The sequence below is a fragment of the Porphyromonas canoris genome (assembly GCF_000769115.1).
In the GTDB taxonomy this organism is placed as follows: Bacteria; Bacteroidota; Bacteroidia; order Bacteroidales; family Porphyromonadaceae; genus Porphyromonas_A; species Porphyromonas_A canoris.
Map to the genome: position 1 here is coordinate 57,672 of NZ_JQZV01000009.1, position 57,671 is coordinate 115,342.

The following is a 57,671-nucleotide window of genomic DNA, read 5'->3' on the forward strand; positions in this document are numbered from 1 at the left end:
GCAGAAGAGATTCTGAACAGCGCACAAGCTCAAAAAGAGAAAATCCTAAAACAGGCAAAAGAAGAGGCTGATGCTATACTGCAACAGGCACAACAAGATGCCGTGAAGGAGAAAGAGACAGCAACAGCCGAGATAGTGATGGCTGCAAGACGTGCGATAGACTCTCTTAAAAGCGAAATGGCAGGTATCCTCAACGACTCTGCCATATCTGCCGGAGTGGCTGCCGCTGCCGGAACACCGGATAAGATATACAACCTCATAGTGGAAATGGTGAAAGCATGGAGCGCGAAAGGCAACATGGAAATATCCACAGCCGATGCGGATGCGTTGCAAGCCTACTTTGCTTCTCATGCACAAGAGACTCTGAACAAGGGCGTAAGCATCAAGAGCATCAACGGTAAACCACACTCATTCGAACTAAAGCCGGAAGGACAAGGCTACAAAATGGTCATCGGACAAGAGGAACTTGAAGCGTACTTCCGAGAATTCTTCAGACCGAGACTCCGTGCCATACTTTTCCCGGAAAAAGCATAGGACTGCGAGATGGCGCATTACTATACATTAGGTGCGGAGCTACCCGGACTTAAACAGGAACAAACCTCTCTTTCCTACTCTTCGCTTGAGTTGTGGGAAGGGATGATGCGTCCTCAGTTTTCCAAAAGAGACATTCGGCAGATGGAGCTGCTCTTTCTGCAGGAGGACAACAAGACTCTCATCAAGCTGCTCAAAGGGCTTCCCACAGAGATCCCGACCGTGCCGGTTACCCTCGGAGAAGATACGCTCAGGACGCTGATCCGTGCCGTTGAGGAGCGCAGAGACGAGGAGAACGATGAACCGACTCCGATACCAGAAAATGTACCGGCATACATGGTTCGGTTTGTCGAAGAGTATCTGGAGGGCAAGTTTGAACAGAATGGAGCCAAAGGGTTTGCGGAAGATTTTCTTGCCGTGGCATACTACGACCATATCCGCAAGAAGGCAATAGGATTTGTAAAGAAGTGGGTGGATCTGAACGCCCGTATAGCAAATATCATGGCGGCATCCACTGCCAAGAAGTTCGGATTGGATATTTCGTCTTATCTGGTCGGAGCATCTCCTTTGACAGAGATACTCCGCCTCTCTTCCTGGACAGATCTGCAGTTTTTACCCGGAAGCGACACGCTCCAAGAGATTATAAAAGTATCGGAAGAGAGCAATCTCTACACGAGAGAACGCCACTTGGACACGATCCGTTGGCGATTCCTCGATGAAGTTGTATTCTCCGACACCTTCTCCATAGAGGCTATGATGGTCTATTTCCTTAAGACGAGAATCATAGAACGATGGACTACACTGGATAAAGAACAGGGAGAAATGGCATTCCGCACCCTGATAAGTTCGCTCAACAGCGATGGCAAACAGAAGCTTGCAAACTTTGTGGAGAGCACAAAAAACAAGTCGAAAAGCGTTGCCGATAATCAACAAACAGAAAAAGTATAAATACCTACACGATAGAACATATTCGCATGAAAACAACCGGGATAGTAAGAGGCATTGTGTCTAACCTCGTAACGATAGAGGTAGATGGACCGGTGGCTCAAAATGAGATCTGCTATATCTCAGTGCGGGGAACCGAACTGATGAGCGAGGTTATCAAGATCATTGGAAAGAACGCCTATGTTCAGGTCTTCGACAGTACACGCGGTATGAGAGTCGGAGATAAGGCTCGCTTCGAACAACATATGCTTGAAGTGCAACTCGGACCCGGACTTCTCTCCAAGAATTTTGACGGTTTGCAGAATGATTTGGACAAGATGGAGGGTGTCTTTCTTAAGAGAGGCGATTATACTCCACCGTTGGAAATGGATTCCAAATGGGAGTTTACCCCCATTGCCAAAGCAGGTGATGAGGTTGAAGCGGCGTCTTGGCTTGGAGAAGTGGACGAGAGCTACAAGAGCCATAAAATAATGGTGCCTTTCGTGTTTAAGGGTATCTACACCGTGAAGAGCATCGTTCCTGCCGGAACTTATGCACTTACGGATACTATTGCCGTGCTTGAAGACAAAGACGGTAACGAGCATAAGGTAACGATGGTACAACGCTGGCCCGTGAAGCTGCCCGTACCGGGATACAAGAACAAACCAAGACCATACAAGCTCCTTGAAACGGGTGTGCGTATCATAGATACCTTCAACCCGATGGTGGAAGGGGGCACAGGCTTTATCCCCGGTCCTTTCGGTACAGGTAAGACCGTACTTCAACACGCCATCTCGAAGCAGGCAGAAGCGGATATAGTGGTGATAGCGGCTTGTGGTGAGCGTGCCAATGAGGTGGTGGAGATCTTCAAAGAGTTTCCCGAACTGGTGGACCCTCACACAGGAAGAAAGCTTATGGAGCGTACCATCATCATAGCCAACACATCCAACATGCCGGTAGCGGCTCGTGAGGCATCCGTATATACAGCGATGACTATCTCGGAATATTACCGGGCGATGGGGCTTAAAGTGCTTCTGATGGCAGACTCTACTTCTCGTTGGGCACAGGCTCTTCGTGAAATGTCTAACCGTTTGGAAGAGCTTCCGGGACCGGACGCATTCCCAATGGACCTTTCTGCCATCATTGCCAACTTCTACTCTCGTGCAGGTTATGTGGAGCTGAAGAATGGCGAGAGCGGTTCCGTTACATTCATCGGAACGGTATCTCCTGCCGGAGGTAACCTGAAAGAGCCTGTAACGGAAAATACCAAGAAGGTGGCTCGATGCTTCTATGCCCTCGAACAAGACCGTGCGGACAAGAAGAGATACCCGGCCGTGAATCCGATAGACTCCTACTCGAAGTATCTGGAATACCCGGAATTTGAAGAGTATATCTCCGCTATAACAGGAAAAGAGTGGCTCAAAATGGTACACGAATGCCGTACCAGAATGCAACGTGGTAAGGAGATAGCCGAACAGATAAACATTCTCGGAGACGATGGTGTGCCGGTTGAGTATCACGATATATTCTGGAAATCCGAACTCATAGACTTTGTTCTGCTCCAACAGGATGCTTTCGACTCGATAGACTGTATCACTCCTCTGCAAAGACAGAAATATATGTTGGAGATCGTGGTAAACATTTGTAGAGGGGAATACGACTATGAAGACTTCAACGATGTATCGGCATTCTTCAAAAAGCTCATCAATATGCTCAAGCAGATGAACTACGCAAAGTTCCAAGATGAGAGCTTTAAGAAGTATGAGGTAGAACTACAGAGTGTTATCAATGACAAGACTCTTAAATAAGATTCAAGACGATGACGAATAAAGCATTCCAGAAAATATATACAGAGGTTACGAAGATAACCAAAGCAACCTGCACCATTAAGGCACAGGATGTAGGGTATGACGAGCTGGCAACAATAGATGGAAAGTTGGCTCAAGTAGTGAAGATACAAGACGATGAGGTTACTCTTCAGGTCTTCCGTGGTACGGAAGATATTCGTACCAACGCAGAAGTGGTTTTCCTCGGAAACTCTCCATCGCTCAAAGTGGGCCCGTCTCTTGCAGGACGTTTCCTTAATGCTTATGGCGAACCAATAGATGACGGTCCTCAGCTTGAAGGTAAACAGGTGGAGATCGGAGGCCCTTCGGTAAATCCTGTTCGCCGGCAACAGCCATCCGAACTGATAGCTACGGGTATCGCCGGTATCGACCTTAACAATACTCTGGTAACAGGGCAAAAGATTCCGTTCTTTGCAGACCCTGACCAACCTTTTAACCAAGTGATGGCTACGGTAGCACTTCGTGCGGAAAGTGATCTCATTATTCTTGGAGGAATGGGTATGACGAATGACGACTACCTGTACTTCAAAAACACTTTCACTAATGCAGGTGCACTGGATCGTATTATCTCTTTTATCAATACGACAGAAGACCCTTCGGTCGAGCGTGTACTTATTCCGGACATGGCTCTTACGGCAGCAGAGTATTTTGCAGTAGAGGAGCACAAGAAAGTGTTGGTACTGCTAACGGACATGACAAACTATGCCGATGCTCTTGCAATCGTATCCAACAAGATGGACCAAATTCCTTCCAAAGATGCGATGCCGGGTTCTCTCTATTCGGATTTGGCTAAGATCTACGAAAAGGCAGTACAGTTCCCTGACGGAGGATCCATCACCATCATTGCGGTTACAACGCTATCGGGAGGAGATATTACGCATGCCGTTCCCGACAACACCGGTTACATCACCGAGGGACAGCTCTATCTCCGTAGGGACACTCAGGTAGGAAAGGTTATCGTAGACCCATTCCGGAGTCTTTCTCGCCTAAAACAGCTTGTAATCGGAAAGAAAACACGAGAAGATCATCCTCAGGTGATGAACGCCGCTGTACGTCTATACTCCGATGCTTCCAATGCACAGACCAAGTTGGAAAACGGTTTTGACCTTACCGAGTATGACTCTCGAACGCTCGACTTTGCCAAGGATTACTCTCGCCACTTGTTGGCGATAGACGTCAACTTGAACAATACCCAAATGTTGGATACTACTTGGGGTCTCTTCTCTCAATACTTCAAACCGGAAGAGGTAAACATCCGTCAAGATTTGGTAGATAAGTATTGGCCCTCAAAGTAAGAGATAATGGCTATTAAATTCCAATACAATAAGACCTCACTACAACAGCAGGAGAAGCAACTCAAAGTGCGTGTGCGAGCTCTTCCTACAATAAAAAGCAAGGAGAGTGCACTGCGTATGGAAGTGAAGCGAACCAAGGACGAAGTAGAGAGACTTGAGAATGAGTTGGAAATGCGTCTCGGAACGTATGACAACATGAAGGCTCTTTGGAATGAACTGGACCCTTCACTCTTGGAAGTAAAAGATGTGAAGATGGCGACAAGAAAGATTGCAGGTGTGGTCATTCCATTGCTATCGGATGTCGAGTTCAATGTAAAACCATTTAGCCTTGCTGCTCATCCTGCATGGTTTATGGAGGGTCTCTCTCTGGTCAAGGAGCTTGCAACAGTGGGGATACAGGCAGAATTTGAACGCATGAAGATGAATCTGCTCGAACATGCCAGAAAGAAAACGACTCAAAAAGTAAATCTCTTTGAGAAGGTACAGATTCCGGGCTATCAGGATGCCATAAGAAAGATTAAAAGATATCTGGAAGACGAAGAATCTTTGGCTAAGGCAGCACAAAAAATCATGCGGGCAAACTTAGAACGTAAAGCAGAAGAGGAGGTGAAAGCAGTATGATAGTACCTATGAGTAAATACTCTTTCCTCATCTACAGGAAAGAACACGAAGCGTTTCTGGAACGGCTGAAATCACTCGGAGTGGTTCATATCCGCCAGAATCGGAATACAGATGAGATAGAAAATATCAAGTCTCTTTTGGGAAAGAAAAAGGAGATTGCAACCATTCTTACCCAGTTGGAGATCATCCGGAAAGCTGAAGCCAAAGATGAACAGCAAGCCCGGCATTCCGATTTTGTCGTGCCACAAAATGGTGAAGAGTATGTTGCCACATTCTTGGAGGCTCAAAAGCAGATCAAACAGCTTTCTCAAAAGATTGCGACAAATAAGGAGACAATATCTTCTCTCTCTGTCTGGGGAGATTTCGATCCAAGCATCGTAGAAAAATTCAGAAAGGATGGTCTTCAGCTTCAATTCTGGACAGTGCCGGCAAATGCCTATAACGAACAGTGGGAAGATCTGTTTGGAGCGGTATTTATAGGGGATGCTCAAAGGCTCTTTTACTTTGTAACACTTTCTCCACAAGAGCTTACCACGAGAGATCTTCCCGAAAGCAGTCTGTTGGAAGTACCGAGCAGAAGCATCTCGGATATTGAAGCAGAAAATGAAACACTCTCGGTCAGATTAAAAGAGGAACAACTTAAACTCTCGGCATTAGCACAACACAAAGAGATTGCTCAAGCATATCAACTCTCTCTCGAAGAGACTTATCGGATGGATGATGCCCGTCTTCAAGGTGTATCTCTCTTTGATGATCAGCTCGTCGTACTCGAAGGCTGGTTGCCTCAAAAGAAGGCAGAGGCAATGGAGAGTGCCTTGGATAAAGAGGGTTATGCCTTTGCAGAAATAGAAATAAAGGAAGGAGAAAGAGTACCCATCAAGCTTAAGAACAACTTCTTTGCAAGGGCATTTGAGCCGATCATCAAGATGCACTCATTCCCCAACTACTTCGAGCTTGATCCCACTCCGTTTGTAGCACCATTCTTCATGCTGTTCTTTGCAATGTGTTTTGGGGATGGAGGTTATGGCATAATCCTGCTTCTTGCAGCCACACTAATAAAAAGAAAGTCTTCTCCGGACAAGCAGGCAATGATGACTATGCTGCAATATCTTGGAGGAGCAACCATTATAGTGTCGTTCTTCATGGGAACATTCTTTGGCGTGCAGTATGTCAATATTCCATTCTTAGCTCCTTTCAAAGCCTTCTTCCTATCGCAAGATAATATCATGATCATTGCTATTGCTTTGGGATTGGTACAGATCATCTTTGCGAAAGTCATAAAGGCGGTAAAAACGACCAAGCAAAAAGGACTCAAATATTCCGTATCGCAGTTTGCATGGGCATTTCTGATACTCACCGGAGTACTCTTTTTCTCTCTTCCGATGCTGAAAATAGAGCTTCCTCAGTGGGTAACTTATGCCGTATATGGACTCCTCGCACTCTTCGGAATATTCATTGTCTTCTTCAACTCTCCCGGTAAAAATCCGCTCATCAATGTCGGTAGTGCAGTTTGGACGGCTTACAATACAGCTTCCGGGCTATTAGGAGACACTCTATCCTATATCCGTCTATTTGCGATCGGACTTGCCGGAGGTATTCTCGGTGGTGTGTTCAACGATCTTGCCATGCAGGTTACCGGGGGACTACCTATATATATTAAATGGTTGCCGATGCTTATTATATTGGCTCTCGGTCATGCCATCAACTTTGGCTTATGTCTCATCGGAGCATTCGTACACCCGATACGTCTCATCTTCGTAGAGTACTTTAATAACTCCGATTATGAGGGAGGAGGAGTCGAGTACAAGCCTCTTCAAAAGCTGAACACGGAAGAAGGGCAGTAAGAAATCTTCTTGTACAAACAGATATTACAGATAAAAACAAAATAATAAACACTTAAATAAAACGATTATCTCATGGAAATGAATTTGATGTTAGGATGGCTCGGTATAGCCTTCATGGTAATCCTCTCCGGTATTGGAAGTAGCGTCGGTATTACAATCGCAGGTAATGCAGTGGTAGGAGCGATGAAAAAAGACCCTACAAAGATGGCTTCATACATTACACTATCCGCCCTTCCATCGTCTCAAGGTATCTACGGTTTCTTGGCATTCTTCTTTGCAAAAGGATTCCTTACAGAAGCTATCACCTCTGTACAAGCATGGGCTATCCTTGCCACAGGGCTTGCTCTTGGTGTAGTGGCTCTCTTCTCTGCTATCAGACAAGCGCAAGTGTGTGCTAACGGTATTGCAGGATTGGCTTCCGGACACGATGTTATGGTATCCAGCCTTGTTATGGCAGTATTCCCGGAGCTTTACGCGATCTTGGCTCTGCTTGTTGCTATCTTGACTTACTTTGCTTTCTAATAGATCAAGCAAGAAACGTCGATTATTGGTCTTTCCAAGAATAAAAACCTAAAAACACTCCCGAAAAGAGGCAAGTACTTTTTCGGGAGTGTTTTTTGTTGCTTCACTCTTTTCATTAAAATAATACCTTACCTTGTCTAAAGCAGGTTAAAATAGATGGAATCAAGGGTTTCTCGGAAATAATCACTATATTTCGTGCGGAAAAGAGGCACAAAACAGCCCACTTATCCACCAAAAAGAAACAAGATAATCAATAAACAATACATAAAAACAGTAACAACCATGAAGACGAAATTTTTACTTGTTGCCCTGTTGGCAGCCTTTTTGGGTAGCTCGGTTGCTGTTGCCCAATATGAAGATGACGCCTATCTGACTCCTTCCCAAGTGAAAAAGCTCAAGGAAAGAGAAGAAAAGGAACATCTTGAGTACCTCAAAAGACAAGCAGAAAAGAGGAAAAAGCTGGAAGAAGAGCGAGCAGCAAGGCTGTTGCAACTCAAGAAAGAAGAGACTTACGAGAGCGATCTCATAGACTATTACAACAGAAGAGGAAAGGGATGGGAAGGCATTTCATCCGAAGAGATGGAAGCCAACCTCGATAGACTCGAAGGGGAAAAACGTCCGAGAACAAATGGAAAATACTCCAAGAGAATCAAAAGATTCCATTCGGACAACACGGTAGTGCTAAGCGATGCCGATGTTTATATCGTGGACGATGTCCGTTACAACCCATGGACAGACAGCTACTACGGCTACGACGACTATAACAATGTCTCCATAAACATCTCCTTCGGTTACAGACCATGGAGAGACTGGGGATATCCTTATCCATATTACAGATATTACGGGTACTACTATCCTTGGTACGACTCCTATTGGGACTTCTGGGGCTATCCGAGACACCATTATTGGGGTTGGGGTGGTCCGTATTACGGCTACGACTATTGGGGTGGCTATTACTACCGCCCATATCGTCCGCACTACTTCTACGATTATAGCTACGGATACGACTACTATGGATACGGAGGCTACTACTCTACTCCTAAAACGCATTCCTACACCGGACGTTCCGGCTATGGCAGCAACAATAACATAAGAGGCAGATACAGCTCCGATGGTTCTTCCTTAGGTTCACGTTATGGTCAGGATTATGGTCGCACGCTCGACAGGTATCGCAGCGGCAATGATCCTAACTACAACAGTGGCAGAGGAGGAGTGTATCGCAACAGTGGACGTTCGGGAGCAACAGACTATAACCGTGGCAGCAACTACGGAAGCTATGAAAACCGATCAAGATCCTCTTACGACTACTACAACAGAAGCGGTTCGTCCTCATCGTCGTCCAACTCATCTTCTGTACGCAGTAGCAGTTCAGGTTCATCCAACTCTTCTTCCGGAGGCGGAAATCACAACTCCGGCAGCGGTTCGGGAGGCGGACGCGGCAGAAGATAAAGCGTCTTGATCTTATAGTCTTTCACAACAAAGAGAAACACTGATGAAAAGAATAGTATCATATAGTATCAAAGGAATGCTGGGATTGGGGCTTGTCTTATGCTCCTTCTCAGGCTTGCAGGCACAGAATGAGCGGGATGCTCAAAACCTTACAGAGCGTGCTCTCAATGGTACAGCCCGATCCATGGGTATGGGTGGAGCTGTCGGAGCATTGGGAGCAGACCCTTCTGCCATACGGATCAATCCCGCTGGTGTAAACCTCTACACCTCACACATCATACACGGAACATTCGGATTCGGCAATCTCAACACTGCTACCGAGTGGGGTATGAATACCAAGACCGGTATCTCTACCACTCACAGGCCGAGAGCGTTAAACAACTTTACATTTGTGCTACCCTCGACCAGATTGGGTCGTGGTGTGAATCTCTCATTCTCTTACAACAGAGACAAAGAGTTCGGACGCGCTTATCGCATGGAAGCAGACGGTATGCCGGTCTCCATTGCAGACTATGCGGCGAGAATGGCATACAAGATACCTCCTGCTGCCATTCAGGATACCAAGAAAAACAATCCTTATAACTCCGGCTACGAATGGCTTCCTATTTTTGCCGAGAATGCAGGTCTCATAGAACACGTAGATGGTACAGACCGTTATCGCAGCACGTTCATCTACGAGAATCTGAGTTCTGCTCCGGACCACTCCACGCTTAAAGTTCAGGAGAGAGGCGCGGATAAGTCTTTCGACTTCTCTCTTGGATTCTCTTCCGGAGAGTATCTGCACTTCGGGGCAACGCTCAGACTGCATAGCATCAACTACAATAAGAAAACCTACTATGGCGAGGCATTCGATAGTAATAAGTTTTATACGGACAACTACAGCGACTACAAAGGAGCTGCCTCTAACGACTATCTCGAAATCAGCAATCACCTCAACACCTCCGGTCAAGGCGTCAGTGCCACTTTCGGAGCACTTATAAGTCTTGGTGATTTCGGTCGTATCGGCGTCTCTTATCTTACTCCGCAAGTCTTGGCACTCAAGGATGAGTATATCGCAGAAGCCAGAAGTTTCAACTGGAGATACGACAAAGATAAAGGCCCGTTCAGCTATAGCACTCCGAAAGACTACTACACCCAATACTCTCTGATCAGACCCGGTGTTATCACAGCCAGTGCCATGATTTACTTGGGAGGTTATGGAGTTGTAACGTATGACTTTGACTATTCCAATGCAGGCTCGACCAGACTGAAGTTTGACAATGGTGTCGAAAACAGCAACAACCAATACATCAAAGAGTATTACGGAGCGGTAACAAGCCATAGATTCGGTTTGGAACTTAAACCTACACGTCAGTTTTCTATTCGAGGAGGAGCGGCCATCTACTCCAACCCGATTAAAGATCTCGATGTACTGGGTGAAGACGAAAACGGACTCAAAGAAGATGTCGGAACATCCGGAACAATGTCCGATTTTATCCTGACCAAAGGAAAAAATCAGTACTACACACTCGGTATCGGCTACGCATTCAAGAATGGTTTCTCTCTGGACTTGGCGTATGTAAACAACACTCGTTCGGCTAAGGCATATCCGTTCACCTCATCTTCCTACAAGGCAGACAATAACGTTTATGTCTTCCCATCCAAGGGGGGTAATATGAAACAGATGTCTCACCAAATATTGTTAGGCGTCACTTACAGATACTGATCAGAAAAAAGACTCGTATAACCAATGGGAAAGCTCATCTTTGGGGATATTCTCCTTAAAGATGAGCTTTTTTCATGTGCACTTTTATATAAAAACAGAAAGCTGTTTTTCCTCTTCCAAGACTCTCTTCTTTCTCTTGAGTTCATTCTCTCAAAATCTTGAGCAGACCATATCACTCTGGAAAACAAGGCAATACACAAAATCTCGGAAATAAGTTTCAACTGCCCTCCGATCGTTTTCAAGGGCTGTTTTTGAGCCAATATTCGTTAAAAATAAATACCTCAATCGTAAATATTCCCTAATGATAAAATCATATAAAATCCCGTTCAAAAACCGTTAAAACAGCTATTTCTCTGATAATCAACACTTCAAGAAAAATTCTAAATACGTTTAAGCAATCCATTAAAAGTATTCAGAGGAATCAATAAACGTGTTTAATGAAAACAGTAAACGTATTCAGAAAAAATCTGAATACGTTTAGTTGAAAAACCGAATCTGTTCAGCTTTTTTCCTATCCCTGAAAGCAAATAAGTGTAAATAAAACAAGCCGATTTAACATTTCGGTTCTGCTCTAAAAACAACAGCTTCGACCCAAATAGAAACAGGGGAAATCCGGGCTGATAAATGGGATGGAATATATAAAAATAAAGAGTCCGACCCGGCAGGAAGCAGAAACGAGGAGAGTGTCCAAAAATCTTAAACACTCTCCTCGCTATTTCTTTTCTCCTCACTAAAAGTGGTTACCGCAAAGTCTATCTTGCTTCTATCTCCAGAACAACCTCGAAATGGTCATCAATAAAGTTATCTTTCAGATCCTTGAAGATGTTTTTGGAAGCATAGTTAATCCCCCACTTTGTACGATCCAATACGATGGTTTCGCTCATGGCTTCATATTCGCCCTCACCTCCTTTGGTTACGGTTACACGGAAAGAGACATTCAGCGTCTCCCCTTTCAGGGTCAGATTACCGGACAACATCTGAGCTTTAGAGCCTTCGATAGGCTCACTGCCGGTAACTTCAAAGAGACCTTCCGGGAACTCTTTCACGTTAAAAAAGTCCTCACTCTTCAGATGCGTCTCCAGTTTGACCTTATCCGGAGAGTTATCATCCAAGTCGTCCACCTCTATGCTATTCATATCGAGCACAATCTTACCGCCAAGTACCAAAAGAGTCTTAGGGTCTATCCGGATCTCTCCACTCGCTATCTTCACCTCCCCCCAGTGCTTACCGGTCGGTTTATAGCCGGTCCACTTGACATCGCTGCCATCCGCATCTATCGCCAGGCTCTTTACAGAGGAAGCCATATCCGACATAGCCTCCACAGGCACCGCTTCGGAAGTCTTGCTCGCCTGCCTGTTTCCGGAGCAGGAAAGCAATCCGAACAGAAAGATTACCACAAAAAATATCTGTCTTAACTTCATACTATTCCCATTTTTAGAGATACCGATACCACTCTCAAATATGGTCATACAAAAGTACAAAAATACTCTCTTCACAGCTCTAAAAGATTAAACATCTTGATGTTGGGATGAAAACACCGATAAAAGCAGCCTTGCAAACACGATCAAAGGGATTCAAGGAAAAATTTGGAGCTGTTGAGGGTATAGTCAAGAAGAATTAAAGCAATCATAAAGATATTACCCTCTCTCCATTTCAATTCTGTATGGTACAATTGATATTGGCGTGGAGCTTTTCAGGATTACAGATTAGATTGCGTTTTAATTCTACTAAGGTACGATTGATAGAGCAAGAAGAACTTTTGCAACGAACGCATATCTTGCATTTGAATTCCACTAAGATACGATTGATAGTCATTCCCTTTCTTAAACTTAATACTCATCTTGTTTGTTTTAATTCCACTAAGGTACGATTGATAGAACGCAGATCAGTTCCCTACCAGACAACCTAACCGTGTTTTAATTCCACTAAGGTACGATTGATAGAGCAACAAAATGAGTAATAAAGAACCTGTTCGATTAGTTTTAATTCCCCTTAGGTACAATTGAAAGTAGAAATAATTATAACTCAAATGGTAAGCAAGGAAGTTTTAATTCCGCTAAAGTTCAATTGATACTCTCAAATTTACGAGAAAAGCAGATAAAAACAGAAAGCAAAAGCTATCTAAAAGTCTATAATCCAGAATAAAAAGCTGAGCAAATCCGATAACAGAAAACCATAATAGCATTCGGAGATTTATTATTCTATGAGAATCAACACCTGCAATCCCTTTCCGAAAACTACAATAATAGAGTAAAAGAGGAGCAGAAACAGACATTGAGCCGTGTCATAAGAAGATATCCACAGAGGCTTTCTCTTTTCCTATTATCTCTTTTTCCAACCAGCGGTGCTGTCGGGAGGAAAAGATGATAACACTGTCCTCCTCTTCGTCCATTATATCAGACGCTTCCATTTTGAGTTCGAGAAGCTTTACTTCAGTGATTTCTCCCTCAAACACGGAGTTCTGAATCCAGTTGAGATATTTCCGACACAGCTTCAGCATCTTTGCCACTCGCTTTTCTCCCACATCATATACCAAGATCACATACATCACCAGTACATCTTAAATGGTTCGTATTCCTCTATATCAAGCAGATCTTTTGCCAGTTTGTAACACTCCAACTTTACCAAATGTTTATAGCTGACGGAACGCCCCAACCTTCTGTGCTTGATGGTCTCGGAAAGTCTCTCCTCAAAAGCCTGAACAAAAATCTTCTTCCCGTTTGGATTAAGAACACATCTGTTCAGCTTTCTATCGAAATGTCTCTCCTGAATGAGTCTTTTGTTCAAAACCTTAAATATCGTCCTATCCACAAGTATCGGCTTGAAGACTTCAGAGATATCCAAGCAGAGAGAGTATCGTCGCTCTCCGGGAGTGTGGAGGAAGCTGATGGTGGGATTGAGTTGCGTCTGATGTACCGCCTTCAGACACTGGGAGTAGCACATCATATTACCAAAAGAGATAAGGGCGTTCACTTCATTTCTGGGTGGTTGCTTGCTTCTTGCTCCCATTTCAAAATGATCTATGATGGTATTGAAAGCCTCATAGTAGGCAATTCTGATATTTCCCTCGATGCCCATAACGGCTTCGATGGAGTCCGCAGCATTCAAATGTGAAGCAAGAGCCGCGATCTGATCTATGATATCCTGCACATCTTTCCCTCTGTTATTGTAGTAGCTGAGATTCTTCTGCATATTGAAAGCAGCTCCTTTTATAAACTTTTTGGCAAGCGACAGGCGTCTCTCAAAATCCAGATGAGCTTTGGTCTGTGCCAGTAACATCTTACCGGAAAGCAAAGCGTCTCTTGACATAAAAGATCCGGTGTAGTTCTCATAATAGTCAAAGAAGTGCACATCCACGCCATTCTGTCCAAGGAAGTTGAATAAACTGCTATTTGCCCTCAGAGAACCAAAGACAAAAAGATCGTTTATGCCCTCTATCGGAATGTATCGGGGCTGTCCGAAATGCTCAATACCATTGCCATCTTCTTCGATGGGAGTAAAGCGAAGAGTATTGTCCTTCCTTGACAACTCTCCCGGATTGAATAGATAATAACTTTTCTTCATAACTGCTCTGACTCTTTCCCGGAAAAACAAAAATCGTAGTAGCTGCAATTCTTACATATCTTAGATGATATCACAGGAGGACACTCTTTACTCTCTATTATTCTTTCTATCTCTTCTCCAATCTCCCGTATCTGCTCTCTGTCCATATCCGTTAGCAAAACCTCCTCGCGCCGTCTGAGTTTCGGATATTCCAATATCCCGGTTGCACCGACCACTCCATTCTGCTCGAGGACATAGAGGTAGTAAAGAAGCTGAAGCCTATGCGCAGGTGCTATTTTATCCGATTTCTTTATCTCATGTACCACTTTGTTTTTAGCATCGTAGTAGTCTATCTTTATGCCATCAAGCTCCAACTCCTCGTACCGCAAGGATCGTTGCGGATAGCTATTCTCATGAATCAACTTTCCTTCGTACACAAGATCCGATGTATGCTCCATAGTGATCCCGGAAGAGAATAACCACAGCTTTCTGTGACAGACTAAATAGTAGTTGAAATGAGTACCGGTGATAAACATTGACATCCAACAGACTATAAAAAGACATCTGACTCCTTTAGATCTATACCCTTTTCAAAAGAATAAAAACCTGTATTTACAACAAAAATACTCAGATCTTGCTCTCCTATGACAACCTTTTCTTGACTTATCATATGAGTTTTATTTCCTTTTTCAAACATGTATATGGGAATATCTACCGAATGAGACAATTTCCATATTTCAAATTCCATGCGTGAAGAAAAGTACTTTTTAGGAGGACGTTCTACATAAACAGTCTCTTGTGGAGATATATCACGAGACTTCCAGAAATCATTGTTTGTATCTTCTTTCTCCGGATTATTCATGGGATTGATCATCCAATTATCTCGAAATGAATTTCTCAATTTTCTTGCATTATCTTGTGCTTCAAATGAATATCTACGTTCTTCTGAATATACCTTATTGACCAAATCAATAAGCATTTGCGCAGAATAACAATCTTTAGAGATCAGATCTATTGTACTTGTTAGTGCATCACAAGCTTTCCAACTCTTTGTTTTGTTGTCATAAGATCCATAGGGAGCCGGGTACATACAACCATTCTTTAGAGGAACTATAATATAAAGTTCTCCTATCTTATTATTATCAAAACGACAGAGTCGCCCCGCTCTCTGAGTAAGTCTATCTATCGGACATATATCCGATATCATAATATCAGAGCTTATATTTATACTCATTTCTCCTATTTGGGTTAGAATAGCAAATCCTTTTGCCTCTCCTTTTTCCCAAGCATTTCGCCCAAGCATCTCTATTAGAAGCTCCTCCTTTTTCTTTTTATCCGGCTCTGAAAATCTACTATGATACAGTACAACATCCTCTACTCCTACCCCTCTACTCCTAAACCAATCGTAATACATTATTGCCCTATCTACGGTGTTGGCATAAATAATAGCAGTCTTCTTCTCCAATGCTATTTGTAAAGTATTCTCAATGTTCTCCAATCCCTCTCTCTTCTGGATGTCTCTTATAAAAAATCTGACCCTTTGATAATCGGAATCATCTTCAATAAGCTCTGCATTAGAATATCCAAGTTCACGATATTCTGAAAGAGTTGAGTCTGGAAGAGAAGCACTCATCATGAGAATAGGAACTTTCCAATAGCTCAAAAGTTCTAACAAAACTCTAATATTTGCTTGTGTGAAATCATCATAAAAGTCCACTTCATCTACCACCAAACAAGAATTAGCAAGATTAAAAGCAATAAGATGATGATCTTCTCGACTCAGTGTTAATGCCATTAACAGATGATCTATAGTACAGACAGTTATAGGAGTAGCTAAATACCTAGCTAATTGGTGAGTCATTCGCTCTTTTTGCACATTAGAATGTCCCATCTCTACAGCACTCTGATACTTTACATGCCACGATGTCGAATGATACAACCCTGTATCAGAAAGTGTCTTAGAAATGTTAATAGCTAAAGCATTAGATGTAAACCGGGTTGGCATTGCAATCACCAATCGATCGGCTCTCTTATTTTCTATCTGTTTGGAAGCCCATAGTAAAGCAGCATCTGTTTTTCCTGCCCCTGTGGGAGCACGTACTAAAAGAAAGTCTTTCTTCCAATTTGTCTCTACAAGTTTTTGGACAGTGCGTTTTTCCCAATTTGAGGGAAAGGAATACTCAAAAGAAGAAATATCAACAACATCCAAACCTTCTTCTCTTGCACTCGCTCTGTGATCGGCTAATCTTAAAAGACCTCTTGGACCTGCATAACAATAATGCTCTATTGCTAATTTTTCAGTATCACCTGATTCTGAAATATTATTAGACTCCTTCAAGAACTCTATCCAAATCTCCTTTCCTGCCTCTTGTTTCCATCGTTCCTCATATCGAAATCCCAATTTTCCATGGTGTGCTCCAATGGCGACCTTAAGCCAAAGAGGAAATTTTTTCTGAACGGACTTTATGGAAGAAATCTCGTGACGGATTCCCACCATACGGAGATTTTTTCCTACTTCTGTTCCTCTCTCTAATTGGTACTGTGAAAAAGATTTAGTCTGTTCCTTTTTTAACCACAAAACAAAGTTTTCATAGTCTTTCCAACAAGCTTGTTGCCAACACTTTTCTCTCTTTCCTTCGTCATGATGTCTACAAGCCCACTCCAATCTTCTGGAGAAATCTTCTCCACTAAAGCTATGATATTTCTCCTTAGTCGCCGGCAATATGGCAATAATAGTCTCTCCTTCACGAACCACATTAGAGGTATGTTCCTCTAATGTGATTCCCGAAGGTTTAGCCAAAATCTTGGATTTTTCCTCTGATATATTTACCCTATTTGAATATGTCTTCATATTTCTTTATAATCTCATTTCCCCTCTCATCTTTTTCAGAAGGATCAAAGAGATTATTTGCTTCTAAGAAAGCAAGTGCGTCACTATATGCTTTATTGACGCTATTCTCTGTTTTATCGTCTCCTATAAAATACTTTGCATTTCTACTATCCAGTTCGGCTATAATATTCTTTCTCTCTTGCTCATCAGCACTAAAATATCTCATAGCCTTTCTACTCAAATGTTCATCAAAAACAATAAATACTTTTTCCGGTTCCCCACAAATAGCATTTCTTGCTTGATTTGCATAGTCATTCATCATTCTGGTTGCTTCCAGATAAAGCTTTACTCTTCTCTTTCTTTCTTGCTCGGTCGCATGCTTGACGTATTTAACTCCAACATTTAATGTTTCTTCATAATTAAATAATTTGGATATACTTAGAGCACTTACATCCAAATGAAAATTCATCAACATAGAATCCCGTTCACTGAACTCTTTAGTCGCCATAGCCTGTTCCTTGGCATTGGCGTCATACTTTATCCTCACCAATAAATCTCTCCCCACATTACTTTCATTTAGAGAGACTGCATAAGTTGCAGAAAGAGGTGCAATACGTCGATCTGTATATCCTCCTTTACTAGGATTCATAAAACCTCCAAGATCAGCACGCAAGTCTTTTTCGACCAAAGAAGTAATACCATCAGCATTGGAAAGAAAAGTATCTTTTCTTTCCGGATCTACCATATTAAGCCTATCCATTGCGGAAAACAAAACATGTCTCTGCATTTGTCCACTAACATAGACTCTACCGTCGGGTCTTCTTTTAATAGAATTAGCATTACCCAACAGCTTATCTCCACCATTAGCAATATGGTTTTCAAAGGGTGCTACTATAGACACCAAAATTCCTGTAATATTCATCTCATTTCTTTTTTATGCGTTATTTAGATCTTCACTATCATCTTCCACGTCATCAATGTCTTCTTGCTCCATTGACTGCTTTTCACTTTTTATTCGAGAAAAAGCTATAAGAATATCCTTGGCACTATCCAATGGGATGTTTCCAATAATTGTATTTTCAATAAACAGAGAAGCTTCAAAAGGAGCATCTGTATTTGAAATTCGACCAGCCCTTGTCAAGATTTGAGCAATCATGGCAGGACCATTTTTAGCTGAAAATATCGAACTTTCTAACTCAACTAAGGTCTTAAATTTTATCTCTTCCCACTTTTGCCAATAGTTTGGAGAACCTTTGGTTTTTTCCAGCTCCTTAAAAGCTACCTTAGAGGCTATTTTATTTAGCCATTGTCCAAGGCTTTTTGCCGATTCCACTACTTTCTGATCCATTTTTTTTATCCTTATAAAATATGTATTAAATAATAATTCTGCACTAACAGGATATTCTGCTCTAAATACCATAAAATCCTTGAAAGATGAGGAATTAAACAAGTGTAAAAAACGAGACAACGCAAAATCGAAACGTTCATATTCAATACTAACAGACTTCTGTGCTATTCTTTTTCCACACTTGTAAAGTCTGGAGTAATACATCCCATCAACTATGCCACGCAATTGCTTTTGCTTCGCCAATTCTATAATATAATGATTATACGAAAATGGCTTTGCATCCCCATATTGTATCAGATAAATATCAGCAGATTTGAGAGCGTCTAAAACACGTTCTGCCCGAATGGAGCACTCGGAATCCTTTGTCATTTCTCCCAATGCGGCGAGTAAAGATATTCCATTCATCACAAAACTTTTCGGTGCTCCGGGATAATTTCCACGATACAGAAGCGGACGTTTGGGTTTATTCTTGATTACTCTTCCCTTAAATAATCCCTCTGTTCTCTGTCTCATCATTCTATCAAAAACATATATGAAGTCAAGCATTCGCTCAGCAGAGAGATCAGGTATAATACAAAAGTTACTTCCTTCGTGCTGACAACATGGCTTCAGATCAGTCGTAGTCGCTATGGTACCCAAGATTTTCTCTTTGATAGAAGCTTTAGGCTTACTTCTTGTTATTCCTCCTTTTTCAGTAAACCCCAAAAATTCTCCGGCAAGAGGTATTTCAGACATCACAACCTCCTTCATCTTTTCAAGATCACAATCTGACTCACATAAGGTCGCTTCGTATGCACTCAGACTCTTCCACACATTACCAGCAAGCATATCAGTAGACATAATGCTAGGAGAAAGGAACACTCCCTTTTCCGTATTTCCTTTCTCTTTTGCAATATAGTCATAAGGAACGTCTTCTTTTCCTTCCCAAGCCTCATTAGGCATTAGACGAAAACGATTTTTACAGTGTCTAATCTCCTCTAAAAGAGACAGCTCCTCTGTTTTTGCATCGGCAGAATTTTCTTTTCTAAATAAAAGAAGAGCTTCTGCATATTTAATGAGAGGATGTTCATTTATTTTCATAATATCCAACTTTAATATTTATCCAACCTTCACTTGTTCCTAAATACCCCATGTTGTTATCCAAAGACCCAAGCAAGAGCTTTCTGAGAAATGGTGAAACCTTAAGATCTATCACGTAACGACCTCCAATATCCACATATTCTCTATTGGTTGGCGTTGTATAGTAAGTAGGGAAATATCCTTTTGTTGTCTCAAATAACTTTGGATCTTTAACAATGTTTTCAAGATCTTTAATTACACGATAATCCATACTGGAACATCCACCCACATGTGTCTTTCCCGCATCCCCTCTCCTATACTGCCTTTTCCAAAAATCATTAAACTTTATCACTTCACCCTCTGACTTTATCTCACATTTAAGAATATCAAAATGTTCCATTAGAAGTGGCTTATAGCTTGAAGAATAGTCATACTTTTCGTGTTTATATGCTTTATCTTTCTTCTTTCTGATTTTGGAGATCTCCTTAATTATATCTTCCCTACACTTAGGACTGAAATGCCATCCGAAAATATTTTCAAATAGTCCGCATAGCATTTTTTTACTTGGAACGTCCAAAGTTTTATAGTAAGATCCCGGGAACTCTGAAACCATTGAAAGAGGGACAAGAGGTTCTAAGATGAGTTGAATCTTATCCGTAAGTTCCGGAACATCCCGAAGGATCTCAAGATTTATGCTTTTTTCTGTTGTATTCATACTGATAATCTATTTGTCTGTTATACAACCAAAACCTATACCGGTAGAGTGTCCTATTCCTATATTCCAGATATATAGTTTTGTCTCCGGCTTACCAACGATTCTGATCGGACACCAACTCGTTTTATTTTTAACTCCTCTATAATCTATGAGCATCCCCTTAGCCCCTCCGCTATCTCTAATAAATTCCGCATAAGCAGAAGGGTCTTCAAGCCCCCCCATTCTGAGTTTTGCTTGAAGTGATTCTGTAAGCACCTTATCTGCTTCCTTATCTGAAAAAATAATATGAGAGTATCCTCCTTCCGGTTGTTTTTGCTTCAACAAAATGGGGCTTACCGGATAGAATATATCACAACCTGACAGATCAGGATCTCCCATGACCAATATTTCTTGGACTACTAAGCCATTGAACATGGTTGGATCTTTAGAAATTCCATCTACGAATCTATCTAAAACTTCCTTGTATGGAGTACCTATGATAAGGCTCCCGGTGGATTCAAACATCATTCCGTTCATACCCTTTACCGCTCGTCCTCCTCTAAGTCGAGAAAAACTAAAAGGCGATTTATTCCCATGCCATTCATTATCTCCCAACCATTTTTGAATGGTTCCAACAAGTAATGGTTGATGAACAAAAGGGACAAAACTATTATTTCCGGATATGCTTAATTTAATCTTCATAAATTATTAAATGTATTTCGGGGATTTTATTTCCTCCAAATATAGCCAATAAATACTAATATTCCAATCCATATCATAAAACAATGAGATTATTATAATGAAGATTGTAAGATCGTTCGGTTTGCTTCACAAGAAGTTTATCCGAAAGGATAAAAGAATGGCTTAATCATTTAATAACAAAATAGATAAAGAGAATAACAGCTCGCAAAAGAGAGAAAATACAGTTTAGGAAAGAGATGAAGAGAAGTGCTCTTGTGGTGCTTAGTGAAGAAAAAATGGTGTAAGCGTATTTATAAATATTCTTTATCAAGAATAAAAATAGGTCTAAAAGTAAATAATTGCGGAAGTCAGGGCATGGGGTGTGAAAATCAAGGGTAGATTTTTGGAAATTGAGGCTTGGGTTTTGAGAAATCAAGGCGTGAGTTTTGGAAGTCAAGGCGTGATTTGAACTCTTTATCCCGTTTAACGAAAGATGTGAACAGGGTTATCGGAACTTCTGAACGGCTATACGGCAGGAAGAAATGCCGTGAAGAAAATATGGAGTTCGGTAGTGGCGAGTGTTGTAAGGGAAACAAAAGCGAGATTGAGAGCCGTGAGGAAGATATGGGATTCGGTAGAGGGGATGTTGTAGGATAGACAAAAGCAGGAAGAAATGCCGTGAAGAAGATACGGGCTTCGGTAGTAGGGAGTGTTGTATGGTAAACAAAAACAGAAAGGAGTGCTGCAAGGAAGATACAGGAAGAGATACGGAGAAAAAATAGTATCTTTATGGTCGCGTGTTTATGGACACAAAAGATTTAGTAAACCCTTATAAACCCTTCTATTTATGACGAATATAAGAGCCGACTATGCGTCTATTCTTCAGCATTTTCCTATCGAGGGAGAGGTTGTGGAAGTGGTGCCCGTAGGTAACGGACACATCAATGACACTCTCGGAGTGAGGATGTCCGATGGAGAGTTCAAGTATATTTTACAGCGTATCAATCATCTGATCTTTACGGATGTGGAGACGCTTCAGAACAATATCTTTGCAGTTACGGAGCATATCCGCAAGAAACTGTCGGAGCGAGGAGAGAAAGATTTGGACAGAAAGGTGCTGACATTTTTCCGTACCAAAGATGGCAAAAACTATTATTTCGATGGCGAGAGCTACTGGCGCGTGTGCCTCTTTATTCCGGACAGCGTGAGCTACGAGGCTGTTACTCCGGAGCTTTCCTACGAAGCAGGTAAAGCGTTCGGTGAGTTCCAGGCGATGCTTGCAGATATTCCTGCCGGAGTGTTGGGCGATACCATTCCAAACTTCCACAACATGACGTTTCGCCTTGGTCAGCTAAGGGATGCAGTGAAAGAGGATAAAGCGGGCAGACTGTCGGAGGTACAGTGGTTGGTGGATGAGCTTGAAAGCCGTGCCGAAAAGATGTGCATTCAAGAGAGACTGTATGAAGAGGGTAAGCTCACGATGCGTACCAACCATTGCGATACGAAGGTGAACAATATCCTTTTTGATAAGAATGAAAAGAGGGTGCTCTGCGTGGTGGATCTCGATACGGTTATGCCGGGATTTGTTCTTTCCGATATAGGCGACTTCATCCGTACAGCAGTGAATACCGGCAGAGAAGATGAACCGGAGCTTAAGAAGATCGGCGTCAATATGCCTATATTCGAGGCTTACACTCGTGGATATATGGAGAGTGCGCAGGCATTTCTAACACCTCAGGAGATCCGTCTGCTACCTTATGGCGGAAGACTGCTTACTTATATGCAGACCGTGCGCTTCTTGACAGACTATATCAATGGTGATACTTACTACAAGATAGAGAGTCCGAAGCATAATCTGCAACGCTCTTTGGCTCAGTTTGAGTTTTTCAAAAGGCTGGAAGAGAAGGCGGAAGAGATGGATGCTTTCATGGCTCAATGGCTGTAATAGAGCGGACAGATCCTCTTTTTGAGACCTTTTCAAAGGTATCTTTTTATCTGTCCCGACAATAAAAAAACCGATTCGACCAAAATCGAATCGGTTTTTTATATATCCTTAAAAGATTGTTCCTAAGAAAGGAGCAGCTCGATCTCCTGTTGTCAGAAGAGAGAGAACTTCACATAGCGCTTGGGATTTGCCTTGATGTCCACAAGAAGACTGTCGGCAGAGAGGGTTACGCGGTTGAGCTGTTCGTAGAGCCTTTTGTCTGTGAGAAGTAGTCCGAGTGTATTGTCGGGCTGTTGAAGTCTCCGGGTAAGCTGATGAAGCTGCTCTACGGTACGTTGAAGCTCTGCATAAGTAGCGGCATAGTCGAGGCTGTCGAGCTTGGATGTTATGCCGGCTATGGAGGCTGCTCCGGCTCTGAAATCGGTCATCATTCCGGGCAGATGCTTGTCTATGGAGAGCCTGAGCGTACGTACGGTTTGGTTCAAGTTGATAGAGGTGGCATGTATTTCACCAAGTGTTTCGGGAATATTCCCGTTGTCAATAATGGTATGAATACCCATGAGAAGAGTATCTATCCTGTTGATCGTCCCTGCCAACTTAGGAAGAAGCTCGTCGGTAAACTGAGAAAGAATATCCGTTGTGGCTTTACTGTTCAGCCTCTCACCCGGTTGATGAAAATCGGTAGTACCGGTGCGAACAATCACCAGCTCGGCTCCACTTAAAGGGTTACCCTTGACTATGACGTAGCTGCTCTTGGGTATCTTCAGATTTTTATCTATGGACATTTCGACCTTTGTACCTGTGAAGTCTTTGTAGTCGTACTCCACAGCCGTAACCAAGCCTACCCGGTATCCGTCTATGAGGATGGGAGTGGATACGGTAACGTCTTTGGCATTTTGCAGACTGGTATAGTACACGTATTCCCGACTGAATATATTCAGTCCCTTTAAGAAGTTGAGTCCAAAATAGAGAATGACCAATGCAATGAGTCCTACAATTCCGATTCTTAACAACTGCGACTTCTTGTTGAGTGTTTCCATACAGTTTTGCTTAATATAAATACAACGATAATTCTAATCTACCCTTTTATCTCCGACAAAGGTAACGATAAAACAGCCATTAAAAACTTTCTTCAGCTTCTTTTGTTGCTCCAAAGCCTCTTTTTGAGAGGCAAAGTCGTAAAGAGTATATTTGTATTGGTCGCCATCCCGATAACATTTGAGATGCTGTCCATACCCTTTGAAGCGAGCATCTGACGGATCTATCTTTTTGGAATGAGTAAGGATCTGAATGCGGTATCTCTTCTCCCCTTCCGGAGCGGATGCTTTCTGTGTTTCTGCGTGAACAGATGTTTTGGTAGAAGCATTCACCTCTTCCGCAGGCGGCTGTGGTGCAGACTGCGCAGACTGAGCGGAAAGCTTTTTATCTAAATCCTGCTTATACTTGATCACCGCAGAGGATATGGAACGCGCCATTTCGTCTATACCGGCTACGGAGTTCATGTAACTCTCTTCTTGCCGATCGGATATAAATCCTAACTCTATAAGGATGCTCGGCATGGATGTACGGCGCAAAACCAGAAAGATATTCTGCTTAACCCCTCTATTGACCCTACGTCCTCCAACAACCAAATTCTTCTGCACGTTCTGAGCCAGCTTGATGGAGCTTTCCATGTTCTTATTCTGCATGAACTCGAACATGATATAGCTCTCCGTGGAGTTGGGATCGAAACCTTCATATTTTGTCTTGTAGTCATCCTCTTTGAGGATAACGGAGTTTTCTTTCATCGCTACACGAAGATTCTCTTCCGAGCGAGCGAGACCGAGAGTATAAGTTTCTATTCCTCGTGCCGACTTGGATTTTACGGAGTTGGCATGTATTGAGACGAAAAGATCGGCATGGTTACGATTGGCGTAGTCTGCTCTTTCGTTGAGACCGATAAATACATCGGTGGAACGAGTCATCAAAACAGCGATGCCGGGATCCTGCTTACGTAGAAGCTCTCTTACTTTTAGTCCTACTTTGAGAACAATATCTTTCTCCTTACTAACGGCTCCTATCGCTCCGGCATCCTTGCCTCCGTGTCCGGGATCTATGACCACGACAAACGTCCCCTTGCTATTGCGAGCAGAAACAGAAGAGGAGAAAAAAGGAAAGAGAAAAGAGAGAAAAAGTGCAAGTAAAGTAGATCTGGTCATAACGTTATTCGTTTACTTCCATTCTATACGGAGCTATTCCGGTCTCTTCATAGTATGCCAAGAGAGCTTCCTGGTCGTCCGAAATGAGCAGGATATGGTCTTCCACTTGGAGTTCGGTAGTTCCGCTTGGTATAAAATAGTGTCCTCCACGCAATACCATCACTGCAAGTGTATGGCGTGGAAGGGGTATATCTGTGAGAGTGTTGCCATAAGCCAGCATCTCTTGCGTAACAATAATCTCGCTTAGTGCACTCTTGATCTCTTCGGGAAGCTCTACATCAAATACTCGTTTCTGCACCGGTTCATCCACCAAATCGAGCTTTTCTGCCATCCATGTAGCGGTAGAGCCTTGTATAATGAGGGAAAGCAGAGTGATGAAGAAAACCACGTTAAAAATAGTAGTGGCATTAGGAACTTCTGCAACCAAGGGATAGGTGGCAAAGATAATAGGGACAGCACCACGAAGACCCATCCATGAGACGTATAGTCTTGCCTTATTACTCAAAGAGCTTCTTATGGGTAAGAGGGTCAAGAATGTAGCAATAGGGCGCCCAAGAAATATCAAAAACAGGGCTATGAGTATCGCCGGAATGGCAACGTGGAAGAGTTCGGAGGGAACGACCAACAGCCCCAACGTAAGGAACATAATAAGCTGCCAAAGCCATGCGAAACCATCAAAAAATCCTTTGACAGACTTCTGAAACTTGAGTTTAGAGTTTCCTACGATGAGCCCTCCGATATAAACAGCCAGATATCCATTGCCCTTAAATGCGTATGCAGAAGCAAAGATCAGCCCCGAAAATGCCAATAACAAAATGGGATATAGAGAAGGATTGGGGAGATTGATCCTATTGACCATCCAAACGGCTATCTTTCCCATTCCCCAACCGACAAAAGCACCAATGATAAACTGTCTGAAAAAGTCAAACACTGCTTCAAAAGTACTTATATCACCTAACGAAGCCAGCTGAATAAGTATCACTGTAAGCATATATGCCATAGGGTCATTGCTTCCACTCTCCAACTCCAGTGTGGGACGGAGATTCTGTTTCAGCGTAATCTCTTTCGTCCTCAAGATAGAGAATACAGAAGCAGAATCGGTAGAGGACATTACCGCAGCACAAAGCAAAGATTGTACATAGGTAAGATGGATGGGCATGAACTCAAGCTGAAAGAGATAGTATATGAACGTTCCTGTAAGCAGTGTTGTAAGCAAGACCCCAACCGTAGCCAGAGATATTCCTTCTTTCAGACGAGGCTTTACATCCTTGAAGTTGGTATCCATACCTCCTGAAAAAAGGATTACCGTTAAAGCCATTACTCCGACGAACTGTGCTATCTTGGTGTCGTTAAAACTAATACCGAGTCCTTCCTCTCCTGCCAACATACCAACTCCTAAAAAGAGAAGCAGTACAGGTACGCCCAGCTTGAAGCCGGCTCGACTAAGAATGAGTCCTAATATGATGAGTGAAGATCCTACGAGAAGAAAATGTTCCGGAGTAAACATTGGATATGGCTTTAGATATTGTATGTTATAGTGTGGTAAGTATTTTAGAGATCGTTCTCATCGCCGGGTTTGTACTGGGAGGAGTAGATGAGGTACTCGATTCTTCGGCATCGGGATATATCTTCGGCTCTATCTCCTTTCATTTTGTACTTGTCCAAAGGAGGTATCTTGAGCTCTTGTCCGAGAGGGACATTATTGTAATCCGATATAACAGAATAGTTCTCCATGTAGATGCAGACCCAAAAGATAACATTCCCATAATGTTTCTGTGCCAATCCACTTAAAGTGGTGCCTCTTTCTACTGTCTCCACAGCAAGAGGAAGCATCTTGTCTGTCTGCTCTTCCGGTTCGGCATCTACCTTTTGAGCCTCTACCACCTCTGTTTGTGGAAGAGGAGCGGGAAGCGTTTCAGGGACTGTCTCCTTATGAGAGTTCAGATACCAAAACATAATACCTCCAAGCAAGAGAAGGAGTATGGGAATAAACAAAAAGGCAGGAGACCATTTCTTCTTGTTTTGCACAGCCGGTACAACATCAATCCCTTGTTCCGAAGAAGAGGGTGTATCTTTTTGCCCTAAAACAGAAATATCGAAACTACCGCTTTCAACCTTTTTCTCTTCCGGTATAAATCGAGGAATAGAAAATGTTTGAACCGGTGTTTCGATATGAATATCGGATATCTTTTTGATGTAAAGATCGGGGAATAAAGAGGCAGACTTTAGTATGGTTGGTTCAAAAGCCTCAAAAGGTTTTTGAAGTCGCTTGACAAAAGAGGCATCAGGGGAGAAATCGAGAGTGCTACCTTCAGAAGCATTACAGAGAGAGAGTGTACCAAATCCCTCTTGGTACGCACTTTTCCCCTCTAAAAGCAGAGACAAGAAAGAGCGAGTGTGTTCTTCCAGATCAAGGGCAAACTCTTTGCAAGAGAATGTAGAGTAAATCTCGAAAAGCAGCTGAGCCGTATGATGTTGAGAGTACGATGAGAGAAGGGACAAGTCTCTCTTTTGAAGAAAAGAGATAAGCTCTCCGGCCGGCTCGAAAACAAGAGCAATATGAGGAGGGAAAAGGTATGGAGTGTCTTCTAAAACACCGATGTACTCATCTTCGCATTTCACATAGAGAGTACCTACACCTTCCCAACAAAAAGGATTTCCGTCAAGAAGCGTAGTCTGAAGCCAGTGCACCCATAAGCGTATGGGGCGAGATTCGTTCCCGTATGTGTTCATGCCACAATGTCCATTTATGTTTTGTTTCGTATCTCCGCTACAAGGTCAAACCCTATGGTATCTACTATATCAGCTTTATAAAACTGCCCTATATCCAACGGTATGGACAAGTCTCCCTGCTTAGAGATTAACACTTCCGGATCGACATCAGGAGAGTCAAACTCTGTACGACCGATATAATACTCTGCATCCTCTCTGTCTATAATGACCTTTTGCTGTTGTCCTACTTTCTGTTGAGCATTATCAAAAGTAATACCCTCTTGTAACTTCATTAGTTTGGATAGTCTATCCTTCTTTATCTTCAAGGGGATATCGTCTTTATAGTGCTTCCAAGAGTATGTGTCATCCTCGTGGGAGTATGCAAAAGCTCCCATGCGTTCAAATCTTTGTGCTGCGACAAAATCCAAGAGTTCTTCAAAGTCCGACTCTGTCTCTCCGGGATGTCCTACCATCATTGTAGTACGGATGTGAATACCCGGAACTTCTTGCCGAATTCGACTTAGAAGAGCTTCTGTTTCTTTTCTCGAGATACCTCTTCTCATAATCTTCAACATATTGTCTGAAGCGTGTTGCAAAGCGATATCCAAGTAGTTGCAGATCTTATCCTCTGCTGCCATAACCGGCAAAATATCCAAAGGGAACTGTGTAGGATAGGCGTAGTGCAAACGTATCCACTCCAGTCTGTCTATGGTACATAGCTCTCTTAGCAAGTCTGCCAAAGCAGCTCTCTTGTAAAGATCCTTTCCATAATAAGTAAGATCTTGAGCGATGAGCTGAATTTCTTTTACACCACTATCGGTAAGAGATGTAACTTCTTTTATGATGTTATCTATACTCCTACTCTTGTGCTTACCGGTGATAAGAGGAATGGCACAATAGGAACAAGCTCTATCACACCCTTCCGAAATCTTCACATAAGCATAATGCTGTGGTGTGGTGATCTTCCTAAGACCCGAAGCATCAACAAGAAAAGCCTTGGTAAGATTTCCGACAAGGTTCTTCCAATCGAACTTTCCATAATATGCATCAACTTCCGGGATCTCCTTTTTCAGTTCTTCCCTGTATCTTTCAGAGAGGCAACCCATCACATAAAGCTGTCCTATGGCACCTTGCTTCTTTGCCTCTACCATTCTAAGAATAGTTTCGATAGACTCCTCCTTGGCATCTCCTATAAATCCACAAGTATTGATAACAACGATCTCTCCACAAACCCTCTCAGGATCATGAAAGACCTGATACCCCACCGTAATAAAATGGTGCATCAGCAGTTCTGAATCTACGAGATTTTTAGAACATCCTAGTGTTATGATATCTACTCTATTCTTTCTCATTCAAATTGAATCTCTTATATACTCCTTGAGAGTTATTCACCGAAGAGAGAGTCCACAAACTCTTTCTTACGGAAAAGCTGCAAATCGGTAACTTTTTCTCCCAATCCTATGTACTTTACAGGTATCTTAAATTGGTCTGAAATACCTATTACGACACCTCCCTTGGCTGTTCCATCCAACTTTGTTATAGCCAAAGCATTCACTTCCGTTGCAGCTGTAAACTGCTTTGCTTGTTCAAACGCATTTTGACCTGTGGAACCATCCAGAACAAGAAGAACTTCATGAGGAGCATCCGGTACAACTTTTTTCATGACGTTCTTTATCTTGGTAAGTTCATTCATCAAGCCGACCTTATTATGAAGTCTGCCGGCTGTGTCTATGATAACCACGTCTGCTCCACTGGCTTTTGCAGAAGAGAGTGTATCGAAAGCGACAGAAGCAGGATCCGAACCCATTTGCTGCTTGACAACAGGCACTCCCACTCTTTCGCCCCAAATAACCAACTGGTCAACAGCGGCGGCTCTAAATGTATCCGCTGCACCAAGAACGACATTATATCCTGCAGACTTGAATTGGTATGCTAACTTCCCTATCGTCGTTGTTTTTCCAACACCATTGACCCCCACTACCATTATAACATAGGGTTTTGTTTCCTTCGGAAGAGAAAATGCTTCGCCATCCATGGAATTGTTCTCTTCCAATAGAGCAGCTATTTCTCCTCTAAGTATTTTGGTCAGCTCGTTGGTTCCAAAATATTTGTCTTGAGCAACGCGTTCTTCTATACGTTTGATGATCTTCAGAGTGGTTTCTACTCCAACATCAGATGTTACCAAGATCTCTTCCAATTCGTCCAAGACCTCATCGTCAACCGTACTTTTTCCGGCTATTGCACGACCAATCTTAGAAAAGACATTGGACCTTGTGTTCTCCAAACCCTCATCCAGAGTTTTCTTCTTATCCTTTGAAAAAAAACCAAATAATCCCATAACTCTATCCCTTTTTGCCTTTAATATCTTCTTAACTGCCTAACACATCCTATTCAAGTAATCTTCATATCCGTATGAGCGATAAATCTCAAACGTGCCATCTGTATGCTTAATAGCAATACTTGGATGAGGAATACCATTAAACATTGTCGTCTTTACAGTAGTATAATGAATCATGTCCTCGAACAAGACAATGTCTCCAATCTTAACTTCCTGAGGAAAGGTCCAATCTCCTATAAAATCTCCACTCAAACAGCTGTTGCCTCCTATTCTATACACATATCCTTTCTCCGGAAATGCCCCGATCTCCGCTCCACGAACACGTGGCTGATACGGCATTTCAAGACAATCCGGCATGTGAGCAGTGAAAGAACCATCTATGATAAGAGTTTTTATTCCGCTATTTTCGACAATATCCAATACTTGAGTCTTCAGATAGCCGGTCTGCCATGCAAAAGCACTTCCCGGCTCTAAAATAAGCGTTAGATTCGGATATTTTTCTTTGAATCTTTGCAGCAGTGTAATCAAATGTTCAACATCATACTCCGCATGAGTCATCAAGTGTCCTCCTCCCATATTAAGCCACTTTAATTCGGGAAGATATTTTCCAAACTTCTCCTCCACATGCTTTAGAGTCTCTTCTAAATCATAAGAATTACTCTCACAATGCGAATGAAAATGAAAGCCGTCTATCCCTTCGGGAAGTTCTTGAGGCAACTGAGAAGATAATACACCCAATCGTGAACCCGGAGCGCAAGGATTATATAAATCGGTCCCTACCGTAGAATATTCCGGGTTGATACGAATACCACAAGAGTGTGTTCCTCCATAGCTTTGCACAAGAGGATAAAATTTTTGAAACTGAGATAGAGAGTTAAAGACAATATGATCGCTATATTTCAAAATCTCATCGAATTCATCCTCTTTGTATGCAGGAGCAAAAGTATATGTAGAAGATCCCATATATTCATACCCCATCCGAGCCTCAAATATGGAACTTGCGGTGCTTGATTTGATATACTCTCGAAATATTGGAAAAGATTTCCAAAGAGCAAAAGCCTTGAATGCCAATATTATTTCTGCTCCACTTCTTTGGGCAACATCTTTTATGAGGGAAAGATTATAACGTAGCTTCTCCTCCTCCATGACATAACATGGGGTCTTTGGATGCTCTTTTTCTGTGGGGAGAATATTCTTAAACTCTTGCATAAAACTCTATTCACAAAATCAGCTGCCAACAGCTGTTCTAATAATTTCAGTCAAAATCGGCTTAACACCTGTTATAATAAATTCCGCAGCTATCACCATCAATATCAAGCCCATAATTCGAGAGAGAACTTTATTCCCGGTTTCTCCAAGCCAAACAGTTATGCGTTCTGATGTTCTTAAGATCAGACCAGCCGAAATATAAAACAGTATGATAGTCCCGACCAATATTATTACCTTTCCATTAGTATCTGCCTCTTCTCGAAGTAAAATTCCGTTGGTCATCATACCGGGACCACACAAAATAGGAATGGCTAATGGAATTATAGAGATATTATCTGTGTCCTCCTGTTTTTCCGTATCGTGATCTTCAACAAGCTTAGAGTTTCTCCTACTGCCGGCATCGTTCATCATTGCATATCCCAGATTAAAAAAGATAATTCCTCCAATAATACGAAAGCCATCTATGGATATTCCAAAGACCTTAAAAATAAGAGGTCCAAGAAATGCAAAAAACAAGAGTGTTACAATAGAAGCTGTTATAGCCTTTACGATAACTCGCCCCTTAGCCTTTTGGGTTAACCCATTTGTAAGAGAAAGATAAAACGGCATAACAGCCAAAGGATTAGATATAGTAACAAGGGATACTATACAGATGAGAAAAAATCCCCATCCTCCATCAAATACTTCCATAAGAAAATGTTTTACTCTATTCTAAATGCTTTCTTACCTATCAAATGACCATCCGAGAAGATATCTGCCCTATAATTTCCCTCCAAAAGATATTCACTGATATCCCAAAATAGAGTTACTTGAACAGGTTCTCCATCGTACTCAATAGTTCTTTTCATAGAATATTCAAGCATTCCATTTTCATACGCAAAAGTGCCATCATGTAAAGTCAGTATTTCTCCATCAGGCTTCAAAATACGAACATAAATAGTCTTCTCTCCTACTTCTGCCGTTACATTACGATCTATATTTGCAACAACACGGATTTGAGCAGCTTTCTTTATCTTTTTGGTCTCTTTACCTTTCTTATCCAATAAAGAGACTGCAATATACGAAACACTAAGCTTACTGGCTCTTTGAACCTGCTCATTCAGGGCAGTCTTCTCGGCTTGAAGTCTCTGAGCAGTGGTAGTTACTTGAGATATCTGCTGGCGGACTCTGGTATTCTCTTCTTTAAGCTCCGTATTTGCTTTGTTCAACGAGTCTATCTGCTGTACATAGTGTCGCATGATCTTTCGGAGTGTTTCCAACTCCTTCTTGAGTTCTCCAATCCGTTTTGCATTATTGCTCTTAACGGTTTTCAACTCTTCCATCAAGCGCTGTACTTTTGCTTGCTCACCCTCAAGTTTTTTCAATAGGGAGTCATTACTCACTGTGAATTTATATCCTTCATACTGCATAGATAGATCGTTAAACTCCTCTTCAAGAAGTTGTCTATCCAGTATCATCTGCTCTTTGAACTCCTTGAGCTCATTATTTTGTCTCAGAAGGATAAAACCTGCCACTCCCAAAGCTATGGCAGCCACTACAACTATGGTATAAACTAAAGCTTTCTTCTGCATATGTTGTCGCTATTTCTATTCTATAAAAACTTCTTATTATTCCACCAAAATGTTATTTTTTCGCTTTTCAATAGGCTTCTCACACTCTCCTCACTCTCAAGAGAAGAATCATCTATACCCGTAAGATGTACAGAAAGACCAACTTTCCCTCTTTCATCTTCTATAAAAGTAAGAAGATTTGTTATGGATGCAAGCTGAGACATTACGAGCTTGCCCTGTGTCGTAGCTTTAGAAGAACTGTTCTTTATGAATGTTTCAAAAGAATATGATGGCTCATGAAGAGTTTTATCTTTTTTCTTCCAAGACACATCATAAAAAGACAAAACCGAATGCTCAGGAGAAATTAAAGATGTTCTGATAACAGCAATCAAAGGATCTTTTTGCCCCTTTACCGGAAGCATACAAAGCTCTATCTTAGAGTGCTTATCCAGTACAACAACCATTCTCACATCACTCAGATAAAGGAGTCTACTTTTACCATTAAATTCATTTTCTACCTCCAAATCTACTTCTTCTTTCTCCTTCCTTGCTTCATAACGATCTATTAGATCTTTCTTGTTATTCAAGGAAAGCACGGGGAAAGCGGATTCCGGAGCGTCAATAAAAACTTCTGCAACAGTCTGAGCCGATAAGCCACCACCGCAAAAGATCAGAGCAAGGATACCCAACAGAAAAACTATATACTCTTGGAAATGCTTCATTTTCTCACATTAACTAAAAACAAAGGTACTATATCTTTTTGGGTCATAAGATTCTAATGGGAAGTTCTCCACGACGCAAGAAAAGCTTTTCGGAAGGAATGCTCCTCTTGAGCACCATTAGTTCTAAATCTTTACCCACTCTTATTCCTTCTCTAAACAAGCGATGCTCTACAAACTTGTATGCAAGATCCGGATGATTATTATCTTTGCTTAAATGACAGAGAGCTATAAAAGTCATATCCAAGTGATAATTACAAGCAAGGCATTCAGCACTTTTCGTATTGCTAAGGTGTCCTGTACCACAGGTGATACGCTCCTTTAAGAATTGAGGATATTTGCCTCCTTTCAACATCTCTTCGTCATAGTTGCTTTCAAACACAAGGAAGTTACTTTGTCTTATAGCACCCTCAACTTCCGGTGTAACATCTCCTATGTCCGTCATCAAAGTAAACACTCCTACGGGAGTCTCTATCATATAGCCAATATTGTCCGTGCTATCGTGTGGGATGGGAATAGCATGAACCTTAATAGACCCTATTTCCAAGGCCTTATTCAGATCAATCGGTTTCAAATACCCTGTAATATCTTCTTGGATATATCTACTTGTGATTAGAGCATGCATTACTTTTCTTGTAGCGTAAATAGGCATATGATATCTCGTAGCAATACCTCCTACTCCGCGCACATGATCAGCATGATCGTGTGTCACCAAGATTCCGGATAGAGAGGTCGGATCTATGCCCTTGTCTTTCAAAGCATCTGCGATCGTTCGTCCTCTAAGCCCGGCATCTATGAGTAAAGATGTTCCAAAATACGAGAAGAAGTAACAATTTCCACTGCTGCCACTTCCTATGCTAAAAAATGTAATATAGTCAGCTGATTGTTTCACCTTAATGCTATTATCTCTCCTAAGTTTGCTTCGTCAATCCAAACTTATTTCCCCTTTTAATGGCTCCTGCATAAGTTTCCTAACCGCATCCATAGGGAGTCCTTTACCCAAGAGATACATTAACTTACATAGAGCAGCTTCAAAGGTGAGATCTGTTCCACTTATAACCCCTGCTTCTGAAAGTTCATTTCCCGTTTTATAGCGACGCATTTCAACAGCCCCCATAATACATTGGGTAACATTTACAATGACAATATCTCGCGTTTCTATCGCATTACGTAAGGCCGATAAGAACCACTCATGAGTAGGAGCATTACCACTGCCAAAAGTTTCCATGACAACGCCCTTAAGGTTTGGGATGCTCAGTATTTGATCGATTACAATGGGAGTTATTCCTGGGAAAAGCTTTAGTGCAACAACATTGGCATCCATTGATGTTGAAATCTTTAATGGTGCATTCAATGGCAATAAACTTGCACTTCTTACTGCCTTTGAATAGTGTATATTTATTCCGACATCAGCAAGAGGAGGAAAATTCGGTGTGTCAAAAGCATTAAAATGATCCGTTGAAATTTTGGTTGTTCGATTTCCTCGCATCAATTTGTTTTCAAAAAAGACACAAACTTCCTGAATATAAGGCAATCCATTATCCCTTTTAGCAGCAGCTATTTCTATTGATGTTATAAGATTTTCCTTACCATCCGTCCTCAACTTCCCTATTGGCAGCTGAGACCCTGTCAATATCACAGGCTTAGCCAAATCATCCAACATAAAAGAAAGAGCAGATGCAGTATAAGCCATCGTGTCTGTTCCATGCAATACTACAAAGCCATCATAAATGTCATAGTTCTTCTCTATAACTTTGGCTATTTCTATCCATGAAAATTGATCCATTGAAGAAGAATCCAATGGAGGATCAAAAGAGACGGATGAAATATTATATCCAAAACGCTTTAACTCCGGGACCTGTGCCTCCAAGTAGTGAAAGTCAAAAGCTTCTAAAAGCCCAGTTTCACTATTCTCTATCATACCGATAGTTCCACCTGTATAAATAAGCAATACTGATGGTTTATTGAAACCAACTTGCATCTTTTTATTCTTTTTTCTTTAGAGACTCAAAAGCAAAACACTTATCGGAAGTTATCCTCCCGAATGATAGGAAACAAAGATACAACTTTATTTCAACTCTTGAGTGATCAGAATTGGCTTCTATACAGCATTATATAAAAGGTGTTTTATCCGGATGGTCTTTGTTCTGCTCCTGTTCTTCTGCCCCTTTTAGTACAGGAAGGCTGATGTTAAACCAAGCACAAAGAACACGACACACAATTACGCTAAGAGCAGACAACAACTGGGTAAGCCCTAAGTTCACACCTATACTCACCAAAATTGTATAAATAAGCCCACCTAAGACACATGCGAGAGCATAAATATCCTTTCTAAAAACGAGAGGGATCTCATTTATAAGGATATCACGAGTCATTCCACCAAAAAAGCCGGTGATAGTTCCCATGATAATGGCAACCCAATATGGGAAACCCAAATCCAATGTTTTATCAACACCAACCACAACAAACAATCCCAGCCCTATGGCATCAAAAAGAAAAACCGTATTCTGCATACGGACCAGATATTTTTTGAAAATTGCGGTAAAAAGCAAAGCCACAAAAGAGATAATAAGATATGACTCTTGTATCATCCAGAAAGGTGTTACACCCAAAAAAAGATCTCGAACGGTACCACCACCCACCGCAGTAACAAAACCTACAACATAGGCACCAAACCAGTCAAACTTCTTCGCAGAAGCCAATCGGATACCGGATATAGCAAAAGCAAATGTGCCTAGATAGTCACAAATCGTAATAAAATCTACCATCAATCTACTTCTATAGACAGTTAATACTGCTCATTCTCATTAGGGAAGTTTCTGCTTTTCACATCTTCAATATAAGCTTTCAATGCTTCATGAATAACTTCATTAAGTTTGGCATAGCGACGAAGGAATCTTGGTGAAAACCCTTGAGATATTCCCAGCATATCGTGCATAACAAGTACTTGTCCATCTACTCCGGCACCTGCTCCAATGCCAATAACGGGGATCATTACACTCTCTGCAACTTGTTTGGCAAGTTGTGCCGGAATCTTTTCCAACACAAGAGCAAAGCATCCCAATTCTTCCAAAAGTTTCGCATCAGCAAGAAGCTTTTCGGCTTCGGCTTCTTCTCTTGCTCGAACAGCATACGTGCCAAATTTATTTATGCTCTGAGGAGTAAGTCCCAGGTGTCCCATTATTGGAATACCCGCCGACAAAATTCTCTGAACAGACTCGGTAATCTCTGAACCGCCTTCCATCTTAATAGCATCGGCATGCGTCTCTTTCATCACACGTATAGCAGAGTGCAATGCCTCCTTTGAATTTCCTTGATAAGAGCCAAACGGAAGATCTACAACAACGAGAGCACGCTTTACAGCTTTCATAACACTCTTACCATGATAAATCATCTGATCCAATGTAATAGGAAGAGTAGTAACATTCCCAGCCATGACATTAGAGGCAGAATCCCCAACAAGAATAACATCCATGCCCGACTCATCTATCAATCCACCGAAAGAGAAGTCATAAGCTGTAAGCATGCTTATCTTCTCTCCCCTCTGTTTCATTTCCAGCAGTCTGTGAGTTGTTACTTTTTTTCTATCACTACTGAGATAATTGCTCATATTTCCCTTTATCTTTTGTTCAAAATCCTTGTAATTAGAAGAGTACAAAGGTAGAAAAGAAAATCCATAAAAATTTTTCTTGACCTGACTTATCTGTGCAAAAAATCAAATATCATCTTTCCTCAAGGATAACATTATGCTGTCAAGTAATTAGAGATTAATTCTCTCTATTCTTTCAAATCATTAATACACAATTGATAGAACAACAGATATAGCCAATATCCTTTATATTTTTGCCACTAAGGTACGATTGATAAATCAAAGGACAAATCAACAAAGAGATCAACTAACAGGAATTTTGATTCTTCTCAAGATTTGATTTGTCGCAAATATAGAGATATTAAAGGCTTTCTACAAGCCCGTTATCGCTTTTTATTGACTCTACTATATTTTCAAGCTCCGATATTGTTTCCGCTTTATAGTAGTTCCCTTTATGGGAGACAAGTGCTATCAGATCTTCTCCTATAACTTCCTCCCTTTTAACAAAAAGCTCCCACACAGGCACCCCGACTGCTTTGGCTATTCTCTCGGCTGTTGTGGTTGTAATGGATTCTGCGTTAAGCATCCTCTTGACAGATTGCAAAGACACCTCCATTGCATCTGCAAGAATCTGATAGGTCATACCTTTTTCTTTTAAGACATCCTTTATTCTCATCTCCTCTTGTTTTACTACGTAAATATAACTCTTTATATATACGGGCATACAATTTTATATACTAAAAAAGCTAAAGCATATAATTTGGGCACTTTAGATTACTCTCTTGAACAATATCTCAATCAACTAGCGTAATTGTCTCAAAGCCGAGGCGCAGTAGAGCCTCGGCTATATTACTTCCTATGCCACACCCTGCAAGTAGAACCTTGAAAGATTTAATCGTTGTCTGTTGCTGATCTGAAACATAGATTCTATTTCTATTATATCGGCACATAGTAATCATCATTAATGAAAGAAGTTCGCTCGTAGACAAGTCGTAATCCCTTTCCTATTTATGAAGACTTATTATTTTGATTTTCTGACAGATATGCTTATTTGAATATCTCCTCCTCGCAAAGAAGGTGCGCAGCGAGCATGAAAAGCACACTGCGCAACACCGCCAAATACCTCGAAGCCTATATAGGTACGGAGGTGAATAATAGTGATTTCAGCTATCTGCTGGTCAAAGCATTCTTTTCTTTTGTGCGGTAGAACTATGAGCTTAGACACAACACGGTCGTCAAAATAATACAAGCAATCATCTCAACCTTAAATCGCCTCAAGCGTGATGGATATGATGTCCGCAGAGACTACTCGGACTACAAGATGGGCATTGAGGAGGTTACAACGGTTGCTTCGTCCGATGATGAGATAGAGCGTTTGTACAACCTTGATCTTAAAGGGCTGTCTGTAATTATCCGAGACCTATTTGTGTTTGCTTGTGAGACAGGGTCGAGGTATTCCGATTTGGTCGCCCTCTAGGACAGTAATGTGGATAATAATAACTTACTGATACATCCCACTTATGTGGTCATACTGCTGACGACTGATCAGGCCGCTATGATATGCTTTCTTCAGAGTCTCGCCTGTCGCAGACCTAATCTTATCCCATAATCCTTGTATTTCCGACTCTCGTCCCTTCTCGTACTCCGAAACAAGGTCTTTGGATAACGACTCAAAATTTACAGTGTCGCCGGTTAAGGCCGACAGTCCTGAGTGGTCCATAGCTCTATATCTCCTATACCTTGGGAGGCATCTATGCCTCAAGTCTTCAAGATCTCTTCTGAACTCTGCAGTAGAAATCTCTCTGTCTTCAAGCTTCTTCTTTAGAGCCTCCTTCTCATTCAAGAGGCTCTCTTTTGTTTTTCTTGCCAACTCCGAATCTACATCTTTACCCTTGAACAATGCCTCTACAGCTTTCTTTTCTGCCATATATTCATTGCGCTCAAGACCATGCTTTGCGATGAGGTAGTTACAAAGATCATTATATCCGCTTTTGCTCTTATCGGAAACATCGGCAACGCTTTTCACGAGAGGTTTGAAATAGTTAAGCATATAATCCTCCATATCAAAAGTATTAACGCTGCTCAACCTGTTAAGACCGAGATAGGCATTTTCGTAAGCCTCGATTGGCTTGCCGTGCTCTTTCTCAAGAGCCTCCTGAAACTTTAACAGTCCCCTTGAATGATCCACATATCCCTCCATCATCTTATATCCGAAACCTTTGACCTTCTCTTCGTAATACTCTCTCGCCACTCCGGCGACAGGTCTCTCTTCATCCCGGTAGTTATTTTCCGGTATTCTACCTTTTTGTCGAAAAGTGCCTATACCAAGTTTGTTTTTCATAGAGACATTGTCCACTTCCGCAAGTAAGCTCTTATCGGTCATCTTCTTATAACTCCGCCACAGAATATACCTGAGATCATCGTCCGTCAAAGAGAATCCAAGCTTAACACTCGTCTTGTCCAGAAGTTGCATGAACAGGCTTTTCACTTTCCTCCAAAAAGAATGCTCCTCATTATCGGAGAAACCTCTTTCTGCGAGTTCTGCCATATATTCCTCTGTCGCCACGCGGAAGTCCCAGCCTTTTTTCTTTGCTTTCTCGTTGATACGCTCCCTCGATTTAACAGAGACTTGACTATAAACTCTATCAAGGAAAGCATCAAAATCATCACCGAACAACTCTCTCAAACCTTTATGACCAACCACCTCATGAAAAACAGTAGCCCTCGCATCTGCCTCGCTTGTGGCGTTTTCAAGCAGTAGAACGACTTCTTCGGAAGACAGATCATACCATCCTTTTGCTCGTCGCATGCGAATCTCCGTCCCTTTGTTGAGGCTCTTGATCTCTCTTACATCTTTGACGATTCGTATATTTCCTCCAAGCTTTTCTGCAAGCTCTTTTACCGCTTGCTCGATCCGCTCTGCGTTGTTACCGGCTCCCTTGTTCGCACCTTGACGGAAGCGGATATCTGAATTGTTTTCATCAAATCTCTTCGACAAAGGGATTATATTTCCGGCATCATCTCTAACTACAGCATCATGCCTCTTTACATTATTAGAAGTATTCTTATATCTGTATGTTTCTCCATCATCAAATCCCCACTCTCTGATATCGTTCCCATCCCACCAAAGATGATCTGCTCTGACCTCTTGTTCTATGATCTTGTGATTCCCGATTCCAAATCGAGCATCTCCATGTGCTTCTGCGTAGGTTTTTGAGGGAGAAACCCACTGCCCTTCGCTTTGCAACAGGCTGTCTTTTACATCGGAAGGGACAGAACGATACACCGTTATTGTCGGCATATCTGTTACAGATCCATTATTCTTTAGTTGGTATTGAATATTTCTAATAACACTACCAATAGCGGCTTGAGATTCCCTCCCTGCTGTGTCATTATACATATAGAGCCTTGCCCCTCTATCTGAGAAGTAATCATCCGGCTGATTGTGCACACCATGAGCAACGGCAAACAGATTGGTATCTCCTCCATTTTCTTCAACATCTTCTTTCAGGACCTCAATGTTTGAAAAATCCTCCTTTTCTACACCTGAAGATGGCGCGTGATGTCCGTCTCTGTAATCATCTAATAGAGTATATCCCGTCTCTTCAGCCCTCTCATCGACAAGTCTTTGCGCCGTCTCCAGATCTCCTGCGTTCACAGCGTCAAAATATTCCTTGTCTAATAAGTCTGCATCTCTAGACCTAACTTCCTTACCTTCGGTGTTTGGGTTTTGCACACCCATCTTTTCGTAGCTCCCTCCCTTTTGCCTTTTCCAGACATCAAGCAGTTTGCCAACCTTTGCCACGACACCATCATATATCCTTGCGACCTCTTCACCCTCGAAGAATACGCAATAGCTGTCATCACCGGCTCCTGGGATCATAGCAGGATACTCATACTCATTTGAAGATTTGCAGCACACATACCCTTTCTTCAGGGTAAAATCTTCAGGCGAGAACTCATATTCCCACCCTTCTTCCAAATATCCGCCATTCTCTTTATACATCGCCTCCAACTTGTCGTACGCCTCCGGGTTAGCATATATGTGTCTAAGTCCGGGTTCGTAGGCGAAGTGTACAGAGGCGAAGTCTTCAGGAATATTATCAGATAATTGACCTCTCGCGAAGATATCTTCCTCAGACTCTCTTAGCGGCGTATCGCTTTCTCTGAATAGTATGCTTGGATTTTCAGAATAGAATGTACCGACATTCTCTGAGGCAGACTTGATTTGGTTAGGTTCAAAAGCAACAACCATAGAGGACTTCCCATCATAAATGATCACACCATCATTGTTTTCAGACTCTTCTATAATTAAAGATTGGTAACTATCCCAAAAACCTATTACATCATAATCTTTGAATATGTTTTTGCCAAGTCCGTTTTTCCTGCACCAATTATCATCAATTATTAGTGGAGTCTTCAGCTCCACATAGGCATCAACAACTTCTCCCTTTTGAGAAGAATCAAACTCTGATGTCTCATAATCTTCCGCGATTTTCTTGCTACTGATAAAGAAGAACCCTTTATCATCAAAGCTATAACGACTGCCTATAAAATCTTTGCTGAACTCTGTCAGACTTTTCGATAATGTTCCATGATACACCACCATTGGCTCTCCATTTTCGTCGACAACCTTTGAGGTGTTGGTTTGCAAAAGAGAAACAAGTTTTGTATCTTTGACCTTAGAAAGATCAGCGATAGTAGACTTCGTGTCGGGCGTTGTGCCAAAATCGCTGTTGTAGGCTCCTTGTCTTGCTATCAGGTCAAGGAGCTTTCCTTTTTCAATACTTGACAACTTGTGATCATAGTAAGTTTCACCGCTCTTGGTATTAACCATAACCGCACGGACGGTGTAATCAACGCCGCCGATCTGTATCCCTACAACATAATAGTCGAATGATTGAGCATTGACCTTTCTATCCGTGTTGTCTGCGCTGTCAATATAGATGGCATTCTCAATGATACCTGGAATTGCCGCTATGCTCTGGAGGTGCTCAGTGTTCTTGTAATCATGCTGCAAGACCTCATTGAGACCACCTCGCTTGCGACCTCGCTGTAAGCTTATCTTCTTGCCTGTGTCCCGGTTGACATAGACGCCCTGCAAGCTTTTGCCGTACTCAAACGCGTTCTTCTTGTATTGCTTGAGATCTTTGCTCGCCTCTATTTCCGTGCCTGATATTGACACAGGACTGCTCTTGCGCAACTTCTCAACCCTCGCAACCTTTTCCCAATCTCCGAACCAATCTTTGAAAGCTTTGGTACGAACTTGCACCCACTGATTTTCATTGAGATTTGTAGGATTGCCATTGGGAGCAAGCATAAATATCCCCTCGTCCTTTGCTTTAGATATTATGCTCCGCTCCTCGTCGGAATAAACATTCGTCTGACCCTCTCTAAACAAGATACTACCAGCCTTTTTCTTTTCAAACCAATCTGCAAACTCCAAAGCAGCATCTACCGTTCTAAAGCCCAATGAGCCTGTATCTCCTCGTTCTATTGCCTTGTCGGGGGCTTTGGTTCCACTATTATACTCATCTGAAAGGTTTGCCCATTTCTGCCATCCCTCATTTGTCTTTTCATCTATTTCGTCAGAATAGTCATAGACGGCAATCTGAATAGCCGGGTCTGTTATATTGTCTGATACCGCCGTTAATACAGCCAATTTTGACGGCATCCCATTAACCAATAAAGGAGCGTACAACTCTTCAGAATCGTATGCTGCCTCGTCTATCTTCGTCCGTCCGCTCGTGTCCGTCTGTTTTCTGAACTCTTCCAACTCGTTTAGATAGTCCGGATTTTTCTCCTCCCTGTTCATAGAAGAGTACTCCGCAAACGGCTTGGTCTTTCTTTTGGATGACTTTATCCACTTCTTAAAATTCTCTTTAGAAACTTCTGTTATATTGCCAAGACCTTTCCATCCGGGTGAATAGTTGGATAAGTATGCTGCCTTGGCTTCCTCTATACCGGAGAAGCCATACATTACCTTGTGTTCATCAAAAGATCCGTCTTCTTTTATTTGGTCTACAACAAAGACAGACCCCTCCTCCGGCGAGTCGGACAAGAATATGTCTATATGGTCTCCATCTTTGCCCTTGGTTCCAAGTATATATCCATAGTCATTTTGCATGGTTACGCTCCATGCCGCTCCATCTTTGTCTTTTCCGCTTCTCTCACTATTCTTAGGGTTCTCTATTGTAATAGAAAATCCATCCACCTTGACATGTCCCTTCTTATAGTTGCCGGCTTCTTTCTGCGCCTCGGAGGGATTGGTATCTATGCTCTCCCTCATCTCTTCTATAGAAGGAGAAACAGGAACTTCATCCTCTAATTCATTATCGCCTTGCTGTTTGTCTTCCGAGGCATCTATATCTTCTGCAACACTAACAGATGTCTCATCCTCTTGAATATCTTTAGGATTAAGAAGTTCCTCTGCTTGTTTGAGCATTCGGAGTCTCTCCTTCAAGGCTTTCTTTTCTCTCTCTATCTCAATCCTCCTTTTCCCTTTCGATTGTTCAGGAGAAGAAATATGATCTATCTGCGCTTGAATCCTATCCACCTCATCATTGATAATCTCGGACTGCAGAGATACGTCGTCCGGAAATTCAGACACAAGAGCATCTGCGTACATCTGCGCATCACCAATGGAGTCATAATCTATATTTCCATTTTTATCAACAGGAGGCTTTATCTTATTTTGTTCTTCTGAGTCAGATTCATTTTCGATCTTATCAGGGATATAAACATCATTAGCAGAATCTTTTACATCAGTCGTTCCGATGTCTTTTGATGGGTACTGAATGACCGACTCTTGCCCATCTTTCTCTACTCTTACAAGTATATTGCCATCCGCATCTTCTCCACGAACGACTTCCCCCTCAATTCCATCACCGAGCCGTACAACATCCCCCGGCTCGTATTGCATCCGGGATTCATTGCCCTCGTCTTTTGCTCTTCCGAATAGGTCGTTTCTCTTCTTCAGATCAACAAGCGCCTGCACATCCTCTCGTTTGGCAACCTCTTGATTGTGTCCATCAGAAACAACAACAGATCCATCCGGATTGCTTTGAAGAATTTGCACAGAACTTGTACTGCCATCCGGTCCATCTATCTCATACACATCTCCGGGATTGAAAGGCAGATCTCCATCTATCTCTCCCGCAAGCCTTTGCATTTCATTCTGTCGAACAGTTGTTTCAAGCTTTGAAAGGAGATCTTCAATGGGCGTAGATTGTACGCCTGAAAGCTGATCTATAGAGACCATCTCAAGCGCTCCTGTTGATGAATCTTTAACAACAACGCTTCCGCTGCTGCTTTCTTTATCTACATCTCCGCTGCCGTCTTCGAGTAGATGAATGTCCCCACCAACGATATAGTACTCAGTCTCATCTCTTCCGTGTATTTTTGCGGAATATACGTTACCATCTTTATTGGCATTAGACTGAATCGTCTCTCTGTCTTGAGCAATCTTCAGGTCTACACTCTCTATGACTTTATCAATCATACCTTCGTATGCGGATCGAGCATTGATATAGTCGGATACTGCCTGTATGGTCTTCTCGTCTGCTCCCGATTCACTCAATGATTGCAATTGCTCTGCAGGCGTATTGCCATATTTCAACAGCTCCTCATCCGGATCTCCTCCCCAAATAGACTCTACTCCTTCTCTGCTCTTATCATAGAGCATCTTTGCTTGATTTTTCTGAGTAGGATCTTCTATGCTATACCCCTCTTCTCTGCTCTTCTCTGCAATATTATTTACCTGATCGGAAAATCCTTTGCTGAATTGCTCAAAAGGGATAGAGGTATATTCTGCAATATTGCTCTGCGCTAAAAAAGACTGGTTGCCATCAGCATCCTGAACAATCAAATTATTGTCCTTGTCAAGCCCTAAGACTTCCGATATCTTCCCATCCTTAGATTCCACCACATGAACCTCTCCCTGTGCTTGTCGTCTCTTTTTGTTAACGTAATTGGCAGCAATCCTATTAGGCCCCCCAATAACGCCACCCATGAAAAGACCTGCTTTTGCTCCCTCGAATCCATTGCGTAGTGCCTCGCTAAGCGTAGGATAATCTTCCGGGTTTTGATATATCACAGGAACAAATGCTCCAAGGTATTCAGCAGCGAATTCACTCGCACCCTCAACACTTGAATCTTTAGCGAGTTGCAGTAATGTTTTCTTCCCAAAAGCATCCGCTCCAAGCTCTCTGCTTGCTTTTTCTGCAAGCTTAGACATCTCTTGCCGTGCTGTGGGATTATCCGCAACAACCTTACCGACAGCATCCCCGATGCTATTTTTAACTCCAGGCTTCTTTAGCCAGCCGAAGAAATAATCAAGGGGAATCTTCTCAGTTGCATATTCAATGGCTCCGGATGTGAAGCCGGATTTCCAAACATCCTTGTCGCTTATATTCTTTCCTGTTTGCTCGCTATATTGTCTGGCTTCCGCCATTGCTTGTCCTGCCGCAGAAGCAGTCATACCGCCCATTCCTATCTGCGCAAGAGGCCTTGCAAGAGGTCTCGTGGCAGGATGTAATGAACTTGCGACGGCCGCTATATTGGGCACCATCTGGGGGAGAAGACTGCCAAACCATGCAGCGCCTTCTACATATAAAGCTCGAAAACGGCAGAATAGCTAAGAGATAAAGACTGCCAAACCATGCAGCGCCTTCTACCGGTCTCTGCTCTGAAAGCTCTTTGCCCGCTTCTGATATAATCTTATCACCCCATGTCTCGTCTTTAGACCACTTTGATAGTATCTCGATCGCCTTCTTCTTGTCCCCTCCGGACTCTTCTATTGCCTTCCTCAGAGCTTTAATGGCGCCCTTATTATCTTCCTTGTTATATTGGTATCTCTGTGGCTCCGGGTTGCTGATGCGCCACAAAGCCTCAGATATAAAGCCTCTATCTTTTTTAGACATATCCCCCCACTCCCTGCGCGCTTTGCTGTACAGATAGTCTCTATACTTTAATTTGGCACCCAAAGATTTTTCGTAGCTGTCTATGTCTATTCCAAGAGCGTCAAAATCATTCAACACCTTGATGGCCTCCGAGGCATCACGGCTTGATCCGGTAAATAGATTTGCAGTCTCTCCTGCGAGCGCCTTCCCACCTTGTATAAGCGCCTTACCTCCCTGCATAAAACCTTCATCAAATCGTCTTATGGGAGTGCTGTTTCTCTGAGAAGGGGACCCGTCTTTTGAATTATCTTGTATGGTTGTTTTACTTCCTCGCCTTGGCAGAAATTCCTCCTCCCCATACTCGTTAGATACTCTCATATTGAGATTGGGACGGACAACAATTCTATCAGAGAATGTGTCGAAGTCTTTCAGACTACCGTCTATGCTTTTAAGGTAGTCGAAGACTTTCCTTCGGCTACCCTCATCTTGCATTCTCTTCTTGAACTCATCTTCAGATCCTATGCCATCGAAATTCTTCGACAGTGTTTGATATATTCTTTTCAGTTCTTTATCTTGCGCTTTCACCATCTCCATGTTGCTTTAGGTTTTGTTTTCCCGGCGAGTTTGTACACAAACTCTCTCGCCCTCTCATTTCCATTGTTTGCTTCATTTATAATGTGTACAAGCTTTTCGTCGTCTGTAAGTTTTCTTCGAGATACGGTGGTCGTCTTGCCCTGATATGGATTCTCTCGTGTAGACCTGACCTCTCTTTCATCGCTGAGACCTAAGTCTGCAAAACCTTTCCCGATTGTCGCAGAATTGATCCTACCTGCCTCAATATCAACAATCTCTCCGTCTATCGGGATAGATATCGTCTTACCCTTTTTGTGTTTCTCCGCACTTGCCAGGCTATTAGTGGCAGAAGCCCTGCTGCTTGACGCTGCCGCCCTGTTTCTGTCTATTTGACTCTGCGACAGATCTTTCTGATAAGCAGCCTCCACTTCCTTTCTGCCAGCATCCGATTTGGCTGCGTTTATCTTATAATAATCAAGGGCAGCCCTGTTTATTTGGTTTTCTCTGTCCCTTTTCATTCTCTCGTCTTGCTCTTGTGCATCTCGTTTTTCTCTTTGTGTAGCAAGATTGTAGCGTCTATCCTGATCTGCTCTCTGATCGTCGAAGTGGCGAGCTCTCAAAGAATAGTTGATATAGGCATCTCTATTTCTATCCCTTTCAGCTTTCAATTTATCATATCTCTGTTGTAGAGCTCCGGAGAGGCTATTACGAGGGTCGTATGTACTATATGCTCCTTTAGATGCAAAGAATAGATTAGATAGAGCAGATATGCCATCGCCTATTGAAGCAAGCAGCATATTCCTGCCCTCTCTTTTTGCAATCTCTTCTTCCTTCTTTTCGTGGTTTTGATTTAATATATCTATAGCATCCTGGTAGGACATCTTTGTGCTTGGAGCTTTCACAACAACATCTGATTCCACCTTTGGCAGAATAGCCGGAGCAGTAGATATGGGTTGAAGTGTCGGGGCTGAGATCGCAGTTCCTTGCTTGGGTTCAGTGCCGGAATCCTGCCGGACCGATGTTCTTCTTTTGCTTATTGCGTCTATCGTTCTCATTGCTTTCCTCCTTTCGACAAGAGCGGATTGGCAGCAAAAGAAGCACCGGCGCTCATGACACCTCTCACAGCATCAGCAACACCTTGCGCTCTCTGGAGTTTCATCTGAGCGACCTGAGCATTGAACGCCTCATCTCTATTTAAGAAGGCTCTTTCAAGCGCACCTTTTCTATAATCGTTTTGCGCCACAATGTCAGAAACGACATCTGTCATAGCCTTGTTGGCGGTCTCCTTCTCAAGCGCTATTGCTTCATTCGTTGCGCCCGTTACAGCCTGAGCCCCTGCCGACCTGTTAGATCTGTTGCGGATAGCGTCAGAAGCCATGTTGATCATTCTGAGAGCAGATGCTCTCTGAGTTGCATCCTCATTGTACCTTCTATCGAACAGATCTTTATTCGCTTGCTTTCTGCTTTCAAGATCTTGTTGCGCTTTTCTCATCTCATTTGCCTGAAGGACGCCGCCGAGGACACTTCCAAGAACGGACATTCCGGCTCCAATTGCGATTGGTAACATATACTTATATGAATTTAATATCTGTAATCTAAGAGCGAAAGTACGATACGATATTTGTAGAAGTGTTGCAGATATTAAACTCGTAAGTATTTAATCGAGAGATGGATAATAGCAAAGAGACGAAACAAAAAGGCGTCAGAAGAGGAGGGAGACAAAAAGGATCTGAAAATGTTATCACAAGAGAGGTTCGTCTTATGATAAAGGACTTTGTTGATAATAACATGGAAACATTTATACAGAGAATGAACGCTCTTGATGAAGTAAATTATTGCAGAACGTTTGTCGCAATTCTTCCATACTGCGCACCCAGGTTGCAAAGTGTGCAGTTTGAAGATCAAACTATCAAGGTTAAAACAATAGAAGACAAACTCGTTGAACTATCGAAAGCAGACAACAACGAATAACGAATAACGAATAATGAAAGAGATAAGCATAACAATAAAAAAGACGTCTGTCTATGAAGAGGTCTCGAAGACGACGTCTTATATAGCGAAGAACGACGAAAGCACATACGAAAAAGTATTTACATCTGATGCAGACAGGCTGATGCTTGAGACATTTTGGGTCAGCACTTGCGATGAGATCACTCAGGTGGTTAAAGAGTACATAAAAGAAGTTAGCACTCAAAAGGTAACATCGAAAGTGGATCTTTCAAGCAACTACACACTCACGCTCTCTATGCCGTCGAACTTCGACACAAACCTAAGAAGCAGCATAGAGACATCTATATATTCTTACTTTATCAACTCTATATCAAGCAGATGGCTCACAATGACAAAAGAAGAGAATATTGCTTCTTCTTACGTACAACAAGCACTTGGGCAACTCAAAGAAATTAAGGCTCTCATATATTACAGAGCAAAGCCAAAACGAGTATCAATATAAAACAGAATAAAATGGCACGAAAAAATCTAACGATTACACTACACATCTCAGAGATGATCTATGACATACAGAACAAAACATTTTTGACAGGTAGATCGAAGAGAGACGATGGGAATCATGACAAAGCTGCATATATGCAGGCCAACAATGACGAAGAAGAACTAAATCAAATACTTAGAAGTATCGGAGATCACTATAACAAACTCAGATCAATACTATCTGAATACATTGAAGATAGCAGCTCAACTGCTTCAAACAACCTGATTTCTTCAAGTAGCGATATCACTTTGGCGCTCTCCATGCCGGAGAATTATAACACCGCTTCCGCAAATACAATCGCAACAGAGGCGCATCAGTACATAGTTAACAAATCAATAGCAGACTGGTTTGACCTTACGAACAAAGAAGGTTCTGCAACGTATCTCGCGAAGTCTCAAGAGAACGTACACAACCTTATCAGATCTATACATCAGAGAAAAAGACCCGTGAGGTCATAATAACAATGAGCTATCATATATACATACCCCGTGATTTAGAGATACAGGCAGGGAAGAAGAAGCTGCAATACTGCTTCGGTCGTGAGGCTCTGTTGTACGACATCTCTAATTATTGCTACGTCCAGGGGCAGGTAATCAGCGAAGAGATAGAAAACGCAAGACACATGACCATAGATGTTGCTCAAGATGGGAATATTGACAGGGTTACAAGGGTACTGAATCTTGCGTTTGATGAGGTTGTAGAACTACTCTACAGAATTACAAAGGATGAGGTGGACGACAAGAGCGAATACACTAATGAGTTCCATGTTCCGGAGTCTTATCATGTAACAATGAACGTGCATGACAAATTCTCCATCACAACAGCAAATCTACTGCAAACACTTATACATGAGTATCTTGTATGCAGAGCTGTAGAAGACTGGATAAGCATCACTTATGCACACCTCAAGCCGGAGTGGACGATAAAGGTAGAAGACCTCAAGAAGAAGATTAAAACCGCCCTGACAGGCGCAACAGGCAAGGCAAGAATACCGAAGAGACCTTTCTGACACAACTTCCAGATCGGGCTATTATAGAACAGGGGCGAGAGCGTTGTACTTTCGTCCCTGTTTTATTGTTCTGATTTTATATAAAAAAATGACTCGCTGGCGGATCTTACGGTATGCCAAGCGAGTACTGTTTGATTTCTTTTAATTCCACTAAGGTACGATTGATAGAGTTAAAAGGTCGCACGAGCGGTCTCCATAGCCCGTTGTTTTAATTCCTCTCAAAGTTCGATTGTAGCAAAACATTAAAGGCTTTCTGCAAGCCTCTTAATATCCTCTATGCTGTTTATTGTGTAAGTCTCATCGTTTACCCTCACGACTCCAATCACTTCGCTTTTATGCGTGTACGCAAATAGATCTCGAAACTCAACATCAAGAGCACGAGCAATATCTGTAAGAGAGGATATAGATATACCTTTCTTACAATTCATCACATCGCTGATATACGACTTGCTTTTCCCAAGCTTTTCAGCAAGGTCTTTCGCTTGCATACCTCGCTCCTTAAGTATCTCTTTTATTCTGAGTTTTACGATTTCTTCTTCCATACTGCAAATATACTACTATATAATAATGAGTACAGAACATAAGTGTATTAAATAAAGTTAAATAAGTGTATTTTCTGAATTATCTATTGCATAGTTCAGAAAATGAGCGTACCTTTGCAGTACAAAGATGAAACACAAGTATAAACCTAAAAACAAAAACAGCAATGAAAACTATTAACAGCAACAAAATCAAAATTCTAAAAGAGAATTACGAGAAACAAACTAACACTCACGAGGTTTCTCTAAAAGAGTATATAGAGCTTGAAGCTCAATCTGATTCTAACTTCTTCAGATTTCTTTTTGATGAAGATTTTGAGCAAGATTTCGACACAAGTCTCACAGATGAGCAAAAAGAAAAATACGAACGCTTCTTGAACAAGATACAAGACTACAATATCTTCTACATCGAAGTAGGAGATGAAGATAACACATTGATTTTCAGAGAAGAATAAAAACTTGAAACAATAAAAGCAAATATGCTAACAAATAATAGCGAAGATACTAAGGTACGATGATAGTGTTGTTTAAGTGCTATATGTGCAAGAAGCTCCCTATTGTTTTAATTCCACTAAGGTACGATTGATAGAACGATGGGACGATCGACTACTCCGTCATGTTTGAAGGTTTTAATTCCACTAAGGTACGATTGATAGATTTGTATCTCGTTCTGACGAAAAAATAAAGAACGACGTTTTAATTCCACTAAGGTACGATTGATAGAAATAGAAACGAACCAAATATGGTACCGATATGACGTTTTAATTCCACTAAGGTACGATTGATAGTCGAAAAACTCTTAGCCGTCGTCGTCTTGCCCGATCGTTTTAATTCCACTAAGGTACGATTGATAGAGATATGAAAGACAAAAACGAACCGATAGGAAAGAGGTTTTAATTCCACTAAGGTACGATTGATAGTTCCCGCTCCTTTATTGAACATGGATGCTATTGCATGTTTTAATTCCACTAAGGTACGATTGATAGCGGTAGGTGCATTTAAGGCATTCGGGGGTGATAAGCTGTTTTAATTCCACTAAGGTACGATTGATAGTCGATAGGCTTAATGCGTTCGGGCGCGAGTTGCTGTTTTAATTCCACTAAGGTACGATTGATAGCTTCTTTGAATAGCCTTTCAATAGTGGCTATCAATTGTTTTAATTCCACTAAGGTACGATTGATAGGGCAAGAAGACGGTAACCGTGCAATCAAATACCAACGTTTTAATTCCACTAAGGTACGATTGATAGAGTATTTCGACAGAAGGGCTGGCAGAAAGCCTTGATGGTTTTAATTCCACTAAGGTACGATTGATAGTGATTATGAATCCTTTAATTGCAGCTAGTTTAATCTCGTTTTAATTCCACTAAGGTACGATTGATAGAATAATAACGAACATAGTAATCCAGTCTGTGCATAATGTTTTAATTCCACTAAGGTACGATTGATAGACAGATAGAGAAACCGACGGGAGAAGTAACGAAACCGGTTTTAATTCCACTAAGGTACGATTGATAGGAGACAGAGTGGGAAGACATCTTTAAGACGCTCTACGTTTTAATTCCACTAAGGTACGATTGATAGGTTATTTTGTCCATATACTCTGACATAGACTGATCGTGTTTTAATTCCACTAAGGTACGATTGATAGTAGGGGTGTCTAAAGATACGATAGCTCACGCCCTCGTTTTAATTCCACTAAGGTACGATTGATAGAACACCCCTACTCCGCGTTATTTCTCGAAATGGGGTGTTTTAATTCCACTAAGGTACGATTGATAGTAAGACGGAGTTTGAGATCGACACGACTAAAGTACTGTTTTAATTCCACTAAGGTACGATTGATAGTAAAACACCTGTACGGAGACAGCAACACGCGCAGACGTTTTAATTCCACTAAGGTACGATTGATAGACCCTGCTATGTTGCTGAATATGAAGAGTTTGCAACGTTTTAATTCCACTAAGGTACGATTGATAGTTCGCACCGCTCTGTACCACGATGGTACGGCGAAAATGTTTTAATTCCACTAAGGTACGATTGATAGAACCATTCAGATACGCCAAGACTCGGCATATATATAGTTTTAATTCCACTAAGGTACGATTGATAGTCCCTCATCCGACTTGTACCACGCGACCTCCGACCCCGTGTTTTAATTCCACTAAGGTACGATTGATAGCGCCGTAGCTTTAGAGAGTGGTGTGAAAGGCGTTTGTTTTAATTCCACTAAGGTACGATTGATAGCTATATCGTATTCACAAACGCAAGCATCGTAGCAAGTTTTAATTCCACTAAGGTACGATTGATAGTCGTTGCTATCATCGCTCAAATTGCTTCTTTAGCGTTTTAATTCCACTAAGGTACGATTGATAGACCCACGTGTTCGGCATCCACCCAAGAGGAGAGAGTTTTAATTCCACTAAGGTACGATTGATAGTATCGCGGTATCGCATTTTAGCATTTTTAGAAAGGGGTTTTAATTCCACTAAGGTACGATTGATAGCATCGGGGTACGATTACGAGCAGGTGATGTACAAGAGTTTTAATTCCACTAAGGTACGATTGATAGACAGCGTGTTGCGACCTCTCCCGCATCCCCTTACGGGTTTTAATTCCACTAAGGTACGATTGATAGTGTGCATGACAGCTCCCGCTCTCCGAAAGGGTATTAGTTTTAATTCCACTAAGGTACGATTGATAGTAATCGACAGCAAGCGCACGGAGATTAACTCGTTTAGTTTTAATTCCACTAAGGTACGATTGATAGACACCTCCCGTCTGTATTGCTCTCGATAAGAAGACTCGTTTTAATTCCACTAAGGTACGATTGATAGGGGGGGTCAGGCTCTACCCTGCACGACCTGCTGGAGGTTTTAATTCCACTAAGGTACGATTGATAGCGCCTACCCTGTCTCCGCCGCTTTCTTCGCTGTAAGTTTTAATTCCACTAAGGTACGATTGATAGCGAGGCGCACAGGCGAAAGCGATAAAGCGCCTGTAGTTTTAATTCCACTAAGGTACGATTGATAGACCTCTCGCGCTACGCTGAGAATATTCGTAACCGACAGTTTTAATTCCACTAAGGTACGATTGATAGTGCCACCAACGAGAGCACCATGGAGGCAAAAGGGAGTTTTAATTCCACTAAGGTACGATTGATAGACCCTATCTCCGAGTCCGAACACGCGCTGTGGGTATGTTTTAATTCCACTAAGGTACGATTGATAGCTTGCAGTAGCCCTATGGCTCATGAAAAGAGCCGATGTTTTAATTCCACTAAGGTACGATTGATAGCGTTTATGGAAAATCTTCATTTGACATATAAAGAGGTGTGTTTTAATTCCACTAAGGTACGATTGATAGTAGAGGGTACAATATCGTGTACCTGCCGGACTCGCCGGTTTTAATTCCACTAAGGTACGATTGATAGGTATACCCGGATACTCCAACTCCCAAACGGGATTCTGTTTTAATTCCACTAAGGTACGATTGATAGTCTGCTATGGTTTTGCACTCCTCGACAGTTGCGATGTTTTAATTCCACTAAGGTACGATTGATAGTATCGTGAATACAGGATTTATAACTAATCTAATGCGTTTTAATTCCACTAAGGTACGATTGATAGGGACGACCGCGCTCGTGGGCTGTTCCAGTTCTACGGTTTTAATTCCACTAAGGTACGATTGATAGGCCCTCTCCGAGAGTGTCGTACGCTACCTGCGTCTGTGTTTTAATTCCACTAAGGTACGATTGATAGTTCCTATGAGAACAAGGATCGACATCACCAGATACTGTTTTAATTCCACTAAGGTACGATTGATAGTGCCATCCGAGTTGCACACCTTCAGCCCTTGAGTCTGTAGTTTTAATTCCACTAAGGTACGATTGATAGGGGCGTCCTTGTCGGACACCTCCTCCGTTTTGAGTGGTTTTAATTCCACTAAGGTACGATTGATAGAGCTCTTTTTCGAGCGCCTCAAAATCTTCACTCTCGTTTTAATTCCACTAAGGTACGATTGATAGGTGTATGATGGCGGAGGTTTTGAGTTACATTATATAGGTTTTAATTCCACTAAGGTACGATTGATAGAAATCTCTAATCGCCTTGTCGTACTCGCAAGGTCGGAGTTTTAATTCCACTAAGGTACGATTGATAGTTTTTCGCTTAACTTTGTTTCGCTTCTAACTTATTTGTTTTAATTCCACTAAGGTACGATTGATAGTGATTACTCCCGATGAGCATGGAATTGTTCTTGGCTGTTTTAATTCCACTAAGGTACGATTGATAGGTCGACGAGACCATAGAAGGACTCATCCCTCGTCTCGGTTTTAATTCCACTAAGGTACGATTGATAGTCTCGCAGCTTCGCTTCGAGGAGTGCTCTGCGGTGCATGTTTTAATTCCACTAAGGTACGATTGATAGAGCTCGCTATTGAGCTGAATATCGATGCGCAAAGGCGTTTTAATTCCACTAAGGTACGATTGATAGAAATTCATGCTGACAATGTTCCCCTACGATGCCATACGTTTTAATTCCACTAAGGTACGATTGATAGACCCAGAATGCGTCCACCATCTCCTCGATCGTGATGTTTTAATTCCACTAAGGTACGATTGATAGTTTCGTTTCTCAAATCAAAAGTTGATAGATTATTTTGTTTTAATTCCACTAAGGTACGATTGATAGACAACGAACAAGGGGCAGATAGTCGGGCTGGACTTGTTTTAATTCCACTAAGGTACGATTGATAGTCTACGAGAACGAATACAATCGTAGCAAACGCCACAGTTTTAATTCCACTAAGGTACGATTGATAGTGGGATAATCATCACCATCATCAAGTAGAGCAGAATGTTTTAATTCCACTAAGGTACGATTGATAGATGTACAGCGCGTAATCCCGCACTTTCTATCTCGAGTTTTAATTCCACTAAGGTACGATTGATAGTATGTCGGTTGTAAGTCTATCTTGTTGCCCTTTGCATGTTTTAATTCCACTAAGGTACGATTGATAGCCTGGCGGTGCTCTCTAAGTATTCAAGATTCGGATAGGTTTTAATTCCACTAAGGTACGATTGATAGTCAAGTATTTTTCGTTGGAACTCAGCCCATTCGCAAGTTTTAATTCCACTAAGGTACGATTGATAGGGGCGGACACTGTTAACGAGGGGGTGGATATTGTGAGTTTTAATTCCACTAAGGTACGATTGATAGTTACATGAGGGTCGAGGTCAAAAACGAGGACGGGCAAGTTTTAATTCCACTAAGGTACGATTGATAGAATATGGTGACAAGGATCTCCTCGTTACAAGCCTTGGTTTTAATTCCACTAAGGTACGATTGATAGCCACCTCGTTGCCGTCCGCATCTGTAAAGATGAGATGTTTTAATTCCACTAAGGTACGATTGATAGAACGAAAAGAAGTACACATACGAAGTCTATACAGAAGGTTTTAATTCCACTAAGGTACGATTGATAGAAGAGCCTTTTTGTTGCTCTCAGATGAAATGGAGCGTTTTAATTCCACTAAGGTACGATTGATAGCGTTTCTATTTTTCAATGTACCACAGCGAGTCCGGCGTTTTAATTCCACTAAGGTACGATTGATAGTTCGCCGACAGAAAGGTAAGATCGCGGAGCTGGCTTGGTTTTAATTCCACTAAGGTACGATTGATAGGGAAGCTCTATCCATTTTGCAGGTCTTTTCCCGAAGTTTTAATTCCACTAAGGTACGATTGATAGTACGAAGTCGCTTCAAAAACAACTGATAATGTCGGAGTTTTAATTCCACTAAGGTACGATTGATAGAGATAAGCTCTTGGTTATTATGTTTAGCATCCGCAATGTTTTAATTCCACTAAGGTACGATTGATAGACACGATGATCGCCGCGTTAAGGACAACCAACAGGGTTTTAATTCCACTAAGGTACGATTGATAGACGCACTGCACACCTCGCAGACCTCCCCTCCCACAAGTTTTAATTCCACTAAGGTACGATTGATAGATTTACACAAATCTTGATAGCTACCGCACTCTTAGCGTTTTAATTCCACTAAGGTACGATTGATAGCCCTTGTTCGCTATCGTACCGTTGAACAGCCCTTTAGTTTTAATTCCACTAAGGTACGATTGATAGAACCGATACCACCATCAAATATAATCTTTTTGATTTTGTTTTAATTCCACTAAGGTACGATTGATAGATGTAAGATATTTTACCCTCCTGCACGCGCACCCCTGTTTTAATTCCACTAAGGTACGATTGATAGGTCTATACGCGCTGTACGGCACACGAGGCAGGGTGTAGTTTTAATTCCACTAAGGTACGATTGATAGGCCGCTTGCCAAGGGAAGACACATCTTTCGGGGTGAGGGTTTTAATTCCACTAAGGTACGATTGATAGCTGGCGGTGCTCTCTAAGTATTCAAGATTCGGATAGGTTTTAATTCCACTAAGGTACGATTGATAGCGTTCTCCAGGGCTTCTTCGAGGATCTTCTTGCTCTGGTTTTAATTCCACTAAGGTACGATTGATAGGGTTCCTGCGTTGCAGAGATTCACGAAATGCCAGAGTTTTAATTCCACTAAGGTACGATTGATAGCTGACGGCATCACGGAACAAAATACGGCATGGACTGTGTTTTAATTCCACTAAGGTACGATTGATAGCTATTCTTCGAGCATTTCGGAAGAATCGTCGCTCGAGTTTTAATTCCACTAAGGTACGATTGATAGCTCTCTTCGAGCCGTTATATTTTGCCCGGAGAAGAAGTTTTAATTCCACTAAGGTACGATTGATAGCAATGCTTGACCTGATATTGATGTTTGCCACTGCTGGTTTTAATTCCACTAAGGTACGATTGATAGTCTAATCGCAGCACCTGTGCAACCTGTTCGAGAGAGAAGTTTTAATTCCACTAAGGTACGATTGATAGGCGCCTACCCTGTCTCCGCCGCTTTCTTCGCTGTAAGTTTTAATTCCACTAAGGTACGATTGA

Annotated in this window: 47 protein-coding genes and 1 CRISPR repeat array (2 of these 48 cut by a window edge); of the genes, 17 read left to right on the plus strand and 30 right to left on the minus strand. The window is 41.9% G+C overall.

All coding sequences use genetic code 11. The features are described 5' to 3' along the window. From HQ43_RS04620 to HQ43_RS04670, 9 genes are all read left to right on the plus strand, one after another. Positions 1 to 534 carry the 3' portion of a hypothetical protein gene (locus tag HQ43_RS04620; protein ID WP_052079501.1) on the plus strand. The gene continues 78 nt to the left of window position 1, outside the view, so 534 of the gene's 612 nt are visible here — the last part of the coding sequence; the start codon falls outside the window, past its left edge; it ends in the stop codon at positions 532 to 534. Positions 535 to 543: 9 nt separating this feature from the next. Then, positions 544 to 1,479 (plus strand): DUF2764 family protein, encoded by a 936-nt coding sequence (locus HQ43_RS04625; protein WP_036790373.1) that lies wholly within the window; start codon positions 544 to 546, stop codon positions 1,477 to 1,479. Positions 1,480 to 1,505: 26 nt separating this feature from the next. Beyond that, positions 1,506 to 3,263 carry a V-type ATP synthase subunit A gene (locus HQ43_RS09465; RefSeq protein WP_052103080.1) on the plus strand — a complete coding sequence of 586 codons (1,758 nt, stop codon included), beginning with the start codon at positions 1,506 to 1,508 and terminating at the stop codon, positions 3,261 to 3,263. A gap of 11 nt (positions 3,264 to 3,274) precedes the next feature. After that, on the plus strand, positions 3,275 to 4,597 hold the full coding sequence (locus tag HQ43_RS04645; RefSeq protein WP_036790382.1) for a V-type ATP synthase subunit B: 1,323 nt from the start codon (positions 3,275 to 3,277) through the stop codon (positions 4,595 to 4,597). A gap of 6 nt (positions 4,598 to 4,603) precedes the next feature. Continuing rightward, entirely contained in the window at positions 4,604 to 5,218 is a 615-nt protein-coding gene (locus HQ43_RS04650) for a V-type ATP synthase subunit D (protein WP_036790385.1), read from the plus strand. Between the two features lie 8 nt (positions 5,219 to 5,226). Beyond that, positions 5,227 to 7,062: a V-type ATP synthase subunit I gene (locus HQ43_RS04655; RefSeq protein ID WP_161785881.1), complete on the plus strand. Its 1,836-nt coding sequence runs from the start codon at positions 5,227 to 5,229 to the stop codon at positions 7,060 to 7,062. Positions 7,063 to 7,134: 72 nt separating this feature from the next. After that, the gene (locus tag HQ43_RS04660) at positions 7,135 to 7,584 is read left to right on the plus strand and encodes a hypothetical protein (protein ID WP_036790391.1); all 450 of its coding nucleotides are present in this window, start codon (positions 7,135 to 7,137) and stop codon (positions 7,582 to 7,584) included. Positions 7,585 to 7,866: 282 nt separating this feature from the next. Continuing rightward, positions 7,867 to 9,033, plus strand: coding sequence for a hypothetical protein (locus HQ43_RS09470; RefSeq protein ID WP_052103081.1), 1,167 nt, complete (start codon positions 7,867 to 7,869; stop codon positions 9,031 to 9,033). A 43-nt stretch (positions 9,034 to 9,076) separates the two neighbouring features. Then, a complete protein-coding gene (locus HQ43_RS04670; RefSeq protein ID WP_036790394.1) occupies positions 9,077 to 10,738 on the plus strand; it encodes a hypothetical protein in 1,662 nt (553 codons plus the stop codon). A gap of 752 nt (positions 10,739 to 11,490) precedes the next feature. Here the strand turns inward: HQ43_RS04670 and HQ43_RS04675 are convergent. The 9 genes from HQ43_RS04675 to cas6 all read right to left on the minus strand — a co-directional run bounded on the left by HQ43_RS04675 (position 11,491) and on the right by cas6 (position 20,914). Next, positions 11,491 to 12,159, minus strand: coding sequence for a YceI family protein (locus HQ43_RS04675; protein ID WP_036790501.1), 669 nt, complete (start codon positions 12,157 to 12,159; stop codon positions 11,491 to 11,493). A gap of 863 nt (positions 12,160 to 13,022) precedes the next feature. After that, positions 13,023 to 13,286, minus strand: a complete 264-nt coding sequence (cas2, locus tag HQ43_RS04680) for a CRISPR-associated endonuclease Cas2 (RefSeq protein WP_036790397.1) — start codon at positions 13,284 to 13,286, stop codon at positions 13,023 to 13,025. Beyond that, positions 13,286 to 14,302, minus strand: a complete 1,017-nt coding sequence (cas1b, locus tag HQ43_RS04685; RefSeq protein WP_036790401.1) for a type I-B CRISPR-associated endonuclease Cas1b — start codon at positions 14,300 to 14,302, stop codon at positions 13,286 to 13,288. Before cas1b ends, cas2 begins: the two co-directional genes overlap by 1 nt. After that, positions 14,299 to 14,817: a CRISPR-associated protein Cas4 gene (gene cas4 / locus HQ43_RS04690; RefSeq protein ID WP_036790404.1), complete on the minus strand. Its 519-nt coding sequence runs from the start codon at positions 14,815 to 14,817 to the stop codon at positions 14,299 to 14,301. Before cas4 ends, cas1b begins: the two co-directional genes overlap by 4 nt. Positions 14,818 to 14,831: 14 nt before the next feature. Continuing rightward, positions 14,832 to 17,132, minus strand: coding sequence for a CRISPR-associated helicase Cas3' (cas3, locus tag HQ43_RS04695; protein ID WP_052103082.1), 2,301 nt, complete (start codon positions 17,130 to 17,132; stop codon positions 14,832 to 14,834). Further along, positions 17,113 to 18,033 (minus strand): type I-PGING CRISPR-associated protein Cas7/Csp1, encoded by a 921-nt coding sequence (gene cas7p / locus HQ43_RS04700; protein WP_036790407.1) that lies wholly within the window; start codon positions 18,031 to 18,033, stop codon positions 17,113 to 17,115. The genes cas3 and cas7p overlap by 20 nt, the downstream gene beginning before the upstream one ends. A 12-nt stretch (positions 18,034 to 18,045) precedes the next feature. Continuing rightward, on the minus strand, positions 18,046 to 19,539 hold the full coding sequence (gene cas8c / locus HQ43_RS04705; protein ID WP_036790410.1) for a type I-PGING CRISPR-associated protein Cas8c/Csp2: 1,494 nt from the start codon (positions 19,537 to 19,539) through the stop codon (positions 18,046 to 18,048). After that, complete coding sequence (cas5p, locus tag HQ43_RS04710; RefSeq protein ID WP_036790413.1) at positions 19,526 to 20,233, minus strand: type I-PGING CRISPR-associated protein Cas5p; 708 nt, start codon at positions 20,231 to 20,233, stop codon at positions 19,526 to 19,528. The genes cas8c and cas5p overlap by 14 nt, the downstream gene beginning before the upstream one ends. Before the next feature lie 9 nt (positions 20,234 to 20,242). Continuing rightward, positions 20,243 to 20,914, minus strand: a complete 672-nt coding sequence (cas6, locus tag HQ43_RS04715; protein ID WP_036790416.1) for a CRISPR-associated endoribonuclease Cas6 — start codon at positions 20,912 to 20,914, stop codon at positions 20,243 to 20,245. Between the two features lie 474 nt (positions 20,915 to 21,388). Here cas6 and HQ43_RS09875 point away from each other — a divergent pair, with 474 nt between their 5' ends. Both HQ43_RS09875 and HQ43_RS04720 read left to right on the plus strand, forming a co-directional pair. Then, positions 21,389 to 21,550 (plus strand): hypothetical protein, encoded by a 162-nt coding sequence (locus HQ43_RS09875; RefSeq protein ID WP_160216113.1) that lies wholly within the window; start codon positions 21,389 to 21,391, stop codon positions 21,548 to 21,550. Positions 21,551 to 21,740: 190 nt separating this feature from the next. Next, positions 21,741 to 22,838, plus strand: a complete 1,098-nt coding sequence (locus HQ43_RS04720; RefSeq protein ID WP_036790419.1) for a phosphotransferase enzyme family protein — start codon at positions 21,741 to 21,743, stop codon at positions 22,836 to 22,838. Between the two features lie 152 nt (positions 22,839 to 22,990). Here HQ43_RS04720 and HQ43_RS04725 read toward each other — a convergent pair whose 3' ends face one another. From HQ43_RS04725 to HQ43_RS09660, 16 genes are all read right to left on the minus strand, one after another. Continuing rightward, positions 22,991 to 23,878 carry an MlaD family protein gene (locus HQ43_RS04725; RefSeq protein WP_036790422.1) on the minus strand — a complete coding sequence of 296 codons (888 nt, stop codon included), beginning with the start codon at positions 23,876 to 23,878 and terminating at the stop codon, positions 22,991 to 22,993. Positions 23,879 to 23,911: 33 nt separating this feature from the next. Next, on the minus strand, positions 23,912 to 25,036 hold the full coding sequence (locus HQ43_RS04730) for an N-acetylmuramoyl-L-alanine amidase family protein (protein ID WP_036790425.1): 1,125 nt from the start codon (positions 25,034 to 25,036) through the stop codon (positions 23,912 to 23,914). Positions 25,037 to 25,040: 4 nt separating this feature from the next. After that, entirely contained in the window at positions 25,041 to 26,543 is a 1,503-nt protein-coding gene (locus tag HQ43_RS04735) for a potassium/proton antiporter (RefSeq protein ID WP_036790428.1), read from the minus strand. A 44-nt stretch (positions 26,544 to 26,587) separates the two neighbouring features. Then, a complete protein-coding gene (locus tag HQ43_RS04740) occupies positions 26,588 to 27,769 on the minus strand; it encodes a LysM peptidoglycan-binding domain-containing protein (protein ID WP_036790432.1) in 1,182 nt (393 codons plus the stop codon). A 14-nt stretch (positions 27,770 to 27,783) separates the two neighbouring features. Then, on the minus strand, positions 27,784 to 29,100 hold the full coding sequence (gene rimO / locus HQ43_RS04745; RefSeq protein WP_036790435.1) for a 30S ribosomal protein S12 methylthiotransferase RimO: 1,317 nt from the start codon (positions 29,098 to 29,100) through the stop codon (positions 27,784 to 27,786). Positions 29,101 to 29,132: 32 nt separating this feature from the next. Next, positions 29,133 to 30,086: a signal recognition particle-docking protein FtsY gene (gene ftsY / locus HQ43_RS04750; RefSeq protein ID WP_036790438.1), complete on the minus strand. Its 954-nt coding sequence runs from the start codon at positions 30,084 to 30,086 to the stop codon at positions 29,133 to 29,135. A 39-nt stretch (positions 30,087 to 30,125) separates the two neighbouring features. Then, complete coding sequence (gene nspC / locus HQ43_RS04755; protein WP_052103083.1) at positions 30,126 to 31,295, minus strand: carboxynorspermidine decarboxylase; 1,170 nt, start codon at positions 31,293 to 31,295, stop codon at positions 30,126 to 30,128. A gap of 18 nt (positions 31,296 to 31,313) precedes the next feature. Beyond that, the gene (locus HQ43_RS04760; RefSeq protein WP_036790441.1) at positions 31,314 to 31,985 is read right to left on the minus strand and encodes a MarC family protein; all 672 of its coding nucleotides are present in this window, start codon (positions 31,983 to 31,985) and stop codon (positions 31,314 to 31,316) included. A gap of 11 nt (positions 31,986 to 31,996) precedes the next feature. Continuing rightward, entirely contained in the window at positions 31,997 to 32,866 is an 870-nt protein-coding gene (locus HQ43_RS04765) for a hypothetical protein (protein WP_036790444.1), read from the minus strand. Positions 32,867 to 32,886: 20 nt separating this feature from the next. Then, the gene (locus tag HQ43_RS04770; RefSeq protein WP_036790447.1) at positions 32,887 to 33,567 is read right to left on the minus strand and encodes a DUF3256 family protein; all 681 of its coding nucleotides are present in this window, start codon (positions 33,565 to 33,567) and stop codon (positions 32,887 to 32,889) included. Positions 33,568 to 33,610: 43 nt separating this feature from the next. After that, complete coding sequence (locus HQ43_RS04775) at positions 33,611 to 34,456, minus strand: MBL fold metallo-hydrolase (protein WP_235305945.1); 846 nt, start codon at positions 34,454 to 34,456, stop codon at positions 33,611 to 33,613. A gap of 33 nt (positions 34,457 to 34,489) precedes the next feature. Beyond that, on the minus strand, positions 34,490 to 35,545 hold the full coding sequence (locus HQ43_RS04780) for an asparaginase (protein ID WP_036790450.1): 1,056 nt from the start codon (positions 35,543 to 35,545) through the stop codon (positions 34,490 to 34,492). Positions 35,546 to 35,675: 130 nt separating this feature from the next. Next, a complete protein-coding gene (locus tag HQ43_RS04785) occupies positions 35,676 to 36,332 on the minus strand; it encodes a trimeric intracellular cation channel family protein (protein WP_036790452.1) in 657 nt (218 codons plus the stop codon). 20 nt (positions 36,333 to 36,352) lie between these two features. Continuing rightward, entirely contained in the window at positions 36,353 to 37,174 is an 822-nt protein-coding gene (gene panB, locus HQ43_RS04790; protein ID WP_036790509.1) for a 3-methyl-2-oxobutanoate hydroxymethyltransferase, read from the minus strand. A 340-nt stretch (positions 37,175 to 37,514) separates the two neighbouring features. Next, positions 37,515 to 37,829 (minus strand): helix-turn-helix transcriptional regulator, encoded by a 315-nt coding sequence (locus tag HQ43_RS04795; protein ID WP_036790513.1) that lies wholly within the window; start codon positions 37,827 to 37,829, stop codon positions 37,515 to 37,517. Positions 37,830 to 37,947: 118 nt separating this feature from the next. Then, positions 37,948 to 38,115, minus strand: a complete 168-nt coding sequence (locus HQ43_RS09660) for a ThiF family adenylyltransferase (protein WP_316931157.1) — start codon at positions 38,113 to 38,115, stop codon at positions 37,948 to 37,950. 359 nt (positions 38,116 to 38,474) lie between these two features. Here HQ43_RS09660 and HQ43_RS09880 point away from each other — a divergent pair, with 359 nt between their 5' ends. Further along, positions 38,475 to 38,630, plus strand: a complete 156-nt coding sequence (locus HQ43_RS09880; protein ID WP_161785882.1) for a site-specific integrase — start codon at positions 38,475 to 38,477, stop codon at positions 38,628 to 38,630. 24 nt (positions 38,631 to 38,654) lie between these two features. Here the strand turns inward: HQ43_RS09880 and HQ43_RS04800 are convergent, their stop codons facing one another. The 4 genes from HQ43_RS04800 to HQ43_RS04815 are packed head-to-tail and all read right to left on the minus strand — an operon-like array spanning position 38,655 to position 48,193. Then, complete coding sequence (locus HQ43_RS04800; protein ID WP_152567485.1) at positions 38,655 to 45,641, minus strand: ADP-ribosyltransferase-containing protein; 6,987 nt, start codon at positions 45,639 to 45,641, stop codon at positions 38,655 to 38,657. After that, positions 45,583 to 46,647, minus strand: a complete 1,065-nt coding sequence (locus HQ43_RS04805; protein WP_036790458.1) for a hypothetical protein — start codon at positions 46,645 to 46,647, stop codon at positions 45,583 to 45,585. Before HQ43_RS04805 ends, HQ43_RS04800 begins: the two co-directional genes overlap by 59 nt. Further along, the gene (locus HQ43_RS04810) at positions 46,635 to 47,681 is read right to left on the minus strand and encodes a hypothetical protein (protein ID WP_036790461.1); all 1,047 of its coding nucleotides are present in this window, start codon (positions 47,679 to 47,681) and stop codon (positions 46,635 to 46,637) included. Before HQ43_RS04810 ends, HQ43_RS04805 begins: the two co-directional genes overlap by 13 nt. Next, positions 47,678 to 48,193 (minus strand): hypothetical protein, encoded by a 516-nt coding sequence (locus HQ43_RS04815; protein WP_052103085.1) that lies wholly within the window; start codon positions 48,191 to 48,193, stop codon positions 47,678 to 47,680. Before HQ43_RS04815 ends, HQ43_RS04810 begins: the two co-directional genes overlap by 4 nt. A gap of 101 nt (positions 48,194 to 48,294) precedes the next feature. Here HQ43_RS04815 and HQ43_RS04820 point away from each other — a divergent pair, with 101 nt between their 5' ends. Genes HQ43_RS04820 through HQ43_RS04835 form a run of 4 tightly spaced genes read left to right on the plus strand, consistent with a single transcriptional unit; the run spans position 48,295 to position 50,126 of the window. Then, entirely contained in the window at positions 48,295 to 48,597 is a 303-nt protein-coding gene (locus HQ43_RS04820; protein ID WP_036790464.1) for a hypothetical protein, read from the plus strand. Positions 48,598 to 48,610: 13 nt separating this feature from the next. Beyond that, positions 48,611 to 49,078, plus strand: a complete 468-nt coding sequence (locus tag HQ43_RS04825; protein WP_036790468.1) for a hypothetical protein — start codon at positions 48,611 to 48,613, stop codon at positions 49,076 to 49,078. A gap of 11 nt (positions 49,079 to 49,089) precedes the next feature. Next, the gene (locus tag HQ43_RS04830) at positions 49,090 to 49,575 is read left to right on the plus strand and encodes a hypothetical protein (protein WP_152567486.1); all 486 of its coding nucleotides are present in this window, start codon (positions 49,090 to 49,092) and stop codon (positions 49,573 to 49,575) included. 5 nt (positions 49,576 to 49,580) lie between these two features. Beyond that, positions 49,581 to 50,126 carry a hypothetical protein gene (locus HQ43_RS04835; RefSeq protein ID WP_052079495.1) on the plus strand — a complete coding sequence of 182 codons (546 nt, stop codon included), beginning with the start codon at positions 49,581 to 49,583 and terminating at the stop codon, positions 50,124 to 50,126. A 242-nt stretch (positions 50,127 to 50,368) separates the two neighbouring features. Here the strand turns inward: HQ43_RS04835 and HQ43_RS04840 are convergent, their stop codons facing one another. After that, positions 50,369 to 50,668 carry a helix-turn-helix domain-containing protein gene (locus HQ43_RS04840; protein ID WP_036790477.1) on the minus strand — a complete coding sequence of 100 codons (300 nt, stop codon included), beginning with the start codon at positions 50,666 to 50,668 and terminating at the stop codon, positions 50,369 to 50,371. 164 nt (positions 50,669 to 50,832) lie between these two features. On the opposite strand from HQ43_RS04840, the gene HQ43_RS04845 reads away from it, so the two are divergent. Beyond that, entirely contained in the window at positions 50,833 to 51,120 is a 288-nt protein-coding gene (locus HQ43_RS04845) for a hypothetical protein (protein WP_036790480.1), read from the plus strand. Positions 51,121 to 51,224: 104 nt separating this feature from the next. Continuing rightward, positions 51,225 to 57,671: direct repeats of the CRISPR family, unit length 30 nt; unit sequence GTTTTAATTCCACTAAGGTACGATTGATAG; it runs 3,669 nt beyond the window's last position.

Coding starts and splice junctions, on each gene's coding strand:
- HQ43_RS04625 (WP_036790373.1), top strand. CDS start 544: ATGGCGCATTACTATACATTAGGTGCGGAGCTACCCGGACTTAAACAG.
- HQ43_RS09465 (WP_052103080.1), top strand. CDS start 1,506: ATGAAAACAACCGGGATAGTAAGAGGCATTGTGTCTAACCTCGTAACG.
- HQ43_RS04645 (WP_036790382.1), top strand. CDS start 3,275: ATGACGAATAAAGCATTCCAGAAAATATATACAGAGGTTACGAAGATA.
- HQ43_RS04650 (WP_036790385.1), top strand. CDS start 4,604: ATGGCTATTAAATTCCAATACAATAAGACCTCACTACAACAGCAGGAG.
- HQ43_RS04655 (WP_161785881.1), top strand. CDS start 5,227: ATGAGTAAATACTCTTTCCTCATCTACAGGAAAGAACACGAAGCGTTT.
- HQ43_RS04660 (WP_036790391.1), top strand. CDS start 7,135: ATGGAAATGAATTTGATGTTAGGATGGCTCGGTATAGCCTTCATGGTA.
- HQ43_RS09470 (WP_052103081.1), top strand. CDS start 7,867: ATGAAGACGAAATTTTTACTTGTTGCCCTGTTGGCAGCCTTTTTGGGT.
- HQ43_RS04670 (WP_036790394.1), top strand. CDS start 9,077: ATGAAAAGAATAGTATCATATAGTATCAAAGGAATGCTGGGATTGGGG.
- HQ43_RS04675 (WP_036790501.1), bottom strand. CDS start 12,159: ATGAAGTTAAGACAGATATTTTTTGTGGTAATCTTTCTGTTCGGATTG.
- cas2 (WP_036790397.1), bottom strand. CDS start 13,286: ATGTATGTGATCTTGGTATATGATGTGGGAGAAAAGCGAGTGGCAAAG.
- cas1b (WP_036790401.1), bottom strand. CDS start 14,302: ATGAAGAAAAGTTATTATCTATTCAATCCGGGAGAGTTGTCAAGGAAG.
- cas4 (WP_036790404.1), bottom strand. CDS start 14,817: ATGTTTATCACCGGTACTCATTTCAACTACTATTTAGTCTGTCACAGA.
- cas3 (WP_052103082.1), bottom strand. CDS start 17,132: ATGAAGACATATTCAAATAGGGTAAATATATCAGAGGAAAAATCCAAG.
- cas7p (WP_036790407.1), bottom strand. CDS start 18,033: ATGAATATTACAGGAATTTTGGTGTCTATAGTAGCACCCTTTGAAAAC.
- cas8c (WP_036790410.1), bottom strand. CDS start 19,539: ATGAAAATAAATGAACATCCTCTCATTAAATATGCAGAAGCTCTTCTT.
- cas5p (WP_036790413.1), bottom strand. CDS start 20,233: ATGAATACAACAGAAAAAAGCATAAATCTTGAGATCCTTCGGGATGTT.
- cas6 (WP_036790416.1), bottom strand. CDS start 20,914: ATGAAGATTAAATTAAGCATATCCGGAAATAATAGTTTTGTCCCTTTT.
- HQ43_RS04720 (WP_036790419.1), top strand. CDS start 21,741: ATGACGAATATAAGAGCCGACTATGCGTCTATTCTTCAGCATTTTCCT.
- HQ43_RS04725 (WP_036790422.1), bottom strand. CDS start 23,878: ATGGAAACACTCAACAAGAAGTCGCAGTTGTTAAGAATCGGAATTGTA.
- HQ43_RS04730 (WP_036790425.1), bottom strand. CDS start 25,036: ATGACCAGATCTACTTTACTTGCACTTTTTCTCTCTTTTCTCTTTCCT.
- HQ43_RS04735 (WP_036790428.1), bottom strand. CDS start 26,543: ATGTTTACTCCGGAACATTTTCTTCTCGTAGGATCTTCACTCATCATA.
- HQ43_RS04740 (WP_036790432.1), bottom strand. CDS start 27,769: ATGAACACATACGGGAACGAATCTCGCCCCATACGCTTATGGGTGCAC.
- rimO (WP_036790435.1), bottom strand. CDS start 29,100: ATGAGAAAGAATAGAGTAGATATCATAACACTAGGATGTTCTAAAAAT.
- ftsY (WP_036790438.1), bottom strand. CDS start 30,086: ATGGGATTATTTGGTTTTTTTTCAAAGGATAAGAAGAAAACTCTGGAT.
- nspC (WP_052103083.1), bottom strand. CDS start 31,295: ATGCAAGAGTTTAAGAATATTCTCCCCACAGAAAAAGAGCATCCAAAG.
- HQ43_RS04760 (WP_036790441.1), bottom strand. CDS start 31,985: ATGGAAGTATTTGATGGAGGATGGGGATTTTTTCTCATCTGTATAGTA.
- HQ43_RS04765 (WP_036790444.1), bottom strand. CDS start 32,866: ATGCAGAAGAAAGCTTTAGTTTATACCATAGTTGTAGTGGCTGCCATA.
- HQ43_RS04770 (WP_036790447.1), bottom strand. CDS start 33,567: ATGAAGCATTTCCAAGAGTATATAGTTTTTCTGTTGGGTATCCTTGCT.
- HQ43_RS04780 (WP_036790450.1), bottom strand. CDS start 35,545: ATGCAAGTTGGTTTCAATAAACCATCAGTATTGCTTATTTATACAGGT.
- HQ43_RS04785 (WP_036790452.1), bottom strand. CDS start 36,332: ATGGTAGATTTTATTACGATTTGTGACTATCTAGGCACATTTGCTTTT.
- panB (WP_036790509.1), bottom strand. CDS start 37,174: ATGAGCAATTATCTCAGTAGTGATAGAAAAAAAGTAACAACTCACAGA.
- HQ43_RS04795 (WP_036790513.1), bottom strand. CDS start 37,829: ATGAGAATAAAGGATGTCTTAAAAGAAAAAGGTATGACCTATCAGATT.
- HQ43_RS09660 (WP_316931157.1), bottom strand. CDS start 38,115: ATGATGATTACTATGTGCCGATATAATAGAAATAGAATCTATGTTTCA.
- HQ43_RS09880 (WP_161785882.1), top strand. CDS start 38,475: ATGGGCATTGAGGAGGTTACAACGGTTGCTTCGTCCGATGATGAGATA.
- HQ43_RS04800 (WP_152567485.1), bottom strand. CDS start 45,641: ATGGGCGGTATGACTGCTTCTGCGGCAGGACAAGCAATGGCGGAAGCC.
- HQ43_RS04805 (WP_036790458.1), bottom strand. CDS start 46,647: ATGGAGATGGTGAAAGCGCAAGATAAAGAACTGAAAAGAATATATCAA.
- HQ43_RS04810 (WP_036790461.1), bottom strand. CDS start 47,681: ATGAGAACGATAGACGCAATAAGCAAAAGAAGAACATCGGTCCGGCAG.
- HQ43_RS04815 (WP_052103085.1), bottom strand. CDS start 48,193: ATGTTACCAATCGCAATTGGAGCCGGAATGTCCGTTCTTGGAAGTGTC.
- HQ43_RS04820 (WP_036790464.1), top strand. CDS start 48,295: ATGGATAATAGCAAAGAGACGAAACAAAAAGGCGTCAGAAGAGGAGGG.
- HQ43_RS04825 (WP_036790468.1), top strand. CDS start 48,611: ATGAAAGAGATAAGCATAACAATAAAAAAGACGTCTGTCTATGAAGAG.
- HQ43_RS04830 (WP_152567486.1), top strand. CDS start 49,090: ATGGCACGAAAAAATCTAACGATTACACTACACATCTCAGAGATGATC.
- HQ43_RS04835 (WP_052079495.1), top strand. CDS start 49,581: ATGAGCTATCATATATACATACCCCGTGATTTAGAGATACAGGCAGGG.
- HQ43_RS04840 (WP_036790477.1), bottom strand. CDS start 50,668: ATGGAAGAAGAAATCGTAAAACTCAGAATAAAAGAGATACTTAAGGAG.
- HQ43_RS04845 (WP_036790480.1), top strand. CDS start 50,833: ATGAAAACTATTAACAGCAACAAAATCAAAATTCTAAAAGAGAATTAC.